Here is a 51534-nt window from a genome sequence, read left to right as displayed (position 1 = left end):
CGACCGCCCCTCGGCCGCCCTCGCCGCTGTCACCGACGACCCGTGGATCACCCGCGCCGACCACCACCCGGTGGCGGAGGCCCTCACCCGCAGCTGCCGCGCGGCCGGTTTCGAGCCGCAGATCGCCTACGAGGCCCACGACTACCAGGAGGCCCAGGCCATGGTCGCCGCCGGCATCGGCGTCGCCCTCGCCCCCACGCTGGCCCTGGAGGGCATCCGGGGAGGCGTAGGCGTCCTGCCGCTCCTGCCCCCCGCCCCGGTGCGCCGCATCCTCCTGGTTCGCATGAGCGACCATGCGCTGACCCCGGCCGCCGAGGCCTTCGCGGACTTCCTGCGCGACAGCGCGGCGGTGGCCACGGCCCGCTGAGGCACCGCGGTCCGGCGGCCGGGGATGCCGGGCCGCCGCTGCTCGCCGAGCGCGTCGATCGCGCCGGTTCCGGTGTCGTCGCGGTCCGCGCCCTGCCCTCCCGCTCCGCGCCGCGCCATCCCGCGATCCGGCACCCGACACACCCCGGGTGCCCCTGCCGGACACCCGCGTCCCGCACCCGCATCCTCCGGTCGCGCGGCCCGGCCGGACAGGTGCGCGACCCAGGTCACACGGGCACTCGCCGCGGTGATCACGAGGCCGACGGCCCGGTCACGCGGAGCCCGGGACCGTCATCCAGCGCCACTGGGTGAACTGCTCCAGGTTGGCGGTGCCGCCGATGCGGGAGCCGTTGCCCGATGCGCCCATCCCGCCGAACGGGGCGTTCGCGGCGTCCTTGGCGGAGACGTCGTTGAGGTGCACCATGCCGGTGCGCAACCGCTCGGCGACGGCCGCGGCCCGCGCCACCGAACGGGAGTGCACGGCCGCCGCCAGGCCGTACTCGGTGTCGTTCGCGATCGCGACGGCCTCCTCGTCGGTGCGGAACGCCACGACCGGGGCGACGGGCCCGAAGATCTCCTCGGTGAAGGCGGGCATGGTCCGCGCGACCTGGTCCAGAACGGTGGGCGGGTAGAACAGCCCGTCACGGCGCCCGCCCGTCAGCACCCGCGCCCCGGCCGCCACGCTCTCGTCCACGATGCGTTCGATCCTCGCGGCCTGGCGCTCGCTGATCACGGGCCCGAGGGCCACCCCCTCCTCGCGGGGGTCTCCGACCCGCAGCGCCTCCGCCTGCCCGAGCAGCGCCTCGGTGTACGGCTCCACGAGGTCGGCGTGCACCAGATGACGTCCGGCGGCGACGCAGGCCTGCCCCTGGTAGCCGAAGGAACTCATCGCCCCGGCCGCCGCGGCGGAGTCGATGTCCGCGTCGTCGAGCACGATGATCGAGTTCTTGCCGCCCAGCTCCAGGGCCACCCGCTTGAGCCCGTCGCCCGCGGCGCGGGCGACCGCACGCCCCGCCCGGGTGGAGCCGGTGAACACGACCATGGCGACGTGGGGATCGGCCACGACCGCCTCACCGGCGCCGGGGCCTCCGGGCAGCACGTGGAGCAGCCCCTCGGGCAGTCCGGCCTCCTCGAACAGCCGCGCCACGACGACCCCGCCGGACACCGGCGTGTGCGGATCGGGCTTGAGCAGAACGGCGTTGCCCAGCACCAGCGCAGGTGCCAGGGCCCGCATGGCGAACAGCAGGGGGGCGTTCCAGGGGTTGACGACACCGACCACGCCCAGCGGTACCCGCCATGCGTAACTGGTCTGGCCGGGTGCCGGCGGGCTGAGGATCTCGCCGAGGGGCAGCGACGCGAGTCCGGCGGCCTGCGCCAGCTGGGCGAGCCCGGCCTCGATCTCGTAGTCCCCCTTCGCCGGGACGCCCCCGGACTCCCTGACGATCCACTCGCGCATCGCCCCGCGGTGCTCGCGCAGCGCTTGAGCCGCGCGGAGCAGGACCTCTGCACGCTCCCGCGGGGCCCGCTCGGCCCAGGCCCGCTGCGCTCCGGCGGCCATGGCACCGGCCCGGGCGACATCCGCGGGCGCCGCCACACCCACCTCGCCCAGCCGCTCCCCCGTGGCGGGTTCGTGCACCTGCTGGACCCCGCCCCCGGGCTGCCGCCAGCCGCCGCTGTAGATCTTCCCGGCCCATTCGGCCGCGTCCGGCCACGTCTCCTCACCGGCGACAGTCATGGCACGACCCTCCAGCCCCGATGCATGGATACTTCGCTATATGCCCTTGATGAGGATATATGTCCGACTGCCTCTCATCGGTTGCTCGTCGCCGGGCCGGGACGCACGGTGGAGAGACCGAAGCGAGGGCGGATGAACGCGATGACCAGCTCCAGAACCGGCGGCGACGACCGGGCCGCGCGGCGGCCGGGCGACCCCGTCGACGAGTCGGCCACGGCCGGAGCCCGCGTGGACGCGCACGGCATCGTGACCGGATGGAGCGAGGGAGCACGGCGGCTGCTCGGCTACCGGGCCGCGGAAGTCGTCGGCAGGCCCGCGGCATCGCTGCTCGCCAGGGAGCCGCCCGTCGAGATGCTTCGCTCCCTGAGGACGCTGCCGAGGTGGAGCGGGACGGCGACCCTCCGGCACCGGGACGGCCACCACCTCGCCGTGAACCTGCTGGCCCACCGCCGGGAGCTCGACGGCGAGGACGCGGGAGGCGGCGAGTGGCTCCTGCTCTCCCCGCTGATCCGGTCGGCTCCCCCGCTCCAGGACGACACGCTGGTGATGTGGGCGTTCACCCGCTCCCCGGTCACGACGGCGCTCTACGACACCGGCCTGCGGCTGCGGCGGGCGAACGCCGACATGGAGCGGGTGATCGGCCTGCCCGAGGCGGCGATGCAGGGGCTGCGCGTGTCGGAGATCGTGGTCGACCCGGAGAGCGACCGGACGGAACAGTGCATGCGGCGGGCGCTGGAGACCGGCGAACAGCAGCATCTGCAGCAGATCCTGCACCTGGCGGGCCACGAGGGCGAGACCGTCTGGACGACCTCGCTCACCCCCGTGCGGGACGCCGGGGGCGAGATACGCGGAGTGCTCCTGTCCGCGCACGACATCACCGAGGAGCACCTGGCCAAACAGCGCCTCGCCCTGCTCAACGAGGCCAGCATCCGCATCGGCAGCACCCTGGACCTCGCCCGGACCGCGCAGGAACTCGCCGACGTGGCGATCCCCCAGCTCGCGGACTTCGTCACCGTCGACCTGCTTCCCGCCATCGAAGGCGGCGACGATCCGCGCGCCGGCTCGCCCCCGAGCCCCGTCATGCTGCGCCGCGTGGCCTACCAGTCCGTGCTGGAGGGCTGCCCCGAGGTCGTGGTCGGGCGCGGGACGGTGGCCGCCTACCCGGATGAGTCGACCGCGGCCAGGTGTCTGACCGCCGGCCGGCCGCTGATCGAGAACATGACCGCTTCCGCGCTGGACCAGGTGGCGAGCCAGACCCCGGCCCGGGCCGAGCGGATGCGCCGCTACGGGTTCCACTCCGTGCTGGCCGTGCCGATGCGCGCCCGCGGCATCACCCTCGGCGTGGCCACCTTCTCCCGCCACCGGCGCCCGGAGCCCTTCGAGCAGGACGACCTGCTCCTGGGCGAGGAGATCACCGCCAGGGCCGCCGTGTGCATCGACAACGCCCGCCGCTACACCCGCGAGCGCCGTACGTCCCTGACCCTGCAGAGCAGTCTCCTGCCGAGAGGGCTGCCCCCGCAGGCCGCCGTCGACGTGGCCTCCCGCTACCTCCCCGCCAGTACGCAGGCCGGCGTCGGCGGCGACTGGTTCGACGTCATCCCGCTGTCCGGCGCCCGGGTCGCGCTCGTCGTCGGCGACGTCGTCGGCCACGGCGTCCAGGCGTCGGCCGCCATGGGCCGACTGCGCACGGCCGTACGCACCCTTGCCGATGTCGACCTCCCGCCGGACGAACTGCTGACCCACCTGGACGACATGGTCATCCGCCTGTCCGCGGAGGCCGAGAGCACGGCCGGCACCGCCGGCGACACCGGCGCGACCTGCCTGTACGCCGTCTACGACCCGGTCTCCCGGCGGTGCGCGATGGCGCGCGCGGGCCACCCCGTCCCCGCGGTGGCGATGCCGGACGGCACCGTGGTGTTCCCCGACGTCCCCGCGGGCCCTCCGCTGGGGCTGGGCGGCCTGCCCTTCGAGGTCACCGAGATGGAGCTGCCCGAAGGCACCGTCCTCGCGCTGTACACCGACGGCCTCATCGAGGCCCGCGGCCGTGACGTCGACGACGGCCTCGCCGCCCTGCGCGGGGTCCTGTCCCGGCCCGCCGCGTCCCTGGAGAGCACCTGCGACACCGTGCTGCGGACGCTTCTCCCGGACCAGCCCGACGACGACGTGGCGCTGCTGATGGCCCGCACCCGCGCCCTGGACGCGACCCACGTCGCCACCTGGGACGTACCGCCCGATCCCGCGGCGGTCGCCGAGACCCGCAAGAAGGCCATCCGTCAGCTTTCCGCCTGGGGCCTGGACGAGGCCGCCTTCGTCACCGAACTGGTCGTCAGCGAACTCGTCACCAACGCCATCCGCTACGGCGGCGCCCCCATCCAGCTCCGGCTCATCCGCGACCGCAACCTCATCTGCGAGGTCTCGGACGCCAGCAGCACCAGCCCCCACCTGCGCCGCGCTCGCACCTTCGACGAGGGCGGCCGCGGCCTGCTCCTGGTCGCCCAGCTCACCCAGGGTTGGGGCACCCGCCACACGCTCACCGGCAAGACGATCTGGGCCGAGCAGGCCCTCTCCCCGTCTTCTTCTCCGACGCCGAAGACGGACTGATCGATGCCGCGGTCCCGCCGCTTCTCCGCGACCTCACCGAACTGCAGGTCCTGCGTTCGGTCCGCCCGGCCGCGGCCGGGCCACTCGACGCGCTCACCGCCCCGGCACTGTGCCCGCCCCGCAGCCATGGGTCCGGGCCCCCACTCGCCGACGCCCTGACCTGCACGGCCGACCGTCAGCCGTTCGCCGCCGCCTTCTTGATCGCTTCGCGGATCCGGGAGTAGGTACCGCAGCGGCAGACGTTCTCGATGGCGTCGATGTCGGCGTCCGTCGGGTGGGGCGTCTTCTTCAGCAGAGCCACCGCGGCCATGATCTGGCCCGGCTGGCAGAAGCCGCACTGCGCGACATCCCTGTCGAGCCATGCCTGCTGCACGGGGTGCAGCCTGTCGCCGTCGGCCAGGCCCTCGATCGTGGTGACCTCGCGGTCCGCGCAGTCCGCGACCCGCACGACACAGGGCTGGATCTCCTCGCCGTCGAGATGGCTCGTACAGGCACGGCAGACGCCCACACCGCAGCCGTACTTGGGTCCCGTGACGTTCAGCATGTCCCGCAGGACCCACAGTACCGGCATGTCGGACGGGGCCTCGACGGTGACCGGCTTCCCGTTGAGGAGGAAGGAGTAGGACGGCATCGGCACCTTCTCGGAGGACGGGTCAGAAGTCGAGCGGGAAGCGGCGGGGCCTGGAACCGGTCGCCCGCGCATAGGCGTTGGCCACGGCGCCGGCCGCGGCCGGGACGCCGAGTTCACCCGCCCCGCCCGGTTCCCGCCGGGAGGGCATGATGTGTGCCTCGAAACGCAGCGGAGCGTGCCGCTGGCGGGCGTAGTGGAAGTCGGCGTAGCTGCTCTCGCGGACGGCGCCCCGGTCGATGTGCAGACCGGCCCGCAGGACGGTGGAGATGCCGTCGATCGCGGTGCCCATGAGCTGGGCCTCGAGCCCGCGCGGGTTGACGGCCGTTCCGACGTCGGCCGCCATCACCACCCTGGTCACCCGAGGGTCCATCGGGTCGGTGGCGTCGATCTCGACCAGGCAGGCCACACAGGAGCCGTACTCCTCGTGGACGGCGACGCCCTGTGCCTGGCCCTGCGGCAGGGTCCGGCCCCAGTCACCGGCGTCCGCGACCTTGTCGAGCACGGCTTTGACGGCCTTGTTCCTGAGTGTGCCGCGCCGGAAGGCGACCGGGTCCTTCCCCAGGCTTCTCGCGACCTCGTCGACGACGATCTCCTCCGCGGTCCGCATCGTCCCCGAGTCCACCGACCGCCAGGCGCCGAGGGGGATCGCCAGCTCGACCGATCCCGTGTTCCCGGACACCCGGCCGAAGTTGTACAGGCCGCTGTCGCTGGGCAGTGGGCCGGCGGCAGGTCCGGCGGCCGGCGTCACCGCGTGACCGACGTGCCCCTGAGCGGAAACGCCCTGCGCTTCGTACGACTCGCTCACCGAGGCCACCGCGTGGGCGAACGCCACCACCCTGCCCCGAGCGTGGCTGGCCCGGATCCGGTGGTGGCTGGCCGGGCGCATCCGGCCGTGCCGGATGTCGTCGGCGCGGCTCCACATCAGCTTGACCGGCCTGCGCGCCGCCTTGGAGATGAGGGCGGCCTCGATCGCGGCGTCGTGGTTCAGCCGCCGGCCGAAGGAGCCGCCGCCTCGTACGACGTGCACCTTCACCTTCGAAGCGGGCAGCCCGACCGCCGAGGCGATGCTCTCCCGCGCGTCCATCGGCGACTGGGAGGAGAACCAGATCTCGGCGTGGCCCGCACGAACGTCCGCCACCGCGGTCAGCACCTCCATGGGCGCGTGGCTGACGAAGGCGAACTCGAACTCGCCCTCCGTCTGCGCCGATCCGCGCGGCGGGCTGTCGAGCCGTGGGACGGCGGCCCGCAGCCGCGAGCGGATCGCGGCATCGGAGAGCGAGACGAGCGGGCCCGGCGCCCAGGTGATCCGCAGGGCGTCCCTCGCCTTGAAGGCGTGGTGGAAGGACTCGGCCACCACGGCGACCCCACCGGCGACCCTGACGACGGCGTGGACGCCGGGCATCGCGCGTGCGGCCCGGGAGTCGACGGAGACGAGCTTCCCGCCGAGCGTCGGCGGCCGGGCCACCACGGTCGGCTTCGCCCCGGCCACCGTCAGGTCCCCGGCGTACGTGGCCCTGCCGGTGACGATGTCCCGGGCGTCGATCCGGGTCGTCGGCCGCCCGATCACCCGGTGCCGGGACGCGGGCTTGGGTCTGCTCGACACGGCCGGCCGGGTGACCCGGGCGGCGCTCGCGGTCAGCGACCCGAAGGTGGCCGAACGCCCGTCCGGTGCGATCACCCTCGTGCTGTGGGTGCGCAGGAACCGCGCGGGAAGGCGCCAGCGCCTGGCCGCCGCGGTCACCAGCTTGGCACGCGCCAGGGCGGCCAGCTCACGGGCCGGACCGTACAGCGAACTCACCGAACTCGAACCGCCCGTGAACTGGTTGCCCTTGGCCCGGGCGTCGGCGAGCGGGATGTCGACGTCGGCGAGCCGGGCGTCCAGTTCCTCGGCGATCATCATGGCGACGGCGGTGGTGACGCCCTGACCGACCTCGACGCGGGGCAGCCGTACGACGACCTTGTTGGCCTCGGTGATCTCCAGGACCAGCATCTCCTCGTCGGCGCCGGTCACCAGGACGCCGGACGGCCGGCGCGGCGTGGCCGCGGTGGGCTCGGCGCCCTCCGCCGGCGCCGCGTCACAGCCGAGCGGCGCGGCAACGGTCAGCGTGGACGCCGCGAGCGAGTAGACCACGAACTTCCTGCGGGACCACTGACGGGCCAATGGACGCTCCTCTCCGGGTGTCCCGGTGGTTCGACTGGTATGAGGGAGCAGCGCTCTTCGAGGTTGTCTGCGGGAACCGAGCTGCCTGGACGAGTTCCGGAACCATCCGGCAGGCGGCTGTGCCGTCCCTGCCGACCGGTGGGTCCTGCCCCGCCGTGTGGCTGAAGCCGCCGCTTCCCTGGTCACCGGGGCTCTGCATGGCTTTAGGGTCGAGACGGCATGGGCCGGACGGCATGAACGAAGGTGAGGCGGAGCGCGTGATCCGGGTAGTGGTGGTCGACGACGAGGCGTTGGTCCGCTCGGGCTTCGAACTCATTCTGGGCGCGTCCGAGGACATCGAGGTCGTCGCGACCGCGAGCGGCGGCGACGCCGTGGAAACGGTCCGGCGGGAGCGGCCCGACGTGGTGCTGCTGGACATCCGGATGCCGGACGTCGACGGGCTCACCGTGCTGCGGGAGCTGCGGGCGGGGCCGGACGCTCCGGCGGTGGCGATGCTGACGACGTTCGACGCCGACGAGTACGTCCTGACCGCGCTGCACTGCGGTGCGGCCGGATTCCTGCTGAAGGACACCGAGCCGGAGCAGCTGTCCCACCTGGTGCGCACCCTGGCCGCGGGCGGCGTGGTGCTCTCCCCCAAGGCGTCACGCACCCTGCTGCACGGCCACCCGGGCGCCGGGGCCGCCGTGGACGAGGGGGCCGCCCGGGTACGGCTGCTGACCGCCCGCGAGCGTGACGTCCTCGTGCTGGTGGCAGACGGACTGTCGAACGCCGACATCGGAGTGCGCCTCCACCTGGGTGCCGGCACGGTCAAGGACCACGTCAGCGCGATCCTCACGAAGCTGCGGGTGACGAGCCGGGTGCAGGCCGCGCTGCTGGCACAGCGAGCCGGACTGCTCGACGAGCACCCGCGGTCGCAGGCCGGCCGATGAGCCGCGCACGTGCCGCGTGGCAGCGGGTTCCCGCGCCGGTCGTCGACATCGTCCTGGTGGCGACGGCGGCCGTGGACGTATGGCTGAACATGTGGGAGCACACACGCCTCGGTGTCGCGCTGGCCGCGGTCGGCTGCGCCGCGTTGGCGTTCCGGCGCAGGTACCCGCTCGGCGTGTTTCTGCTCACCCTGCCCGTCGCGCTGATGCAGGATGTCGCCGTCGCTGTGCTCGTGGCGCTGTTCACCCTGGCCGAGCGTTCCCGCGACCGTCGGCTCCTCGCGCTGTGCGTCGCCCTGTCCGCCGTCGCGAGCAGTACTCCGTGGCCCATGGCCGAGGTCGACCGGACCATGACGCTGGTCTTCTTCGTGTACGGCCTTGCGACCGCCGCGGCCCCGGTCCTCTTCGGCCAGCTTCTCCAGGCGCAACGGGACCTGGCCCGGCGGCTGGCCGAGATCGAGGAGGCCAGGGAGCACGAGCGGGCCCTGCACGCCCAGGCCGTGCTCGCCCGCGAACGCGCCCAGCTGGCACGCGAAATGCACGACGTGGTCTCCCACCAGGTCAGCCTGATCGCCGTACGGGCCGGAGCCCTGCAGGTCGCGGCCAAGGACGCGGACGCCAAGGAGGCGGCCCGCACGATCCGTTCGCTGAGCGTCACCACGCTCGACGAACTGCGCACCATGGTCACGCTGCTGCGCGCCTCCGGCGGCCACGCCACCGAGCTGACCCCTCAGCCCACCCTGGCCGACCTGCACAAACTGGTGGAGACGAGCGGGACTCACGCAGAGCTCACGGGTGAACTGCCGCCCACCGTGGGCACACCCGCCCAGCGGGCCCTGTACCGCACGGTTCAGGAGGCGCTGACCAACGTCCGCAAGCACGCCCCCGGCGCCACCGCTCGCGTCGATCTGTGGCAGGACGGCGGCCACGTCGGGGTGACCGTCACCAACACCGCGCCCACGCGTCCCTCCCTCGCTCTCCCGGGTTCGCGGCAGGGCTTGGTCGGTCTGCGGGAACGGGCCGAGATCCTGCGCGGCACCCTGAGTGCGGGCCCGACCACGGAGGGCGGCTACCGGGTGCGGTTGCGGATCCCGCTCGGCGCGGAGTGAGCGACGCCATGGCCGGCAACGGGGGCCAGGAGCTGGCCGGCCGCCAGCTGCGCGTAGAGCCGGTCCTGATCCATCAGCTCCTCGTGAGTGCCCACGGCCCGGACCCGGCCGGCGTCCATGACGACGATGCGGTCGGCGCCTGTCACCGTCGACAGGCGGTGGGCCACCACCAGCACGGTGGTCTCCCGGGCCACGTCCGTGATGACGTCCCGCAGCGTCAGCTCGTTGACCGCGTCGAGCTGCGAGGTCGCCTCGTCCAGCAACAGCAGGCGTGGCCTGCGCAGCAGGGCGCGGGCGATGGCGACGCGCTGCCGCTCGCCGCCCGACAGCTTCGAGCCGCGATGCCCGACCGGGGTGTCCAGGCCGTGGGGCAGACGCCCGACGAGGGTGTCGAGCTTCGTGCGGGTCAGGACGCCGCGGATGTCCTCGTCCGTCGCGCCGGGCGCCGCGAGGACCAGGTTCTCCCTCAGTGTGCCGGCCAGCACCGGAGCGTCCTGCTCCACGTACCCGATGGCGGCCCGCAGCTCGGGCAGGGACCACTCCCGTACGTCCTTGCCGTCGACCAGGACCCGGCCGCCGGTTGCCTCGTGGAACCGTTCGATGAGCGCGAAGACCGTCGACTTGCCCGCGCCGGAGGGGCCCACGAAGGCCGTCATCCCGGTGCCCGGCACCTCGAAACTCGCCTGTCGATGGACGTACGGCAGGCCCGCGCGATAGCGGAAGGAGACGTCCTCGAAGCGGACCGACGCCGGACCCGGTACCCCTCTCCCCCGTCCGGGCAGCACACTCTTGTGCCGGTCGGTCGGCTCCGCCGGCAGGCGTTCCACGTGCGCGATCCGGGAGATCGCGGCCGCACCCTCCTGAAAGGAGGAGACGGCGTCGATCAGCCTGGACACCGGCTCGATCAGGTAGAAGAGGTACAGCAGGAAGGCGATGAGGGTGGACACGGGGATCTCCCCGGACGCCACCCGCGCCCCGCCGACCGCGAGCACGGCGAGGAAGGCCAGCTGTACGGCGAGTTCGTCGGCCGAGCCTGCCACGGCCTCCCACTTCGCGCTCTTCACACCGTGCCGCCACGCCCGCCGTGCCGCCGCTTCCACCCGGGCGGTCTCCCGCTCCTCGGCACCGGACGCCTTCACCGTGCGAAACGCCCCGAGAGCCCGCTCCAACCCTACGGAGATCTCCCCGACCGCCGCCTGCGACCGTTCGGTGGCGCGGGCGATCCGGGGCATCACCAGGGCGACGGCCCCGCCGACCAGCACGACCACCCCGAGCGTCACACCCAGCAGGACGACATCCAGGTACGCCATCATGACGACTGCCGCCACGAAGGCCACCGCGCCGGTGGCCGCCGAGACGACCGCCTGGGTGCTGACCGCCCGCAGCAGCGTCGTGTCCGAGGTGACCCGGGACATCAGATCGCCCGGCGGGATCCGCTCCCACTCCGCGAGCCGCAGCCGCAGCAGCCGCCCCACCAGGGTGCGCCGCGCGGCCAGGACCACCGACTCCGCCGTCCGCTCCAGCACATACGTTCCGAAGGCCTCGACCGCCGTGCCCAGCAGCACCAGCGTGGTCAGCGCGATCAGTATGCCGGTGATGGTCCCCCCGGAGGCGAGCCGATCCACCAGTGCCTTCGTGGCCAGCGGCTGGAGCAGCCCCCCGGCGGCCCCGACCAGGGCGCACAGCAGGCCGAGGGCGACGGCCCACCGGTGCGGCCGGACGTACGCGCCCAGTGCCTTGGCTGTCTCCCGGGCGGACAGGGAAGCCTCATCCGTCGTCGGGGCGGATGCGGTGTTCACGAGGTTCCTTTCCTCCGCGGGCTCAGTGGACGAGTCCGGCTGTGCTCGTGGCGAGGGTGTGCACCAGCACCTCGGGCACCTCGGGGTGGGCGACGATCAGGGCGAAGGCGCCCGCCGCCAGCGTCAGACCGAGGAATTCCAGAAACTCGCCCCTGCCGGGGACGGCGTCACGGCCCGGTAGGTCGGCCGATGTTCGCAGGGAGTCCTCGCGCTCGTCGTGTCGCGCACGGTGTGTCATGCCTCCAGCCTGGAAGCCCGTCCGTGCCGCGCCCCATCCGGCGACTGTCGGGTCCACCCCCGCCGAGTGGCTGGAGAAGATCGCCCTCCGGTCGCACCGGACCGGCCGGGGAGGAGACTCCGCCCGTCGGCAGGGCGTCCCCCGCCGATCGGCGGGGGCGTTACCGAAGGCTGCCGGATGGTCCGCGCCCTTGCCTCCACGCGAGATTCTCCGAATGACAAAGATGCAGCCCTCGCAGGAGACGTCAGCTCCGCAGGAGCACTCGCCTCCGCCGCCCCGTACCTTCCCGGAGTCCGCTGTGCCGGCCTCGCCCCGTCCCTCGACGGGACGCCTGGTCGGGGTGGATCTGGCGCGCGCGCTGGCGGTGTTCGGCATGTACGTCGTGCACATCGGCCCCCCGTTGTCCGCCACCCACGGAGTGGCCGGCTGGATCCGCTACATGGCCGACGGTCATTCGTCGATCCTGTTCGCCACCCTCGCCGGGTTCTCGCTGATGCTGCTCGCCGGCAGCCGGGAGCCGAAGACCGGCCTGGCGGGCCGGCAGGCGAAGGCCCGGATCGCGATCCGCGCCGTGGTCCTGCTGGCGTTGGGCAGCGCGATGGCGATGGAGTACGGGGGCGTGATCATCCTCGGCTTCTACGGGGTCTACTTTCTGCTGGCCCTGCCCCTGGTGCGGTTGCGTGCCAGGACACTCGCGATCACCGCGGCCGTGCTCGCACTCGTCACACCGCAGCTGGCGTTCGCCCTGAACGCGCTGCTGAGTCCGTCGGCCCAGCAGAGCATCAACGCCTACGACCCGCTCCGCCGCCTCAGCGAGGTGGGAGTGCTCGATCTGCTGCTCACCGGTTTCTATCCGGCGCTCACGTGGATGTCGTTCGTGATCGCGGGCATGGCGCTGGGCCGCCTCGACCTGTCCTCCGGAACCGTCCAACGGCGCCTGGCCGTGCTCGGTGCCGCCCTCACCTCGACCGCGTACGGCATGTCCTTGCTGCTCGCCGGCAAGGGCGCGTTGCGGAGCCTCGCGGAGGACGGGCCGTCGTCCGGCGGCTCCGGGGCGGCCGCCCTCGACAGCGGGTCGCTCCCCGACATGCCGGCGTCGTTGCTCCTGACGGCCGGGCCGCACAGCGGCACCACCTTCGACATCATCGGCAGCGTGGGCGTCGCGATCCTCGTGGTCGTCGGTGCGACGGTGGCGATGGACCGCCTGCCTCGGCTGCGCCGCCTGGCGAAACCGGTCATCGCCGTGGGCACCATGTCCCTGACCGCCTACGTCGGCCACTTCCTCGCCCAGTCCGCACTGTCCCTGCCGGCCGGGACGGGCACCCAGCAGTCCTGGCTGCCCCTGCTCATGTTCGTCCTCGGGGCGACCGTGTTCGCCGCGGTCTGGTCCCGCTTCTTCCGCCGCGGCCCCTTGGAGTACCTGCTCAACGCGGCCACCAGGCCGGCGAAGCACCTCCGGTGAGACAGTGCCGGGGTGGGACGCCTCCGCGTCCCACCCCGGCTGTGTGGTCTGTCCTCCGTCAACCGACGCGCTTGATCGGCGGGCAGTGCCACCGGGCGTCGATGACCTCGGCGCGCGGGAGGTACATGCGCAGTGCGACGTACCAGATGCCCTGCTGCGGAGTGGGCAGCCAGTTGGACTCCCGCTCCGGCCCCGGCGAGTCCGGTTGCAGGTGGAGGACCAGACCTCCGTCATCGTCCGTGACCAGCCCTCGGGTGCGGTCTCCGATGGCGTACCGGTCGATGGGATTCGGGATCAGGTTCCGGCTCTCGTCGTAGGCGCTCAGGGACCAGAACGCGTCGACCGGGGGCAGCGTCCCCGCGCCGAAGCGCAGTTCGTAGCGGCCGGTGGCCAGCGTTTCACCGTCGCTGTCGGTGAAGGCCGTCAAATAGACCGCCTCCTCGGGATCGTTGACGGCGATGCCCACCAGGGACTGCTCCGCGGCCCGCCTGAGGAAGTCGTCCCCGTAGTGCCCGACCTTCCCGGGGGCGTACCGCCAGCCGTTGACCAGATCGGCCCACTGACCACTGAGCAGTTGCTGTTCGAGCATGGGCAAGGCGGTGGCGGCGGCCCGGATCAACCCCTCCTTCACCGGCTCCGGTTGGGCCCCGACGTCCAGTCCTGGGCCGATGCCGATCTCCGCGAACTGCCGGAGCAGGACGTCGTGATGCTCCGGCAGGGGGTTCTCGGCCAGCATCGCGTTGAGTGTCTTCCACGGAGCGAGGGGGTCCTCGGCGGGGTCGGCCGGTATCGGTACGTCGCGGCGTTCCGGGAGCGTGACGCCCTCCTTGCCGAACAGGTGGAGCGGCGTCAGCCGGTACTGCCGCTGCAGCGCGTGGACGGCCGGGAGGTCGTCCGCGTCGTCGATGAGGGTCCGCCCGACGATGAGGACCCACGGGGTGGGGGCGTTCGCCGTGCGGCGCACGCCTTCCGGGAGGTCCCCGCTCCAGTCCGGGCCGATGAGGGCGAAGTCACCGGCCGCCGATCCGGTCGCCCGCATGCCCACGTAGTCGTAGTTGTCGGAGGTGAAGGAGACCAGTTCGAAGGTGAAGTAGCGGTCGCCCATGTCCGGGTGCGAGAGGATGAGGGGTTCCTCGCTCAGGTCCACCCACGCCCAGGAGTACAGCGTGTCGATGTTGGGCGACACGCCCTCCCGGTCCGAGACGTCCCAGAGCTTGCTCGCATGCCAGAAGTGGTTGACGGCCATGTAGGGCGTCGATTCCGACTCGGGCTTCTGGGTCACCCAGCGGTGGCGGAGCTCGGCGTTGTAGATGTACGGGAAGCCGTAGACGAAGGCCTGCTCCCCCAGCGTGTACGCGTATTCGCGGCGCCAGTCGTCCACCCGCCCGGTCAGCGTCGGCTTCACCGAGTGCCATGCGAGGGGCAGGGCCCGCGTCACCTTCCTGGCGCGGTCGATGGTGTCCCGCGGGTTGCGTACGGCCGCCGCGGTGGCCTTTCCGGTGGAAGCCGCCGCGTGGCCGATGCCGACTGCCGCCGTGGCGAGGTCGTGGCGCAGACCTCGTCCGGAATGGTTGCTGTTGCCTGAGGATGCCATCGCACCGGGTTCCTCTCCTGGGGCCGAACAGCACGGCTTGCGGCCACCACGTGAACTCGGGGACGCGAACGGGGAAACCGGCGAACGTCTACGACGCATCCCGGCTCTTCCCGGTGCGCCACGCGGCGGCGTCTGCGCCGTGCTTGGTGGGGTTTACCGGGCCGGGTGCTCCAACACGCACCTGTTGTTCGAGTACATCACCGTGTCCTGGCCCCGGCAACCGGACTCCCAGGTCACGCCGGTCCCCATCCGTCACTCAGCGCGTCCACGGCATCGGTCACCGTCGGGTGGAGGCGGTCCGGGCTGAGGGTCGCGTGCAGGGGGTGCCGGGACAGTGCGCGTGTGGGGCGGGCCCGGACCCGGGCCAGATGGAGCTCGACTCCCTGGTGGTCGAGGTCCGCGGCGAGGTCCGCCAGGGTGTCCAGGACCGGCAGGCCCAGCCGGTAACTCGCCGTCAGGTCCACCACGACGGCACGGGGCGGGCGGTCGGATGCCGCCACCAGCTCCTTCACCGCCGTACGGACACGGTTGACGTTGCCGAAGAAGAGCGCCCCGTCCGGCCGGGCCACGAGGATTCCCGGTGCGGCCACGGCTCGTGGGTGCTCCTTCAGGTCGCCCCACACGCCGGTGCCGGGCAGCAGCCCCAGGACCGCAACCCGCGGGGTGCTGGAATAGGCGATGAACAGCAGCAGCGACAGCAGCACCGCGAGCAGCAGACCGGGCAGCAGGTCGAAGACCAGCACACCGACGAGTGCGGTCACAGCGATCCAGAGGCTGGGCCGGTCGTGCGTGGCGTAGCGGCGCAGTTCCCCGACCCGCAGGAAACCCTTCACGGCCACGATCACGATCGCCCCGAGCACCGCCTCGGGCAGTGGGGTGAACAGCGAGGTCAGGAACGCCCCGGTGAGCAGCACCAGCCCCGCCGCGACCAGGGAGACCATCGGGCTGCGGCCGCCCGCGCCCTCGGCGGCGGCGCTGCGGGACGCGCTGCCGGAGACCGCGAAGCCGCGGAAGAAACCCACCCCGAGGTTGACCGCTCCCATCGCAACCATCTCGCGGTCGGCCTTCACCTCGTGGCCGTGGAGGCGGGCGAAGCGGCCGGCGATGCTGTAGGACTCGGCGAAGACGACCAGCGCCACCCCGAGGGAGCCGGCGGCGAGTTCGGCCCAGTCGGCGGACGAGATGCCGGGCAGGTGAGGGACCGGCACGGCCGCCGGGATCCTGCCCACCGTCTGCACACCGTGGTCGCTCAGGTGCAGGGCCTGGGAGAGGATCAGTCCGGCGGCCAGCACGATCAGCGAGGCCGGCAGCCGCGGCAGGAGGCGCTCCAGCAGGAGCAGCGAGCCCACCGCGGCCACGCCGACGGCGATCGTGGTCCACGACCAGTCGCCCGTCTGGCTCAGCAGCTTCACCAGGCGCTGGAAGAAGTCGCCCTCCCCGCTGGAGACACCGAGGATCTTCCCCGTCTGCCGCACCATGATCGTCAGGGCCATGCCGAAGAGGAAGCCGACCAGGGCGGGCTCCGCCAGGAAGTTGGTGAGGAACCCCAGCCGGGCCGCTCCGGCCACCACCAGCACCGCGCCCACGATCACCGCCAGCGCCGCCGACAGCCCGACGGCGGCGCCCGGATCGCCGCTGACGCCTTTGACGGTGGACGCCGACAGCACGGCCGCGGCCGATGTCGCCCCCACGACCAGAAAGCGCGAACCTCCCAGGAGCGCGTAGCCCACGAGAGCGATGGGAGCCGCGTAGAACGCGTTCTGCGGAGGGACTCCGGCGATCTCCGCGTATGCCACCGACTCCGGCACGATCAACGCCCACACCGTCAGGCCGGCCAGTACGTCACCGCGCAGCAGCCCCCGCCGGTAGCCGCGGACCCATTCGGCCACCGGCAGGGCGGTCAGCAGGCGTCGACCGGTCAGCCGGCGCGTGTGATCGGCGGGCACTGCCAGCGCGCGTCGACGACTTCAGGGCGTGGCAGGTACATGCGCAGCGCGACGAACCAGATGCCCTGCTGCGGTGTGGGCAGCCAGTTGCTCTCCCGTTCGGAGCCGGGTGAGTCGGGCTGGAGGTGGAGGATCAGGCCGCCGTCCGGCTCGGTGACCAGTCCTCGGGTGCGGTCTCCAATGGAGTAGCGGTCGATCGGGTTGGCGATCAGGTTCCTGGCCTCGTCGTAGGCCGTCAGGGACCAGAAGGCGTCGACGGGGGGCAGCGCCCCGGCCTCGAAGCGCATCTCATAACGGCCTGTCGAGAGTTTCTCGCCCTCCGCGTCGTCGAAGGCGACGAGGTACACCGTCTCCTCCAGATCGTTCGCGGCGATACCGAAGAGGGCCTGTTCCGCGGCCCGTTTGATGAAGTCGTCCCCGAAATGCCCCATCTGCGGCGGCGGGTAACGCCAGCCGTTGATCAGCTTGGCCCAGTCACCGCTGAGCAGTTGCTCCTGGAGCATGGGCAGACCGGCGGTGGCGGCGGCGATCAGTCCCTGCCGGACGGACTCGGGCTGTGCCTCCACGTCGAGACCGGCGCCCACGCCGATCTCCGCGAACTGCCGGAGCAGGATCTCGTGGCGCTCCGGAGGAGGGTTCTCGGCGAGCATCGCGTTAAGCGTCTTCCACGGCGCGAGCGGATCCCGCTCCGGATCGACGGGTACGAGCACGTCGCGGCGTTCCGGCACGGTCACGCCCTGCTTCCCGTACAGGTGCAGCGGGGTCAGCCGGTACTGGTCCTGCAGCGCGTGGACGGCGGGCAGATCGTGTTCGCCGTCGATCAGGGTGCGGCCGGCCACCAGGATCCAGGGGCTGGGGGCGGTCGCCGTACGACGCACTCCTGCGGGGAGTTCTCCCTCCCATCCCGGCCCCACGAGGGCGAAGTCGCCCGCGTGCGGCCCCGTGGCCCGTCGGCCGACGTAGTCGTAGTTGTCCGAGGTGATGCCGGTGAGTTCGAAGGTGAAGTAGCGGTCGCCCATCTCCGGGTGCGAGAGGATGACGGGCTCCGTGCTCAGGTCGACCCAGGCGCACGAGTAGAGGGTGTCGACGTTGGGCGCCAGTCCCTCCTGGTCGGAGGCGTCGAAGAGCGTCCGGGCATGCCAGAAGTGGTCGACGGCGGAGTGCATCCTCATCTTCGGGTCGGGCGGCTCGGTCACCCAGCCGTGGCGCAGCTCGGCGTTGTAGATGTAGGGGAAGCCGTAGACGTAGGCCTGCTCCCCCAGTGTGTAGGCGTATTCGCGACGCCAGTCGCTGACCGTTTGTGGCGCGGGGCTCGTACCTGCGGAAGCCATCACCACGCTCCTGTTCTGTGACTCGGCGGCACGCGATACGGCCGCCCCGGGGCCGGGCCGCCGACGAGGCACCTCTGGCTCTCCGCGGGGATGGCCACGCTCACTCGCCGTACCGCATCGGATACGAAGCAGACCGTTCATGCGAGTTGGGCCTCTTCCGAGTAGATCACCGCAACCACGGCCCAGCAACAGCACGCCATTTCGCCCGGATCCGTCCGGCACCTCCGCGCCCGCGTCCCGTGAGCGATCCGGGCCTCCACCGCTCCCCCGGGCGTCGAACTCCGCGACCCGCGCCGCCAGTTCCGCGCGACCCGCCCGGTTCCCTTCGGCCCGCTAGGCGGTCCCACGCTCCCGCGAAGCGGTCGGCGCTCCTGGCCACCTGCGACGGCCCCCTGGCCCGAACAGGTGTGAGCCCTGTGCGTCGACCCGAGGAAGACGGACCAAAAGCGGTGGCCCGGCTACGGTCGGTCGGTGAACGGTCGGCGACGACCGGCGTACGGAAGGTGCTGCTGTGCCGGCTGCGGAGCCGCGATCCATTGTCGCGTTCCTCCCGATCATCTCGGGACTCGCCCTCGCTTTCACGATCACGGCCGTCGACCCACTGGTCCTCAGCCTGAACATGCCGCAGGTCAGCCGGGCGCTGCACGTGCCGCCCGATGTCGTCGGGTTCCTGGGTGGGGCCTCGACGCTGGTCGTGGCCGCCGCCGTGCTCGCCGTGGGCAGTCTCGGGGACGCGTTCGGGCTCAAGCGGCTGCTGATGCTGGGGCTGGTCGGCGACATCGTCGTCAACCTGCTCTCCGCGATCTCCCCCGACTACGGGTTCCTGCTGGTGACGCGCCTCCTCGACGGCCTGGCGCTGGCCGCGGTCCTGGGCGTGTCGATGGCCCTGCTCAAGGTGTCGGTGCCGGCCGAGAGACGGCCGGCGGCCATCGGCATCTTCATGGCCATCGACATGGTGCTGTGCGGGGTGACCCCCGCGCTCGGGGGCTGGGTGGTGGAGGCCGTCGGCTGGCGCTGGCTGTTCCTGCTCGCCCCCCTGCTGTCGCTGATCGCACTCGGGCTGACCACCCGGTACGTCACCGAGTCCCCGGTCCTGGAGCGCCGCGGGGTCGACGTCGGCGGCGTCAGCCTGGTCGGCTTCGCCCTGCTCACCCTCGTCCACGGCGTCGCCGAGGCGGAGAACGGGATCTCCCAGCTCCAGGCCTGGCTGCCGCTGGTGATCAGCGCGGTCGCCGGCGTGCTCTTCGTGATCCGTGAACGCCGGACACCGGAACCGGTCCTGGACCTGTCGCTGTTCCGCAGCGGTCCGTTCGCCGTGGCCGCGCTGGCCAGCCTGACGCTCAACTTCCTCGTCGCCGGGTTCAGTTTCGTCCTCGGGCAGTTCGGGAGTGTGATCCTCTCGCTGTCCCCGCGCACGATCGGCCTGCTCTTCCTGCCCGGCACCCTGGCGGTCGCCGCCGGCGTCATCCTCGCCGGACGCCTCATCGGGAAGTACACCCCCCGGCCCGTCCTCGTCACCGGCCTGCTGGTGATGGCCGCGGGCGGGCTGCTCATGGCGGCCACCGCCACACCCACCATGGCTCTGTGGATCGTCGTACTGGCCACCTGGCTCACCAACCTGGGCTCGCTGGTGGCCTCCTCCGCGGTGGCCGAGACCATCCTCGCGCACGCCCCGCCCGGAAAGGCCGGAGCCGTGGCCGCCGTCCAGCCGGCCTTCGGCATGACCGGCTACGCGCTCGGCCCCGCCGTCTACCTCCTGCTGCTCAACTTCTTCTTCCAACGACAGTGGCTCAACGACGCCGACGAGCGCGGACTGTCGGTGACCGAGGCCGATCAGGCGGTCGACGCGACGCGCAGCGCGCTGGCCCACAGTCCGGGCACCGCCGGATACGACCCGAACCTGCTCCAGCAGTCCGGACTGGCCCTCGGGCTGGACTTCACCAACGGCCTGAGGCTCACCCTGCTGATCGTGAGCCTCCTCCCGATCGCCCTGGCGGTCGCGGCGCACCTGCTGATGCCCCGCAGGCCGCGGCCCGAACGCTGACCGTGTCATCGTCCTCGCTCGCCACAACAGCCCGCCGTCCTGCAGCAGATGCATGTCCGGACGCGGCGAGTCAGCATGGAAACAGGGGGACGTTCCCGAATGGAGGCTCCCATGACCGACAACGAAACCTTCGTCCGCGATCTCTTCCGGGCGTGGAACGAGCGGGATTACGACTCCATCGCCGGGTCCGTCGCTCCGGACTGCACCCTCACCGAGGAGGGCAGCGGAAGGACGCTGCAGGGTCCGGAGGGCTTCACCCAGCTCGCGAAGGCCATGTTCGACGCGATGCCCGACGGCAAGTTCACCCTCGACCACCTCACGTCACACGGGGACACGGTGGTCGTCGAGTACACGGGCAGCGGAACCCAGACCGGCGACCTGGTCCTGCACGCGGGCACCGTGCCGGCCACGGGGCGCCACGTCACGGTGCACGCGTGCGACATCTACGAGCTCGAGGACAACCGGATCAAGGAAGGCCGCGCCTACATGGACACGGGCGCCATCATGAGCCAGCTGGGCCTGACGGAGCAGATGCAGGGCTGACGGGAACACACGGAGATCCGGCACACGGGGCCCGGAGTTCCGCGCGGGACACGGACGGCCGGAGTTCCCGGAGTCCCGGTCAGCCGGAAACGCCGGAGGTGAGGTCATCACCGACGGGCTGCTCAGGTGGATTTGGTTCCGGACCTCGGGCGACGTCTGCGCACTCAGCCCTTGCCCTGGCTCCTGGCCTCTGTCTCTGCGTCAGCGACGGTGATCGCGATGCCGAGTGCTTTGGTGATGTTGCCGCCTGCCGTCATGACACGGGCTGTGCCCACGACGGGGGCGATGGCGACCAGGACATCCTGCACCTGGTCGACGGTCAGGCCGGCCTGAAGGGCGGGGTCGATGTGGGCGACGTAGGAGATCGGCGGAGCGTCCGAAGCAGCGAGGGCCGCGATGCGGGTAAGCATGAACACGTCCGGGGACAGCCCGCACCGCTCGACCGAGTCGACCGTCATCGCGGCGAGGGTGTCCAGTACCGGGGTTTCAGATGCTGTGGCCATGGCAGGTGGTCTCCTGATGGTGTCGTGACGAGAGTCAGCAGGCGGAAGCAGCAGCGGCTCCGCAAGCGCGTACTGCTCGACCGTAAGTCCATTTCCTCCCGATTGCCCGTTGAGCGGTTCATCCGAAGAGGGAGGCAGACGTGGCGGCCTGACACACCGGCGTCAGCGCGACCCCCATGCCTGACGGAGGAAGGGCGGGCGGCTCTTGTTCTCCCATCGGGCCCAAGCGGGCAGGCGCGAGCGACCGGGGACGCCGACAGGCACGCAAGGAGCGTCCGCGCGGGCAGCAGGCCGCGGTGGAGGCCGCCTCGTTCAGATGCTTCGCCGTCGTTCAGGGCAGCCCGACTCCCGCATGCCGGGAACCCGGACGACCGCCGCAACGAACGCGCCGCCCGACCCGCAACGGCGGGAACACAGCCCCGTGCCGACCACTCAGGCTGAGTCGCTGCTCTCGATGCGGTCCGTCCAAACCAGTGGGGGCCACTCCGTGCGCGTACCGTCGGCAATGGAGAGCGAGTCGAGCTGGAGCCCGGAGATCTCAGGACTCCGCCGGACCAGGATGTGCCCTTCCCGGAGGAGGTCGACTTCGATCTCGGCATCGATCCACGGCCCGAACAGATGCCGGCGAAGCGCGGAGATCTCGCCGGGCCCCACGGCCGCGTAGGTTGCGTGCACCAGCCCCGCGCACATGGGGATCGCTTTGAGGTGGCGGCCGCGTTCGATGCGCCGAAGCTGTCGGCCTCGCGCATGCGGGGACAGGTCGTGGTGATGCGCCCCGGAGACATCGATCACCAAGGTCAGAAGCTGACAGACGTGTTCCTGCCTCCGGAGATCAGGCTCGCGCGTCTCGCTGCTGGACTTCCTTGAGGACTCCGGCCACCGTCGCGAAGTCATTGTCCACGTGGAGGACGGTGTGCCCATGATGTACAGCTGTCGCACACACCAACAGGTCGATCGCTCCCGTCGCCCGATGCTGGCCCCTCTGTGTCAGTTTGTACTGGGCGGTGTCGACCCACCGCCAGGCGTTCTTCGGAACCGGGGAGAGCAGGCAGAGCGCGTCCAGCTCCTCGGCCAGCTCATCTCGGTGAGACGGGCTGGTCGCCGAGTAGAGGAATTCGGCACGTGTCGGCTCGCAGAGGTGGAACACCCCGGCGGCGATGTGTCCCTCCCAGGGACGCAACGCACCTGGGGTGCGAAACAGGTGCCACAGAGCCGAGGTGTCGACCAGATAAGTGATCACTCGAAGGCCTCGCGCCGCGCACGCTTCTCCGCGTCATGCGCCGCTGCGGCCTGCTCGAACTCGCCACGCGCACCTCGCGCGGCCAGCTTCTCCGCAGCCTCAAGCCGCTTGATCCGCGCCACGTAGTCCCGAAGGGCCGCGTTGACGGTCTCCTTCTTCGTCGTGACACCCATGAGCCGCATGGCCTCGGCCAGCGCCTCGTCGTCGAGATCAATCTGCGTGACGGACATCGGACACCTCCAACATCCACGATGTATGTATCCAAGATACATCACCAACATCGACCGCGGAGTATCGATCGCAAGCAGACGACACAAGAGAGGTGCGCCGGATGTCCACGGTGTTCACATGAGCCGCTTCCTTCTACCGCGTCGACCTCAACACCCACCAGGTCGTCCCCATCGACCTCGGCGCGCCGAGGGCCTCTCGGGCGACGGTCTGCCGCTGCGGGGGAACACCCTCACCGCCGTCACCGAACTCGACCACCCCGAAGGCCAGATCAGCGTCCTGAAGCTGAGCCACGACTACACCCGGGCAAAGCTCGTGCGCACCGTCCACGGACACGGCACGCACAGCCCCTCCACGGCGGCGTTCGACGGGTGTGACCTGTTGATCGTCAACTTCCAGTTCCAGATCGCCGATCCGCAGCTGCCGTTCAGCGTCGTGCGGGTCCACGCCCAGTAGCGGCCGAGCACCTCGCGAGGAAGGACGACAGCACCGTGCAGATCGTCACCGTCGGGCCGGGCAACATGGCCCGCGGCATCGCCACCCGCGCCCTGACGGGCGGCCCCACGGTCCACGGAAGCACCTCGCTCGTGCCGGCGTCGGCGCCGCCGGCACAAGCGGCAGTAAGCCGTCCGCACACTCCACTCGCCCACGAAGCCCTGGAACGGACATGCCCGAGACCCCGCAGAGCAGCATCACCGTCACGGAAGACGCGCCCCGCCCTCCGAGACCCCGTCGGCTACCGCTCGTCCCGGTCCTGGGCTCCCTCACGGCGCTCGGCCCACTCACCATTGATCTCTACCTGCCGGGGACTGGTGGACACCCTTGGTACTGGGCGTGAGGCGTTCCATGGGGTCGAACGCGCAACAAAGGAGAGATACAAAAGATCTTGTATATTGATACACTCGACTTTATACACTCCAGCGGAGGAGGCCACCATGAGCCGGACGGTCATCGATCTCGACGACGAGGCACTGGAAGCAGCCGCCAGAGAGCTCGGCACCTCCACCAAGCGCGACACGATCAACACCGCCCTGCGGGAGGTCACGGCCCGCTACCGGCGCCTGCGTGCCCTCGACGAGGCCCGTGAACTGGTGGCCGAGGGCGCACTGGACATCGACCTGCTGCTGGACAAGAACGCATACCGCCCCAAGAGCGCGGGCGCGGCGCACGATGACCGCGGCGCCGGAGCGGACGCGTGACCGTCGCCGACTACCTCATCGACACCTCCGCCCTTGCCCGTGTCCTGCTCCGCCAGAACACGGCCGAATGGGACGACAGGATCGCCGCCGGCCTGGTCGCGATCTGCGACCTCACCGAACTGGAAGTCCTCTACTCGGCCCGCTCGACCACGGACCGCGCCCGCGTGAAGTCGGCACTCGACGCCCACTACGCCTGGTGTCCCATGCCCGACGGCGTCTACCGCCGCTCCCGCGTCATCCAGGAACAGCTGACCGCCAAGGGAGAACACCGCAGCGCGGGCCCCGTGGACCTCCTGGTGGCCGCGACCGCGGAAGAAGCGGGACTCACCCTGCTCCACTACGACCGCGACTTCGAAACCATCGCCCGCACGACAGGGCAGCCTGTCCGCACGATCGACCTCAGGCACTGAAGCTCGCGCGGCGCCGACGCGCACCGAACTCCCGACCGGCCCGGCCGTCTGGAGGTCGTCCCGCTGTGACCTGGGCCGTCTCCCGACACCCCTGGAGTCACCGGGCGACACCACTTCCGGATCCTCGCGTCCAGCCGGGGTCCAGAATCAGGCCGATACCTGTGCGCAGGCCCAAGACCTGCACAGTGGGGCGGGTGGGACTCGAACCCACCGCCGACGGATCATGAGTCCTTTGAAGATCTTGACGGGCCTTGCCGATCATCGCCGATCAACGCCGCTCTTGCAGGTCAGACGTGCTGATCCATGTCAGTCCCGTGCAGTGCTTGTCGGCCTGTTGCCGCCCTTGTGGCTCCTCAATGGCCCCTGAAAAACGATGAGCAGTACGCCTACCGCAGAAGCAGTCGCGTCCGCCGTGTTCACCCGCACCTCCGTGCCTCTGCCGAGCATTCCCGGCGTTGTCGGGTGTCCTGCTTCGACCACGACGAAGTTGTGGAACAGGTCGGCCGGGAAACCCTTGCCGCGCTGTCAGTGGGCTCTGTTAGCTTCAGGCGCTCGTGTGATCCACGAGCGTCAAGCACTCACAGGGGAGGGCCACTTGACCAGGTTCACGAGGACAGGCAGACGCAGACAGACCGTGGTCGGGAGTTGTGCGGCGGCACTGTTGGCCACGGCTGCCGGGACGGCGTACGCGGTGGGCAACCTGCCGCCGAATCAGCCGCTTGTCCAAGACCTCCAGTCGGGAGGCAAGGCATGCGCGACCGGTGACGACACGCCATACGTTTCGGCGCCGCCCAGGCTCAGTGCGGTGCTGTACGACCCGGAGGAGGACAACCAGCCCTCCGAATCCAGCCCGCTCAGTGGCGAGTTCGAAGCCTGGTGGACGGACGCGGCCGGGGTGGAACAGCAGCGTACCTACACCACCATCATTCTCTCCTCGGGGTCGCGCCAGTACTGGACGATGCCGAACGACATCCCGGCGAACACCGTCGTCTCCTGGCATGTCCGCGCGAACGACGGCAAGGCGACCTCCGCGTGGAGCGACGCGGGCGACGGCTCGGTCTGCTCGTTCGTGTACGACGACGTGAGCCCGGAGAAGGCCACGATCACCTCTCCCGAATACCCCAACCCGGAAGACGTGTTCTGGGTGGACGGAGTGGGCATCTACGGCCACTTCACCATGGACTCGCCTTCCGACGACGTGGTGTCGTACAGATACGGCTTCACGGGCGGCCCTTACGACACCGTCTCCGCGGAGCGGCCGGGGGCGGCCGTGACCATTCCGTACCTGCCGCTCTCGGCAGGGCCCAAGTCGCTGACGGTCCACGCGATCGACCGGTCGGGCCGAAGCAGCGGGGAGTCGCGTTACGACTTCAACGTGAAGGCCGGCCGTGCTCCCGTCGCCCGCTGGAAGCTGGACGACCCGGCGGACTCCACCTCGGCCGCCGCCGAGAACGGCACCGCCGCCCGTGCCGGGACCGGCGTGACCTTCGGCGGCCCGGCGCCCACAGGCACCACGGCCACCACCACGGTCGGCCTCGACGGCAGCAGCCACGCCTTTCTCACGCCGGACACCTCGGTGACCGACATCCGTAAGACCTTCGCGGTGAGCGCGTGGGTACGGCCCGCCGAAACCGACCGGAACATGACCGTCGTCAGCCAGGACGCCGATGGGGCGCCCGGCTTCGGCCTCGGGCTGCGCCGTCAGGACTCCGGGGCCGCATGGTCGTTCGCGATCGGCGGCGCACAGGTGTCCGGCGGCGCCCCCGAGACCGGCGAGTGGGCCCATCTGCTGGGGCTGTACGACGCCGAGACCGGAAAGGCTCGGCTGTACGTCAACGGCCACGAGGCCGGTACCGCGGCCGACGCGGCTCCCGCCGAGGCGGCAGGCGCTTTCCAGATCGGGCGCGCCCTCAGGGTTGCCGGCTATGAGGACCAGTGGCACGGGGACATCGGTGACGTACAGGTTCACGACCGGGTCGTGGTGCCGGACGAGGTAGCCGAACTTGCTTACCGCAAACCGAAGTTGCTCGGCCACTGGTCGCTGGACAGCGCAACGGACGGTCTGAGCCCCGAGCAGTCGGACGGCGCGCCGCTGCGGCTCGGGGCGGGGGCTTCGATCTACCGGGGCTCCGACAGTTCCTGTATCCCGGAGATCGACCCGGACTGCACCTACGTGCCGCCGCCCCTCGTCGGCGACGGGCATCTGGTGCTGGACGGCGAGAGCGGGTACGCCGCTGCTGACGGGCCCGTCGTGGACACCGGGGACAGTTTCACTCTCGGCGTTGTCGTTCGCCTCGCGGACTCCGCGCCGACCCACCCGATGACCGTGCTCTCGCAGGCCGGCCGGCACACCGACGCCTTCAAGGTGCGCTACGAGCCGTCCACGCACACCTGGCAGCTGGTGATGCCGGAGAAGGACGAGACCGGAGCCCCCGAGAAGGTGGTGTCCCGGATCGTGGGCGCGGACGGTGGCGAGGGCCAAGGCCAGCACCTCGCCGTGGTCTACGACGACGCCACCGACACGATCAGGCTCTACCTCAACGGCTACACCAACGCCCAGGCGACCGCGAGCCTCCCCAACGGCTGGCACAGCACCGGTGCCCTCCAGATCGGCCGGGCCAGGTCCGACGACGGCTGGGGCGAGTACCTGCATGGCGACGTGGACGAGGTACAGGCCTACTCCGGCGCGCTGAGGGACAGGGACGTCTCCAGCCTGGGATGAGGTACGGATCCTTGTCTGTGCTGATCCCTGATCCCTGACCTCCCCAGCGGCCCGCCCGAACCCAGGTTCGGGCGGGCCGTCCTGCTCCGGTCGACCGCCGGCGCCTGGGACTGCGTCCGTCCCCGCGTCCTGATGCCCGCCCGCATCGAACACGAACAACAGCCGACTCGGTAGCGGGCGACCGCGAACCTGCGGCGCACCTGCGCCAAACAGGCGCGTGCCGTCCTGCGCCGCGTCTCCGCCCCTCCGTCGTCGTCGGTCCGTTCCTGTCCTTGCGTCCCGACACCGCCCCGGGACGGCCGACGACACCGGAATGTCGGCGCCGTCCACGAAGGTGCAACGCCTCCGGGCGTCCTGCGGTGTTTCGATGGTCTGACGGCGGTGGTGGCGATGCTGGGCCCGCTGACACCGGGCGTCGACATCCTCAGCGGCACCGGGAGCCGCGCCGTCGACGGTGCGTCCGCCGTCATCCCGCTGGGCCCGCCTGAGCGAGGCTCTCCGTACGGGCCGAGTCCGAAGGCTGGGTGAAATGGCGGGCGGCGGCCGGCAGAAGGGCCACGAGGGCGGCCGGTGCGGCGAAGGCGAGGCGGAAGTGGCCGGTGGAGCCGAGGAGCCCGCTGACGGCACCACCGGTGATGACGCCGACGTAGTTGAAGAGGTTCAGGCGTGCCAGGACCGCCTCCGATGCCGCGGGACGCAGCCGTGCGGCGGAGGCCAGGCACAGCGGAGCCAGCACGGACACTCCCAGGCCCGCCGCCCCGGCCGCGAGAACGGCGAACGGCCAGCTCGGCGCGGCGGCCAGGCCTGCCAGGGCGGCTGCGGTGAGCAGTGTCGCGGTGCGCACGACGGCGACCGCTCCGCGCCGCCGTACGAACCGATCGGCACCGGCACGGCCGATGACCGTACCGGCCTGGTAGGCCGCGTAGGCCAACGGCGCCACCGTCAGCGTCGCGGCGAGGGTCTGCCGAAGGTAGACCGCCGACCAGGCCGAAACGGTGGATTCGACGACGTAGACGACCAGGAGAACGCATCCGAACGGAATGAGCCGGACCCACACGCGGCGCCCGAGCGGCGCCCGCGGGACGGCGTCCGAGGGCTCCTGGGGGGCGGGGAGGGCGTAGGTCCGCAGACAGACGGCGAGCAGCAGGACGATGCCTGCCTGCAAGGTCAGGCCGGCGGCCACGGACCACCCCAGCCGGGCCGCCACCGCGGTGAGCAGCGCCGCGATCACGCCGCCCACGCTCCATGCCGTGTAGAACGAGCCGAAGATGCTGCGCCCGTAGGCGCGTTCGATCTCGGCGGCCCGGGTGTTGACGCTGACATCGAGGGCTCCGACAGCGAGCCCGAAGAGGAGGTAGGCCGCGGTGACGGCTAGCTGACCGGGGGCCCAGCCGATCAGCATCAGGGCGGCGACGGCCGTCAGCATGGCGCCGCGCATGGTGGCGACGGGACCGGCGCGGCGGATCGCGGCCAGGCCCAGGAAGCTGCCGACCCCTGCCGTCAGGGCCACCGCGACCAGCAGGGCGGTCGTCAGGAGCGGAGCCAGTTGCAGGTGTTCCGTCACGGCGGGGACGGTCGTGTACACGGCGGCGACACAGGCGCCCTGCGCGGCGAACACGACGGTCGCGGCCCGCCGGGCGTCGGCCTTGGAGACGGGGCGCCCGCACGGCGCCTCGCGTGGTGCATGGAGGGACATGTGCCTTCGCGCCTTCGATCCTGTGTGCGTGGAGAGGGTCGGCGAGTCGATGCGAGGGGGATTCCGGAAACCGTAGCCAGGCGGGGGAGGGCGGGCGCAGGACGCCAGAGGCCGTACAGGGGACCCGGGGGGCCAGGGACGCGACCGGTGCCGCCCGGCTGCCTACAGTGGTGGCCGAGGAGAAGGTGAGTGCGATGTCCCTTGCCCCCGGCCCGGCGAGCCCGCCGGGGACCAGCCGCAGCACGTCGGCGACGATCCAACCCAACATCCTGCGCCATCTCGTCGCGGTCGCCGACGCGCGCGGCATCGACCTGCGGCCCCTGCTGCAGCAGGTCGGGCTGGACGAGACCGTCATGCGCTCCGCCGCGCTGAGGGTGTCCTACCGGCAGGGCAGCGCGGTGATCCGTCGCGCGCTGGAGCTCACCCGGGACGAGCACCTGGGGCTGAAGGTCGGTGCGGCACAGCATCTGACCGCGTGGGGCCTGCTCGGCTTCGCCCTGATGGCCGACGACACCCTGCGGCACGCCATCGAGACAGGGGTGAAGTACCAGAACCTGTCCGGGGCGATGGTGGTGTGGTCGGCCGGTACGAGCGAGGAGGACGACGCCTTCGTGCTGCGCGCCGACCTCCCCGATCCGGCCATCGACCCGGCTGTCGCCGTCTTCCTGATCGAGGAGGGGCTCGCCTCCGTGGTCACGCTGTCCCGGCTGTCCGTCGGCCCGGCCTTCGCGCCGAAGGTGGTGGAGTTCGCCTGTCCCCCGCCGCGCCGGAACGACCTGCACGGTGCCCTGTTCGGCTGCCCGGTCCGTTTCGGCGCCCCGGCCAACCGCATGGTCATCGACCCCGCGTGGGCCCGGGCTCCGATGCCCGGCCGGGATCCGGTGACCTACGCGTCGACTCTGGAGATGCTCGACGCGCAGATGGCCGCACGCCGCGGCCTCCAGGACCTCCTGGAGGTTCTGGAGGTTTCCGTCGCCCAGAGCCTCCCGGTGATCCCCTCGTTCGCCGAGCAGGCACGACGGCACGCGACGAGTGAGCGGACGCTGCGTCGCCGGCTGGCCGACTGCGGCACGACGTACGAGGCACTGGTCGAGGGAGTGCGCCGGGAACGCGTCGAACAGCTGCTGCTGCGCCCCGAACTGACCTTGCGTGACATCGCCCGCCGGGCCGGGTTCTCCGACGAACGCGCACTGCGCCGCGCGGTGCACCGCTGGCACGGCACCTCGCCGGTCCATCTGCGCGAGCAGATGCGTTCGGAGCGCCTCTGAGACCTGGGCCCTGAGTCCTGAGTCCTGAGTCCTGATCCACGCGAGAGGCCCTGGGTCAGCGGGTGCGGATCCAGACCGTCTTCTCCCGGGTCCACTGGTCGAAGGCGTTGGTGGACTTCTCCACACCGCCGAATCCGGACTGCTTCCAGCCGCCGAAGGGGGTGGTGATGTCACCCTCGCTGTAGGCGTTCACGGAGATCACACCGGCCTCGATGCCGCGAGCCAGCCGAAGCGCGCTGTCGAGGTCCCGGGTCCATACGGACGCGGCGAGCCCGTACTCGGTGGCGTTGGCCATGCGTACCGCCTCGTCCTCGGAGCCGAAGGTCTGGACGGTGACGACGGGGCCGAACAGTTCCCTGGTGAGGACGTCGCTGCCGTCGGGGGCGCCGGTGATCACGGTGGGCGGACAGTAGGCACCGCGCGGAGGCAGCCCGTGGGGCAGTCCCCCGGTGTGGACCCGGGCCCCACCCGCTCTGGCCGCGTCCACGGCCCCCGCGACCCGGTCGAAGGCGGCACGGTTGATCAGCGGCCCCAGCTGCGTGCGCGGGTCGGCCGGATCACCGATGACGAGTTCTCCCGCCGCGGCCGTGAACCGCTCCAGGACCTCCTGTGCGATGTCGCGGTGGACCAGGACACGCGAGCCGGCCGTGCAGTTCTGCCCCGTCGTCAGGAACGCGGCCTCGATCATGTGGTCGATCAGCTCGTCCCCGTGGTCGAGCGCGTCGGCCATCAGCACCTGCGGGCTCTTACCGCCCATCTCCAGTGAGACCCGCTTGAAGTTGCTCTCGGCGGCGTCCTTGAGGATGCGACGGCCGGTCGCGGTGGAGCCGGTGAAGGAGAGCGCCCCCACCAGAGGGTCACGCGCGAGGGCCGCCCCGGCTTCCCGGCCGTACCCGGGCAGGACGGTGAGCACCCCGTCCGGCAGTCCTGCCTCGGCGGCGAGCGCGGCCAGGTGCAGGGCCGAACGCGGGGTCGCCTCGGCCGGCTTGACCAGCAGGCAGTTGCCCGCGGCCAGGGCGGGCCCCACCTTCCACGCGGTCATGGCCAGCGGGTAGTTCCACGGCAGGATCGCCGCGACCACCCCGACCGGCTCGCGCATCATGAGACCCAGCCCGTCCGGACGGCTCGGCGCGACACGGCCGAAGACCTTGTCGGCTGCCTCGGCGAACCAGCGGATCGACTCGATCGCGCCCGGAACGTCGCCCGTGCGGCACTCCGTGATCGGTTTGCCCGCGTCCTCGCTGTCCATACGGGCAAGGATCTCGGCGTCGCGTTCCATCAGGTCGGCCAGCCGCACCAGCACGGCACTGCGTTCGCGGGCCGGCAACCGCGCCCACACCCCTGCCTCCCAGACCTGCCGGGCCCGCTCGGCGGCCTTGGCGACGTCGTCGGCGCTCGCGGCGGGCACCGTGGTGACCGGCTCGCCGGTGGCGGGGTTGACGACATGCAGCATCCCGTTCGTGGTCATGCCTCCTCCACCAGCTCCCAGCGGCCGTCGGCTTGGCGGGCCAGTCCGCGGCTGCGGAGGTCCTCCAGATAGCGGGCCACGCCGCGATCACCGCGCCTGCGGAACAGCGGGAAGACCTTGGGCAGCAGGTTCGGCGCGAGCATCGCGAACCGCACCAGACGGGACTCACCGGCCCGGGGATAGGCCTCCAGGCGGGGCTTGTCCAGCAGGCTCACCACGGCCGCGACGACGTCGGCGGGCTGCTGCGGGGGTTCCTGGAACTGCAGGGAGTTGCCACCGTCCACGGCCTCCTGACGCAGCATTCGGGTGTCGGTCGCCGACGGCAGCACCGCGCCGGCCAGGATGCCCTTGCTCCTGAGGTCGAGCCCGATGGCGAGCATCGCGCCGCGCAGCCCGAACTTGGAAGCCGTGTAGACCGGGGTCTCGCCGAGGGGGAAGATCCCGCCGAGGGAGACGGTGGTGACCACCCGGGCATCCGGCGAGGCCTGAAGCAGGGGGATCGCGATCCTGGTCGTGATCAGCGGGGAGGTCAGGTTGAGGGTGATCTCCCGCTCGATGCTCTCGACACTGCGGACGTCGAAGCGTTCGGCGCTGGTCATACCGACGTTGTTGACGAGGACGTCGAGGCGCCCGTAGGCGTCGGCAACCAGCTCGAACAGCCGCTCCACCTGGGCGCGGTCCATCAGGTCGCAGCCGATCCCCCGGTGTCCGGCACCCGGCAGCCCGGCGGCGACCTTCTCGGCCCGGGTCTCGTCGATGTCGACGACGACGACCCGGGCGCCGCCGGAGGCGAAGCGGCGGCACAGCGCACTGCCGATGCCACCCGCGCCGCCGGTGACCAGCATGACCTTGTCGGTGAAGTCGAACCCGCTCATGCCGTCGCCTCCGCACGTCGCGGGGACCGTGTCGACGACGGCGGCCGGCCCTCGGTACGCCAGCCCATCTCCCCCGCGACCTTGGCCAGGTACTTCACGAAGGCCCCGCTCTCGACGTAGCCGGTGTGGCGGGGCGATGCGACGAACTTCAGCCCGCCGGTCAGATCCGGGCGGTCGGCGCGGATCATGCGGGCGAACCGCTCCGCGCTCGACGGCCTGTGCCGCACGTCGTGGAGGTACCCGGCAATCAGCTGCGCCTGGGTGTCGAAGAGCTGGTAGGCACCTGAGTTGGTCTCCACGAAACCGACGCCGAACAGGCCCTGGTGCTCGCGTGAGAACGACGACAGGTAGAGGTCGGGGTGCTGCTCGTCGCCGAAGTACTGCTGCGCGACCGGCACTTTGTGGACGTAGCCGGTGGCCAGCAGGACGAGATCGAAGTCGTCGCTCGTGCCGTCGGTGAAGTGCACGGTCCGGCCCTCGGTGCGGGCGATCCCGGGCTTGGCCGTGATGTCCCCGTGCTGGAGGTGGTGGATCAGCATCGAGTTGATGGCCGGGTGGGTCTCGAACAGCTTGTGGTCCGGCTTCTGCAGCCCCAGCCGCGTCGGATCGCCGTTGAGGACCCGCAGAAGGGCGCCGAAGACCCGCTGCGCCAGCCACATCGGCAGGTGCGGCCCGCTGTCGGCGATGGTGTCCACCGGTCGGCCGAACAGATGCTTGGGGATGAACCAGTACCCGCGCCGCATGCTGATCACCGCGTGGTCCGCGGTCCGGGCCGCGTCGCACGCGATGTCACACCCGGAGTTCCCCGCCCCCACGACCAGGACCCGTTTGCCCCTCAGCTCCTCCGCGCTGCGATAGCCGACGGTGTGCCGGACCTCCCCGCTGAACTCCCCCGGCAGCTCGGGGACGTTGGGGTGCCACTGCGAGCCCGTGCACACCACGACCTGCCCGTGCACGCTCTCCCGGCCGTCGGACCGGGTGACCGTCCAGGTGCCGTCCGCGTTCTTCTCGACCCCTCCGACCTCGACGCCGAACTCGATGCGGTCCGTCAGCCCGTAGGCATCGGCGAAGGACCGCAGATACATGAGGATCTGCCGGTGCGGCGGGTAGTCCGCGAAGTGGTCGGGCATCGGGAAGCCGCCGAATCCCGACAGGGTCCTGCTGGAGATGAAATGGGCCGACTCGTACATCGGGCTTCCGGGATTGTCGATGTCCCAGATACCGCCGGGCCCGGTGTGCCGCTCCAGATGCGTGTACGGCAGCCCTCGCTCCGCCAGAGCCCGCGCGACCGCCAGCCCGGCAGGTCCCGCCCCGATCACACACGTGTCCAACTGGCTTTCCGTCACGGGCCCGCCTCCTCGTTCGTCCCGCTTCACGGAGCGGGTCTGGGAGAAAACGTATGCACCCGCCGTTCGGCGGAAACTGACTCGGGCGGCCACGGACCGGACCTCAGCGGCCGCGCCACCACGGCATCCGGCGTCGCCTGATCGCGATGATCCTTGCTGCGGACCTGGACGCACGCCTCACGCACGGCTTCCGGCTCACCTGCGAGCACCGGATCCGCGCGCTCGGACGTACCGATTGAGGCCGATGCGCTCCATGAACACCCTCGGTGACGCCGGCGTCGAGATGGCCGACCAGCACACACCGCACCGACCACGCCTCCAGCCACAGCAGAGTCGGTGACTCAGAGATACTGAAGAGACGTTTCCGCAGGTCGGAGCACGTTAATGGTGGGGCGGGTGGGACTCGAACCCACGGCCGACGGATTACGAGTCCTTCGAGGATCTTGGCGACCCTTGTCGATCATTGCTCACCTTAGCCGTTTTCCCAGGTCAGGCGAGGTTTGACGCCTCAGTCCCCCTCGGCCCTTGTCAGTCTTTTCCGATCCTTGTGTCCAACCTGCGTCCAGAACTGGTCCTGGACGGACGATCTCAACTGCCACAGCGTCCTTCGCTGCAGTTGAGAGGCGCGCCAAGAATCGAGTGGGGCGGATTTCCCTTCCGACGCGCAGCGGCGCTGCACCTCTCCGGCCCACCCCGGCGGGGTGGGCCGGAGAGGTGGGCGGGTTCGGCCCCAGAGCGGCCCACGCCTTGAGTCTGCCCTCGTGCGAGTGGGCGATGTGCTCGATGACGAGCGGGGACTCGCCATCGTGAAACGGCGACACACGGCCCCGTGTTCGCTGCTGGGCCCCTGGCCGAGACTTTGCAGCTTCACTGCCGACTCTGATGCGCCTGACGGAAGGCGCCGGGAGCGACACCAGTGTGGCGGGTGAAGAATTTTCCGAAGTTGGTGGGTTCGTCGAAGCCGAGGCGACGGGCGATGGTCGCCACGGGTTCGTCGGTGTGGGCGAGCAGACGTTGGGCCTCCAAGGCGACGCGGCCGTCGATGACGTGCTTGACGGGCTGCCCGGTGGCGGCGGTGCAGGCGCGGGTGAGGGTTTTGACGGTGTAGCCGAGGTGTTGTGCGTAGTCGGCGGCACGGCGGGTGGTGGCGTACCGGCGTTCCAGTTCGGCCCGGAAGCGGGCGTAGACCTCGCCGCCCGCGCCCGGGTCGGCGCCGCTGTCCGGGTGCGGCAGCCGATCGATCTGCAAGAGCACCGTGGCCAGCAGGAGTTGCAGGATCTCCGCCGAAATGGCCTCCACCGGCCGGTGGTACTCGGCGCGCAGCTGGCCCAGCAGAGTGGACAGCACCGCGTAGGTGGGGCTCGCGCCCAGTTGCCGGCACGCCGGCCCGTACCAGTCGTTCACCAGTCGGTCGGCACTGCTGGTGTGGGGTGGGAAGGCGGGCGTGAACAGCAGGTGGGTCCCGTTGGCAGTACCCGGCCGTACGAAGCTCTGCACCTGGCCGGGGCGGACCCACAGCAGGGTTCCGGGCCGGCAGGGGTGGGTCACGAAGTCGACGGCGTGTTCGCCGCTGCCTTCGGTGATGAGGGTGAGGGCGTGGAAGTCGACCCGGTGCACCAGGTCGGTCGGTCTGCCGCGGCGCCGGCGCCGCTCGTGCAGGGTCGCGAGATCGATGATCTCGAACCCTGGGACGCGCTCCTCGGGCGCATTGAAGTCGAGCCGGAGGATGGCATCGCCTTCCGGCAGATCGCCGATGTCAGGGCCCGCGGAAACCATCACGATCTCCACATGTCCTCGAATTACCACTCCATGTCGTCATGCTATCTCGTCTACCTGCGACTTTACGACGACAGTGGAGGAGATCAAGACGGCGAAAGACCGTCATTCACCGCAAGGAGCATCCCCATGAACGGCACGGTCACGGTCCTCGACAAGGGCGCGGTCCGCCTCCACAGCTACATGTCCCCGGCCGACACCTTCCACACCACCACCCAGCTGATCGAGACGCCGTCCCGCATCATCGCGATCGACGCCCAGCTCCTTCCCGCCTACGCGGACGAGGCCGTCGCCTACGCCAAGGGACTGGGCAAGCCGCTGGACCGGCTGATAGTCACCCACGCCCACCCGGACCACTACAACGGCGCCGCCCGCTTCGGCGCCCCCGTCCATGCCCTGGCCCAGGTGCGGGAGCAGATCGTGGCGCGTGGCGACAGCAGTCTGCCCACCGGCCTTGTCATTCCGGTCACCGACTTCACCCCGGACGTGGCCCTCGTTCCGGGCACCGAGGTCATCGACGGCGTCACGTTCGTATTCGAGGCCGTCTCCGGCGGCGAGGCCGCCGACGAACTCCTCGTCAAGCTGCCCGAGCAGGGCGTCCTGGTCGCCCAGGACCTCGTCTACAACGACGTCCACCTCTACCTGGGCAACAACGACATCGCCGGCTGGCAGCAGGCCGTCGACGCACTCGCCGCCGAGTCCGGCTACGACACGATCCTCGCCGGCCACGGGCTGCCCACCGGGCCGGAGATCTACGAGGAAGTACGCCGCTACCTCACCGACGCCCGGGAACTGCTCGGCAACGACGGCCAGGCGTACAAGAAGGCGATCGTGGACCGCTACCCCTCCCACATCGGCCCGTTCATCATCGACATCGCCAACCGCTCCCTCTTCCCCGCCGGAAACTGAGCATTCCCCCCTTTCCATCAACTCCGCCGATCACAGAAGGACTTGTCATGCCGTCAGTTCGATCGCGCCATGCTCGCGTTACGGCCGCCGCAGTGGCCTCGCTGTTCGTCCTGGGTGCCGCCACTCCCGCTCTCGCCACCCCTCATGCGACCGGGAGGCCCGCCGCAGCCTCCGCACACCACCGTGCGCCCCTGCCCACCAGCTACACGATCCCCGGCGACAAGACCTACCCCGAGGGCATCGCCCGCCAGCAGGGCACCCCCTACTTCTACGTCGGCAGCACCGCCGACGGCACCATCTACCGCGGCGACGTCCACCAGCCCGCTACCAGGGTGTTCCTGCCGGGTGGCGAGGACGGCCGCACCTCCGTCGCCGGTATGAAGACCGACCGCACCGGACGGCTCATCGTCGCGGGCGGCGCCACCGGCAAGGTCTTCGTCTACGACACACGAAGCCGCGCCCTGCTCCACGTCTTCGACACCGGCCGCACCGACGTCTTCCTCAACGACGTGGCCCTGGCCCCCAACGGCGACGCCTACATCTCCGACTCCACCCACCCCGCGCTGTGGCACATCACCGCCGCACAGCTGAAGAGCGAGCACGTCCAACAGCCCCTGCACGTCGGGGTGGACTTGAGCCACTCACCGATGCTCTACAACGACGGTTTCAACGGCAACGGCCTGGTCGTCACCGGCGACGGCCGCTACGTCCTGCTGGCCGACTACAACGACTACGCCTTCTACCGCGTCGACGTCCGCACCCACAAGGTCGTCCGCGTCGACCTCGGTGGCGCCGAGGGCGTCTCCGGCGACGGTCTGCTGCTTCGCGGTGACACCCTCACCGCCGTCACCGAACTCGACCACCCCGAGGGCCAGATCAGCGTCCTGAAGCTCAGCCACGACTACACCAGGGCCAAGCTCGTGCGCACGGTCCACGGCCACGGCATGCACAGCCCCTCCACGGCCGCCGTCGACGGCCGTGACCTGCTGATCGTCAACTTCCAGTTCCAGATCACCAACCCGCACCTGCCGTTCGACATCGTGCGCGCCGACCTCCAGTAGCGACCAGGCGCGGAGCAAGGAAGGGACGCCACCGCCCTGCAGATCACCATCGTCGATGCCGGCAGCATCGCCATCCCGGCAAGGCCGTACGACTCGTCGACGAACCACACACCCGGAACCACAGCAGGGGCCCTCGCAGTGCCCTTCGACGCAGCCAAGCAGCTCGCCGCGTCCAACGGAGCGGGGCTGAACGGCAACACCTTCGCGGCCGAGCGAATCGCCGAATCCGCCGCACCCGGTACACGATCAAGATCGTCGCTCCTTGAGCCGCGCAGACACGACTTCCCTCGCACACTGCCCACGCGCCAGCCCCACGGGCCGCGAAGTGGCCCCACTGATTCCGCACCAGGAGAAGCGCCCATGCTGTTCCGCACCTCCCTCACCGCGCTCGCGGCCACCGCTGCCCTACTGACCGCCGCATCCACCGTCACCGCCGCGACCATGCCGCTTTCGGCGCCCCGTATCGCGGACCACTTCGATCTGGCCTCCTCACAGCAGCCCGAGAACATCACCATTGACCGCACCGGAACGGCGTACCTGACCTTCTCCTTCGCCCGCCAGGTCGTCCGGCTCATCCCGGGCGGTCGGACGCACGTGCTGGCCACCCTCCCGGCCCCGGCCGAGGCCGACACCCCCAACCTGGGCAGGGCGTTCGTAGGCGGCATCGCCCGCGCCGACGACGGCACCCTCTATGCCACCTACGCCACCGGCACCGCCGACCTCACCGGCATCTGGGCCGTCCGCCCCGGCGGCCGCCCGCGCCGTATCGCCGCCCTGCCCGCCGACGGCCTGCCCAACGGCCTCGCCCTGGACCAGCACACCGGCCGCCTCTACGTCACCGACTCCGTGCACGGAGTCATCTACCGCCTCCCCGTGCACGGCGGCAAGGCCACCGTCTGGGCCGGTGGGGAGGCCCTGCAGCCCACCACGTTCGCCGGCGCCAACGGGATCAAGCTGCACAACGGGGCCGTCTGGGCCACGAACTCCGACCACGGCACCGTCCTCCGTATCCCCGTCACGACTCGGGGCTCCGCCGGACCGGTCGAGGTGCGGGCCAAGGGGATCAGCGCCATCGACGACTTCGCCTTCACCGGCCGCGGAGACACCCTCCTGGCCGCGCACAACGGCAACGGGGTCGACCTCGTCCGCCCCGACGGGACCCACACCGCCGTGCTCACCGCGGCCGACGGCCTGCAGACCCCCACCTCCGTCGCGGTCCACGGCCACAGGGTCTACGTCCCCAGCGCCGCCTACCTCACGAACACGGACCCCAACCTGCTCATCGCCCACCTCGACCGCTGACACGGCCGCCGGAGCGAAGCTCCTCCGGGGCGGTGCCACGCCCATCGAGCGACGCACCGCCCCGGGAACACAAGGGCGGAAGGCGCGCCGCCTTCCGGCACAGCGCCGCCTTCGCCGCCTGTCTCCCGTCGTGATCCTGGGCTCCCGGCGGGACGATGGCCTACCCCGCATCCGTCGCGACGCAACCGTCGCTGCCTGCGGATCAGCACACCGTCCCGAACCGAACAACCCGCGGGCCAACCGTCAGAGGTGCTGCTCGGTGGCCCTGATGCGGTCGTACTCGTCCTGGCGCTCGTCCGTGATGTACGCCGGGATCGGGAAGTCCCACCAGCCGGGGACCCAGGGGCCCGCGGCATCGCGGTCCGTGGGCACCTCGATCACGGCCGGCGCTCCGGACTGGACCGCCTTGCGCAGGGTCGGCTCCAGGGACGCGGCATCGTTGACCTTCCACGACTCGATCCCGAACGCCCGGCCCATGGCCGCGAAGTCAGGGCTGTACGGCGAGCCGTCGGGGTGCGAGAACTCGACGCCGATGTGCCGCGAGGTCTGCTTGCGCTGGCCGCCTCGGATCGACATGTAGCCCGCGTTGTTCTGGACCACGAAGATCACCGGTGCGTCGGCGGTGACGCTCAGGGCGATCTCCTGAGAGGTCATCAGGAAGTCGCCGTCTCCGAGGACGCACACGACCGGACTGTCCGGCCGGGCGAGCTTGGCGCCGACGGCGGCCGGGATCGCCCAGCCCATCGAGGAGAAGCCGCCGGAGGTGAGGTGGGTGCGCGGTGAGTAGACCGGGAACGTCTGCTTCACCGCTCCCTGAGTGTTGCCCGAGCCCGCGACGATGATCGCGTCACGCGGGAGCACGTTGCGCAGGGCGCCGAGCGGGCGCTGCGAGGTGAACGGGAACCGGTCGCTGTCGCGGCGGCCGGCGAGCTTCTCCTCCCAGTCCTGCTTCAGCCGCGCGAGTTCGGCGAGGTACTCGGAGCGGTCGACGCCCTTCGAGGGAAGGGAGTCGACGATCGCGGCCACGGCGCGCTGCGCGTCGGCGACGATGCCCACATCGGCGGGGTAGTTCTTGCCGATCTCGTGCGGGTCGATGTCGATGTGGATGAGCTTCGCGGGCGGGATGGAGAAGCTGATGCCCTTGGCGTAGCTGGAGGCGGACCAGTCGGTGAAACGGCAGCCGACCGAGATCACGACGTCGGCGGAGCTCGCGATCGCGTTGCCGGTCATGGTGCCGGTCTGGCCGACGCTGCCGGCGAACAGCTCGTGGTCCTCGGGGAAGGCGCTCTTGCCGTTCCAGGTGGTGACGACCGGGATCTGCCACCGCTCGGCGAGCGCGAGGACCTGGTCGGACGCCTCGGACGTGATCGCGCCGCCGCCGACCACGATGACCGGCCGGGTCGCCGTACGCAGCACGTCGACCGCGCGGTCCACCGCCTCCGGGTCGGGGTGCTGGCGGCCGACCGGGACACGCCGCTCCAGGTCGTGGAGTTCGACGTTCGCGGCCTCGGCCTGTACGTCCATGGGGACTTCGAGGTGCACCGGGCCCGGGCGGCCGGTCAACATGGAGTTGAAACAGCGGTGCAGGATGAAGGGAAGCTCCTCGACCCGGGTGACGACCCAGTGCCGTTTGCTGACGGCCTCGGCCACCTTGGGGAAGTCGTTCGCCGTGTAGCGGTCGAGTTCCTGGAGCAGTCCGTGGCCGCGCATGTGGGTCGGCGGGCCGCCCGTGACGACGAGGACGCTGGTGGAGTCCGTGAACGCGGTGCCCATGCCGATGACGGTGTTGCTGGCGCCGGCGCCGATAGAGGTCACCGCGGCCTGCGGGCGACCGGTGACGCGGTAGTAGCCGTCGGCGAGGTGGACGGCGCTCTGCTCGTGGAAGGTCTGGATGAAGGGGATCCTGGACTCGTCGTCGAGGAAGGCGTCGGTCAGTGACCAGATGCCGTGGCCGGGGATTCCGGCGACGACGTCGACCCCGTAGTTGCGCAGGGTCCGCGCGACGATCTGGCCTCCGGTGAGGACGGGCATGGTGTGCTCCCAATCAGCTGGGGGGTGAGGAGATCAGGCGTTCTGACGGGCGGCCCAGGCGAAGCCCTGGGTGCACAGGCGGGTGACGTCCGGGTTCTGGAGGTCGTCGAGGTCGTGTCCGACCGCGCTGTAGAAGACGCGGCCCCGACCCCAGGTGCGGGTCCATGCCTGGGGGATCGTCTTTCCCTCCAGCCACGGCAGGTGTTCGCCGGTGAAGGTGGTCTCGGCCAGGACGTGATTGTTGGGGTCGACCGACATGTAGTACTGCTCGGAGGCGACCCGGAAGTCCTTCACCCCGGCGGTGATCGGGTGGCCGGTGTCCGTGACGGTGACTTCGTAGGGGTACTTCACGCCTTCGCCGGCGGGGTGTTCGAGGAAGCTGCCGCCGATCAGCCAGTGGTACTTGAGGCTGGTGCGGAACGCGGCGGCCGCGCCGTGCCAGGCGGCGATCCCGGTGCCGTTCTCCACCGCGCCCAGCAGGTTCGACTCCTGGGCGGCGGTCAGGCCCTCGGACAGCAGGGCGTTGTTCCAGTTGAGGGCGATGAGGTCGTAGCCTGTGAGGTCGGCGTCGAGGGAGAAGATGTCGTTGGTCTCGTCGACGTCGAACCCGAGGTTCTTGAAGATCGGCAGGGCCCATTCCTCGGCCACCTGGTAGGGCTTGTGCCCGGGCCAGCCTCCGTAGAGATACAGAACGCGGGTCATGCGGTGCTCCCTGAGGTCGTACGGGCAAGGGCTTCGGCACGGCTGCGCAGGCGCTCCGCCACCTCCATGGCGTCACCCTCCGGCGCGGTGGACTTGCGCTCCGGCTTCGCGGTCAACAGGTACACCAGGCCCACGGCCGAGACGATGAGGAAGCCGATGAGCGCGACCCACCGGTCCACGAAGGGGGTTGCGGAGTCACCGGTCGGCCAGGCGAGAAGGACCATGCCGAGCACGCCGTAGGTCAGGGCGGCCACGGTCACCGCGAAGCCCCACCGGCCCAGCGTCCAGGCTCCGGCGGGGCGCCAGCCCTTCAGGCGCATCCGCAGCGCGGCCAGTACGACCATCATGAAGGCCGCGTATCCGGCCAGCATCTGGAACGCCGCGATCTTCGTGAGGGAGTCGGGCGAGTAGTAGACGAACACGAAGAGCAGCAGCGGAAGGACGTTCACCGCCAGCAGCGCGTTCAAGGGGACCCGATGCTTGCGGGAGATCTTCGAGAAGACGCGGGACCCGGGGAACATGTCGTCGCGGGCGAAGGAGAAGACGATCCGGCTGGCGGCGGCCTGCTGACTCATCACACCCGCGATGAAGGACGTCATGATCACCGTGAGCACCACCTTCGTGCCGATGGTGCCGACGGAGTTCTGCAGGATCGACGGGATCGGGTTGGTGTCCTTGCCGGAGAGGATCGAGGCGAGGTCCGGAGCCGCGAGGGCGTAACCCACGAAGGCGAACAGCGCGGCCACTCCACCGACGGCCACGGTCAGCTGCATGGCCCGCGGGATGCTGCGGGAGGGGTTGGGAACCTCTTCCGCGATCTCGCCGCACGCCTCGAAGCCGTAGAAGAGGAAGAGCCCGACGAGCGAGGCGGCGATGAAGGCCATGACGTAGTTGTCGTGGGTGGAGCTGCTGGTCTCGAAGAAGATCGAGACGGAGTTGTGCCGCTCGAAGACCAGCAGGTAGAGGCCCACGACGACGATGCCGATCAGTTCCGCGGCGAGTCCGATCTTCGAGATCAGGGCCAGCGTCCTGGTGCCGAAGCAGTTGCAGATCAGGCAGACGACGGTCACCGCGATCGCGATCCACAGGCGCTGGGCGGGGGTGGAGCTGATGGCGGGCTCGTCGGCGGTGCCGGCGAAGAGGCTGGCCGCGAAGTCCGAGCTGAACAGTGCGGTGCTGGTGATGCCGATGGTGATGCAACAGATGTAGGTCCACGCGTTGAACCAGGCATAGCGGCCGTTCCACAGCCGTCTGACCCATTGGTACAGGCCGCCCGCAAGCGGGAACTGCGAGACGACCTCGCCGAAGACCAGCGCGACCAGGAACTGCCCGGCCCCGACGATGCCGATCCAGAAGACGGACGGCCCGCCGGCGGTCGCCAGACCGACCGCAAAGAGGGCCACGACACCCACGAGGGGCGAGAGGTACACGAAGCCGAGGGCGAAGTTGCCCCACAGGCTGACCTTGCGGTCGAACTTCTGCTCGTAGCCGAGCACGGCGAGCATTTCCGCGTCCGCGGCCGAGGAGACGGGGCTCTGCGCCCCGTCCGAGCGGCTCACGGCGGCGGATGTGGGCGCTGAGTGCGCCTCGTTGTCGGTGGCTGACATGACGATCTCCGTGGGTCGAGGGGGACGTGCTCCTTGTCGGACGGCTGCCGGGCTGCTTCGCGGGGCCGGCATAAATCGCGATCCGTCACCGCGGATCAGCTCTGCTCGAAGGTGTGGTCGGTCCACTCCAGCGGGGCCGATCCGTAGCGCGCGGCACGGACGTCTCCCGAGCGCGCGTGTCCCTCGAAGTTCTCGATGCGTGAGGCCCTGCCGCAGATCTCGCCGAGCCGGGCACTGGAGGCGGGGTCCCTGATCTCCTGGTAGGTCACGGTCTTCAGGTACTTGCCGACCCAGAGGCCGCCCGTGTAGCGGGCCGCGCCCAGGGTGGGCAGCACGTGGTTGGTGCCGATGACCTTGTCGCCGTACGCGACGCAGGTCTTGTCGCCCAGGAACAGGGCGCCGTAGTTGCGCATGCGGTGCAGTGCCTCGCGGGGCTTGGCGGTGAGGATCTGGACGTGCTCGCTGGCGTACTCGTCGGCGAGTGCGTAGGCGGCGTCCAGGGTGGGGACCAGGATCACCTCGCCGTGGTCGCGCCAGGCACGGCCGGCGACCTCTCCGGTGGACAGGCCTGGCAGCAGCTTGTCCACCCAGGCGATGGTCTGCCTGCCCACCTCCTCGGAGGTCGTGATGAGGACGGCCGGGGAGTCGGGTCCGTGCTCGGCCTGGGACAGCAGGTCCGTCGCCACCACGAACGGGTCCGCGGTGCCGTCGGCGACGATCAGTACCTCCGTCGGTCCGGCGAAGAGGTCGATGCCGACCTCGCCGAACAGCTGCCGCTTGGCCTCCGCCACGTAGGCGTTGCCGGGCCCCGCGAGCATGTCGACGGCGTCGATCGTCTCGGTGCCCAGCGCCAGGGCGGCCACGGCCTGGACACCGCCCATGACGTAGATCTCGTCGGCCCCGGCCAGGTGCATCGCGGCGATGCTGACGGGCGGCGGAGCACCCCTGTCGGGCGGGGTCGTCGCGGCGACCCGCTCGACACCGGCGACCTTCGCCGTCAGGACCGTCATGTGGGCCGACGCGGTGAGGGGGTAGCGGCCGCCGGGGACATAGGCGCCGGCCGCGCCGATGGGGATGTTGCGCTGGCCCAGGAACACTCCGGGCAGCGTCTCCACCTCGAAGTCGGTGAGGGAGTCGCGCTGGGCCTGGGCGAAGCCGCGGACCTGCTTCTGCACGAACCGGAGGTCGTCGAGGACCGTCTCGGAGACCGAGGAGACGACAGAGGCGATCTGGTCGGGGCCGAGCCGGTAGGACTCCGGGCTCCAGTCGTCGAACTTCTGCGACCAACGGCGCACGGCGGCGTCGCCGTTCGCCCGGACATCGGCGATCACGTCCGCGACGGTCTCGACGATTTCCGGACGGCTGGTCCGCGACGTCTTGACGGCGACAGGAGCCTTGATGGTCTGGTGTTGGGCTGACACTCTGCACTCCTTGCACGGGGTCGTGCCTGCGGGCTTGCCCTGAAGTCTGGGGAAACACGAGGTGAGACGACAGGCACGATGTGTGCAATATTGGCCGTCGATCCTGCACACACCGAGGTAGTGGCTCATGGCTGAAGTCCTGACGGTCCGTACCGCCCTGGAGCTCGAGGTGTTCAGGCGCACGACCGTGCGTGTGTACGCCGGGGAGAGGAATCTGGACCGTCCCGTGCGCTGGGTGCACACCGGGGAGATCCCGGACATTCATCGCTTTCTCACCGGTCAGGAGATGCTGCTGACGGCGGGCCTCGGCATGGGCGCGACCTCGCTGGAGCAGCGGGCCTTCATCCGGCGACTCGCGGACGCCCACGCGGCCGTGCTCGTCGTCGAACTGGCCGGGCGCATGTTCGACACCATGCCGGAGGCAGTGATCGAGGAGGCGGAGGCGGTCGGCCTGCCCCTGGTGGGACTGACCGACGAGATCCCCTTCGTCGAGACCTCGGCCCAGGTCCACGAGGTGCTGGTCGGGATGCGCGTCCAGCAGCTGATCGCCGAGGAGGCCACCAGCCAGGCGTTCATGGACCTGCTGCTGGCGGACGAGGACTACGTCGGCGTGGTCAGGGAGCTGGCCCGGCGCACGGGGCACCCCGTGGTGCTGGAGGACGTCGCTCACCAGATGCTGGCGTACGGCGGCGCGACGCCGGAGGCCGACCGGATCGTGGACGAGTGGAGCGCGCATTCCCGGGCGATCCACGAACGCCACACCTCGCTCGCGACGCAGGATCCCGGGGTGCCCACCGCCCCGGCGGCCTCGTTCCGCGAGGTCGCGCCCTGCGCCCGCCAGCCCGTGGTGCTCCGGGGCGAGTCATGGGGCTGGCTGCACCTTCTGCACGGCGGCCGGCGGCCGAGCCCGCCCGAACTGCGCACGCTGGAGCGGGCCGCCGCCGCCATCGCGATCTCGCTGCTGAGCGAGCGGGAGAGCGGCGCCCGCGCCTCCCAGCGCCAGACGGCGCTGCTGAACCGGCTGCTGCTCGGCGACATCACGGGAGAGCGGTTCGTGATCCTCGGCCTGGCGCTCGGTCAGGACCTGCGGGGACGGGACCTGATCGTCGTCACGGCGTGGGCGGGGGACGACGAGCCCGTCAAGGACCACATCCTCGCCCGTCTGCTGCAGGACGCCGGCTGGCCCGCCGTCGTGGGCGACACCGGGGACTTCGACGTGGCGGTCGTGGGTCTGCTCACCGGCACGGACGCGGACCGGGTGCGGACGCTGCTGACCGAGCACGGGGCCCGGGCCGGCGTCAGCCGGATCGTGGAGCCGACGGCCCTTCCGCTGGCCCTGCGCCAGAGCCGCAGCGCGGCGTCCGTCGCCGCGGCGGCCTCGACCGCGGAGGTACGGCACTTCGACGACCTGGGGGCTCTGCGCCTCCTCGTCGCCCTCTCGGAGGGGCCCGAGCTCCGGCGGTACGTCGAGGACGAACTCGGTTCGCTCCTCGAGCACGACGCGCTGGCGAAGAACCCCCTGCTGCCCACCCTGCGCACGTTCCTCGACTGCGGCGGCAACAAGGCGCGGGCGGCGGAGGAACTCTTCATCCAGCGGCGCACCCTCTACCACCGCCTCGACAAGCTCTCCGAGATCCTGGGCCTCGACCTCACCCAGGTCAACAACCAGCAGCGACTCCAACTGGCCGTCCGCGGCCACGATCTGCTGCGCAAGCCGACACTGCGACGGACGTGACCCGCGGGACGTGCGACCTCCGTGCCGTCAGCCCTTCGTCGCCCTCGCCAGGGCAGGGGCGATCCGCAGGGCGTTCGCCCCGATCGTCAGGGCCGGGTTGAGTGCCGCAGAGGACGGGAAGAACGACGAGTCGGTCACCCACAGGTTGTCGACGTCATGGCTGCGGCACAGGGGATCGAGGACGCTCTCCGCCGGGTCGTGACCCGCCACGGCCGTGCCGCACATGTGGGAGTTGGTCTCGATGCCCATGCGTTGGGTGAAGATCAGCGGATAGCCGGCCTTGCGGACCGCCCGGGTCACCCGGCGCACGAGTTCGTGGTGGGGCGCGAGGTTGGTCGGCGTCCAGTCGATGAGGATGCGGTCGCCGTCCACCCGGACCCGGTTGTCCCGGGACGGGAGGTCCTCGGTCGTCAGGTAGATGTCGAGGCTGCGGGCAGCCATGAGCTTCAGGGCCCAGGTCGGCGCCCACGGACGGGCCGGCTTCAGCATGGGCGCCTGGAGCTTGCCCAGCATCTGGAGGTTGCCGAGCGGGAAGCGGGTGCCCGGTCCGGCCTCGTAGAAGTCGTTCAGGCCCAGCGTCTTCTGCCACTTGGTGGGGTTGGTCCGCAGCGGGTTCACCCCGACGAAGAACGTGCTGTTGTGGACCATGTAGTTGCGGCCCAGCAGGCCCGACGAGTTGGCGAGCCCCTGGGGGTGCGCGTCGCCGCCCGAACGCAGCAGCAGGGCGGCCGAGTTGACGGCACCTCCGGCGAGGGCGAAGGACTTGGCGTTGATGCGGATGATCCGGCCCGCGTGCCGGGCCTCGGCGGCGACGACCTTCCGGCCGTCGGGCGAAGTGATCAGACGGGTGATCTCCGCACCCGTGAGGATCTTCACGCCGTCGCTCAGCGCGGGCAGCAGGAGCCGGTTCTCGGCGTCGGACTTCATACCGGTCTCGTCCGGACAGCCGTCGGCGGCCGTCACGGCGGCACGGTCGGCCTGCGTGCTGATGTTCAGGGCGTTCGGGGTGTGGAACGGGTGCAGGCCCTGCCTGCGCAGCGACCTGGAGAACCGCTCGATCTCCGGTTCGTGCTGGAGCGCCGGATACGGGTACGGCTTGGAGCGGGGTGGCTCGGTCGGATCCTCGCCGGTCTGCCCGTGCACCTGGAGCAGTTCCTCCATGGCGGTGTAGAAGGGCTCCAGGTCGTCGTACGAGAAAGGCCAGGCCTGCGAGACACCCTCATGGTGTTCCACCTCGGTGAAGTCGCTGCGCCGGAATCGGGGCAGCATCGCGCCGTAGAAACGGGTGTTGCCGCCCACCCAGTAATAGACGCCCGGCGCGAACGGCTTGCCGTTGCTGCCGTCGTACCAATAACCGGCGTTCTTGTACCGGCCTTTGATGTACATCTCGGCCGGCTGCGAGTTCTCGGGTTCACGGGGAAGGAAATGGCCCCGCTCGGCCACGAGCACGTCGAGACCGGAGTCCTTCAGCGCCCAGGCCAGCGCGGAACCGCCCATGCCGGAGCCGATGACCAGGACGTCGGTGCTGATCTCCTCGGCCGTGCCGACGGAGACGAGGGCCTCGGGCCGAAGCTCCGGAGGCGTGTAATCCTTGCGGACCGGGTCGGACATGAGTCGGGGTCCCCTCTTTGCCACGGTATTTCGAAGAGAGCCTAAGCAGCGGCACGGATGCAGCACATGCACGGAACGGGTAACGACTGCCGTCGGAATTGCTCACTTCGTGCATGGGCCGAAGATGCCCCGCCTCCCTAGCCTCTCCGGAAACCAGCTATGTGGAGGCGAAATGTCCGGGGAATCGTACGACTATGTCGTGGTCGGGGCCGGATCGGCGGGCTGTGCGGTCGCGGCCCGGCTGTCCGAGGATCCCGAGGTCACGGTCGCGCTGATCGAGGCGGGACCGCCCGCCAGGGGCCGCCTGTTCGAGATCCCCGCCCTGTTCTCGCAGCAGCTCAAGACCGCGTTCGACTGGGACTTCGAGACGGAACCCGAGCCGCGGCTCGGCGGGCGCCGCGCCTATCTGCCCCGGGGCCGGGCGATCGGCGGCACCAGCTCGATGAACACGATGCTGTACGTCCGCGGCCACCGCTACGACTACGACACCTGGGAGCGGCTCGGCAACCCGGGCTGGGGGTACGACGACGTCCTGCCGTTCTTCAAGAAGTCGGAGGACAACGAGCGTGGGGCCGACGACTTCCACGGCGTCGGCGGCCCCCTCACCGTCAGCAACCCGAACTCGGTGCACCCGCTGCTGACGGCGTGGGTGGAGGCGGCCCAGGACGCGGGCCACAAGTACAACGGGGACTTCAACGGGGCCGAGCAGGAGGGCGTGGGCTACCACCAGGTCACCCAGCGGAACGGTCTGCGGTGCAGCAGCGCGATCGCCTTCCTGGAGCCGGCCGCGGGGCGCCCGAACCTCACCGTGCTCCCGTCGACGACCGCGCTGCGGCTGCGCCTGGACGGCTCACGCGCCGCCGGCCTGGAGGTCGACCACCTCGGGACCGTCCGGACGATCCACGCCGACCGGGAGATCGTGCTGTCCCTCGGGGCCTACAACTCGCCCCACCTGCTTCTCCAGTCCGGTGTCGGTCCGGCCGACGAACTGGCCGCGGGCGGGATCACCCCGCTGCACGACCTGCCGGACGTCGGCCGGAACATGCAGGACCACACCGGGTGCTTCATCAGCTTCTTCAGCGACACCGAGCCGCTCCTGGGGCCGGACACCTCCGCGGAGGAGCGGCTGCTGCGGGAGCAGGGCACCGGCCCGATGGCGTGGAACGAGACCGGTGGCTTCTTCAGCTCCGGAGACGACGTGCCCGCCCCGGACATCCAGGTGCACGCGGCGCTGGGCATCGTCCGCGACGAGGGCCTGGCCGCGCCGCTGGAACCCGGGATGTCGTTCGGCCCCTACGTGGCCCGGCCCACGAGCCGCGGCTCGGTGCGGCTGCGGCACTCCCACCCCTATGCCAAGCCGCGCATCTTCCACAACTACCTCGACGACCCCGACGACCGCCGGAGGCTGCGCGAGGGTGTCCGGCTGTGCATGCGCATCGCCCGCGAGCAGCGGCTGACGTCCCTGTTGCAGTCGGACCTGCGCGAGGCCGCCGACGCAGGGCTCGCCCCCGTGTCGGACTGCGACCAGGACATCGACGAGTTCATCCGCACGCAGTCGTTCTCCTTCTACCACCCGTCGGGCACCTGCATGATGGGCAAGGTCGTGGACCACGAGCTGCGGGTGCTCGGGCTGGAGAACGTCCGTGTGGCGGACACGTCGATCATGCCGACCCTGGTCACCGGGAACACCAACGCCCCCGCCATGATGATCGGCGAGCGGGCTGCCGCGTTCATCCGGGCGTCCGCAGGCTGAGGCCGAGCGCGTGCGGTCACACGGTACGAACGACGATTCCGGCGGCTTCGAGCGCGGTGACCTCCGCGGCGGCCGCGGTGGTGTCCGTGACGAGGGTCTGCACCTGGGCGGCGGGGCCGACCCAGGCATAGGCGGTGTGGCCGAGCTTGCTGGCGTCGGCGGCGGCGACGACACGGCGGGCGGAGGCGATGCCTGCCTTCTTCACCGCTGCGTCGTCGAGGTCGTAGGCGGTCAGGCCGTCGCCCGCGCTCAGCCCACAGCAGCCGATGACGGCGGTGTCGAAACGCAAGGCAGCCAGGGAGGCCAGGGTGAGGGGGCCGGTGAGGGCTCCTTCGGCGGCGCGGGGCTGGCCGCCGGGCACGACCAGGGTGGCCGGGCCCGGGGTCTCGGCGAGCAGGTGGATCGCCTGCAGGGACAGCGGCATCACGGTGACCGGCCGCTCGCGCAGGAGGCGGGCGACCTCCAGGCAGGTGGTGCCGCTGTCCAGCAGGACGCTCTCGCCGTCGGCGACGAGCGCGGAGATCTCGGCGGCGATCCGGCGTTTGGCCTCGACCGCGTCACGGGCGCGCAGCGCGAAGGGGGGCTCCTCGCCCCGCAGCAGGAGGGTGCGCGCCCCGCCCCGGACGCGTTCGAGGACGCCCTGGGCGGCGAGGGTGTCGAGGTCGCGCCGGATGGTCATCTCCGAGGCGCCGGTCAGTTCCGCCAGCTCCTGGACCGTGGCGCCTCCGGAGTCCCGGACGACCTTCGCGATCAGCCCGTGCCGGTCTGCGTAGCTCATACCGCGATTGAACACCATGACGAAACGAACAAATAATGTGTTCACTTGACCGGCTTTAAAACATGCAAAATGTTCGTTACGGTGGACGGCATGGAACGTCCCCTGCGAGCCGCCCGTGTGGCGACCTACGTCTACTTCGTCCTGTGCGGCACCTTGACGGGCACCTGGGTGGTGCACATCCCCGCGATCGAGGAGCGCGTCGGCATCAGCCACGCCGTGCTCGGCGGCCTGCTGGTGGTGCTCGGGGTCGGGGCCTTCGCGGGTATGCAGGTGGCCGGTCCCCTCACCGACCGTCTCGGCACCCGCACCGTGGTGCCCACGGGCGGTGTCCTGTGCGGCGCGACCCTGTTCCTGCCCGGTCTGGCCCAGGACCCGTGGACCCTAGCCATCGCACTGCTGGTCTTCGGGTTCTGCAACGGCTGCCTGGACGTCAGCATGAACGCCCACGCCGTGCACGTGGAGAAGGCGTACGGCCGCCCCGTGATGTCCGGCTTCCACGCCACGTTCTCCGTCGGCGGCGTCCTCGCCGCACTCGCCGGCGCCGGCGCGGCGGGCGCCGGCCTGACCCCGGCGCTGAGCATGGCCGCCGTGGGAGCCGCGGGCGTAGTCGTGGCTCTGGCCTCGGCCCGCGCCCTGCTGCCCGCCGCCGGGAGGCCCGGCCGCCGGGCGGCGACCGGTGAGCGGCGCGGCACCCCCGGCCGAGTCTGGCTGCTGGCCGGGCTGGCGCTGATGGTCATGCTGTGCGAGGGTGCCGCCAACGACTGGAGCGCCCTGCACCTGAAGGACGTCATGGGCGCGTCGGCCACGACCGCGGCCTTCGCGTACGGCACCTTCGCCGCGGCCATGACCCTGGGCCGGCTCCTCGCCGACCGTCTCGTCCTGCGCTTCGGTGCGGTGGCGATCCTGCGGTACGGCGCGAGTGTGGCCGCCGTCGGCATCACCCTGGTGATCGTCGCCCCGTGGATGTGGGTCGTGTTCACCGGCTGGGCGCTGTTCGGCCTGGGCCTGTCCGGCTGTATCCCGCAGCTGTTCAGCGCGGCCGGGCACACCGACCCCTCCGCCGCCGGGGCCAACGTCTCCCGCGTCGCCGGGCTCGGCTACGTCGGCATGCTCGCGGGCCCCGCCGTGATCGGCTGGCTGACCCACCTCGTCTCCCTCGACCACGCCTTCGTCCTGCTGGCCCTGCTGTGCGTGACTACCGCCGTCGGCGCCCGCGTCCTGCGCACCGATCCGGTCGTCGTCCGTCGGGGCGAGAGCGCGGGGGCCGACGGCACCCCCGAGCACGAGATGGCGGGCAACCCCCACTGACCGCTTGTGCGGCACGGTCCCTGACAACCGTGCCGCACGAGCTCTCCCCCCACCCGGCCGCCCAGGCCCGGGAGGAAAGCCACCGGCCGACCGTAGGAG

41 protein-coding genes are annotated in these 51534 nt (G+C 70.8%); 18 read left to right on the top strand and 23 right to left on the bottom strand.

Features of this window, described 5'->3' with window-relative positions:
- A partial coding sequence (locus tag EHS43_RS00700) for a LysR substrate-binding domain-containing protein (protein WP_260470327.1) occupies positions 1–367 on the top strand: 367 nt, incomplete at its 5' end.
- Between the two features lie 270 nt (positions 368–637).
- On the opposite strand, the gene EHS43_RS00695 is transcribed toward EHS43_RS00700, so the two are convergent.
- Positions 638–2101, bottom strand: coding sequence for an aldehyde dehydrogenase family protein (locus EHS43_RS00695; protein WP_125188399.1), 1464 nt, complete (start codon positions 2099–2101; stop codon positions 638–640).
- A gap of 141 nt (positions 2102–2242) precedes the next feature.
- Here EHS43_RS00695 and EHS43_RS00690 point away from each other — a divergent pair, with 141 nt between their 5' ends.
- A complete protein-coding gene (locus EHS43_RS00690; protein WP_260470326.1) occupies positions 2243–4702 on the top strand; it encodes a SpoIIE family protein phosphatase in 2460 nt (819 codons plus the stop codon).
- Positions 4703–4877: 175 nt separating this feature from the next.
- Here the strand turns inward: EHS43_RS00690 and EHS43_RS00685 are convergent, their stop codons facing one another.
- The gene (locus EHS43_RS00685) at positions 4878–5333 is read right to left on the bottom strand and encodes a (2Fe-2S)-binding protein (protein WP_125188395.1); all 456 of its coding nucleotides are present in this window, start codon (positions 5331–5333) and stop codon (positions 4878–4880) included.
- A 22-nt stretch (positions 5334–5355) separates the two neighbouring features.
- Positions 5356–7464: a xanthine dehydrogenase family protein molybdopterin-binding subunit gene (locus EHS43_RS00680; RefSeq protein WP_125188407.1), complete on the bottom strand. Its 2109-nt coding sequence runs from the start codon at positions 7462–7464 to the stop codon at positions 5356–5358.
- Positions 7465–7727: 263 nt separating this feature from the next.
- Between EHS43_RS00680 and EHS43_RS00675 the strand changes: the two genes are divergently transcribed.
- Both EHS43_RS00675 and EHS43_RS00670 read left to right on the top strand, forming a co-directional pair.
- Positions 7728–8423 (top strand): response regulator transcription factor, encoded by a 696-nt coding sequence (locus EHS43_RS00675; protein WP_125188393.1) that lies wholly within the window; start codon positions 7728–7730, stop codon positions 8421–8423.
- Entirely contained in the window at positions 8420–9529 is a 1110-nt protein-coding gene (locus tag EHS43_RS00670; protein WP_125188391.1) for a sensor histidine kinase, read from the top strand. The genes EHS43_RS00675 and EHS43_RS00670 overlap by 4 nt, the downstream gene beginning before the upstream one ends.
- Here the strand turns inward: EHS43_RS00670 and EHS43_RS00665 are convergent.
- Together EHS43_RS00665 and EHS43_RS00660 are read right to left on the bottom strand one after the other, a co-directional pair.
- Positions 9490–11328, bottom strand: coding sequence for an ABC transporter ATP-binding protein (locus EHS43_RS00665; RefSeq protein WP_125188389.1), 1839 nt, complete (start codon positions 11326–11328; stop codon positions 9490–9492). The genes EHS43_RS00670 and EHS43_RS00665 overlap by 40 nt on opposite strands.
- A 22-nt stretch (positions 11329–11350) precedes the next feature.
- A complete protein-coding gene (locus EHS43_RS00660; protein ID WP_125188388.1) occupies positions 11351–11566 on the bottom strand; it encodes a hypothetical protein in 216 nt (71 codons plus the stop codon).
- 214 nt (positions 11567–11780) lie between these two features.
- On the opposite strand from EHS43_RS00660, the gene EHS43_RS00655 reads away from it, so the two are divergent.
- Positions 11781–13028 carry a DUF418 domain-containing protein gene (locus EHS43_RS00655; RefSeq protein WP_125188387.1) on the top strand — a complete coding sequence of 416 codons (1248 nt, stop codon included), beginning with the start codon at positions 11781–11783 and terminating at the stop codon, positions 13026–13028.
- 58 nt (positions 13029–13086) lie between these two features.
- Here the strand turns inward: EHS43_RS00655 and EHS43_RS00650 are convergent, their stop codons facing one another.
- From EHS43_RS00650 to EHS43_RS00640, 3 genes are all read right to left on the bottom strand, one after another.
- Positions 13087–14622 carry a DUF1254 domain-containing protein gene (locus EHS43_RS00650; RefSeq protein WP_125188386.1) on the bottom strand — a complete coding sequence of 512 codons (1536 nt, stop codon included), beginning with the start codon at positions 14620–14622 and terminating at the stop codon, positions 13087–13089.
- 233 nt (positions 14623–14855) lie between these two features.
- A complete protein-coding gene (locus tag EHS43_RS00645; protein WP_125188385.1) occupies positions 14856–16568 on the bottom strand; it encodes a SulP family inorganic anion transporter in 1713 nt (570 codons plus the stop codon).
- Entirely contained in the window at positions 16541–17899 is a 1359-nt protein-coding gene (locus EHS43_RS00640; RefSeq protein ID WP_185806069.1) for a DUF1254 domain-containing protein, read from the bottom strand. Before EHS43_RS00640 ends, EHS43_RS00645 begins: the two co-directional genes overlap by 28 nt.
- Before the next feature lie 511 nt (positions 17900–18410).
- Here EHS43_RS00640 and EHS43_RS00635 point away from each other — a divergent pair.
- Both EHS43_RS00635 and EHS43_RS00630 read left to right on the top strand, forming a co-directional pair.
- Positions 18411–19943, top strand: a complete 1533-nt coding sequence (locus EHS43_RS00635; RefSeq protein WP_125188383.1) for an MFS transporter — start codon at positions 18411–18413, stop codon at positions 19941–19943.
- A gap of 111 nt (positions 19944–20054) precedes the next feature.
- Complete coding sequence (locus tag EHS43_RS00630) at positions 20055–20486, top strand: ester cyclase (RefSeq protein WP_185806068.1); 432 nt, start codon at positions 20055–20057, stop codon at positions 20484–20486.
- 164 nt (positions 20487–20650) lie between these two features.
- On the opposite strand, the gene EHS43_RS00625 is transcribed toward EHS43_RS00630, so the two are convergent.
- The 4 genes from EHS43_RS00625 to EHS43_RS00610 form a co-directional block, all read right to left on the bottom strand.
- Positions 20651–20989: a carboxymuconolactone decarboxylase family protein gene (locus EHS43_RS00625; RefSeq protein ID WP_125188381.1), complete on the bottom strand. Its 339-nt coding sequence runs from the start codon at positions 20987–20989 to the stop codon at positions 20651–20653.
- Between the two features lie 432 nt (positions 20990–21421).
- Positions 21422–21784, bottom strand: coding sequence for a hypothetical protein (locus EHS43_RS00620; protein WP_125188380.1), 363 nt, complete (start codon positions 21782–21784; stop codon positions 21422–21424).
- Positions 21785–21821: 37 nt separating this feature from the next.
- On the bottom strand, positions 21822–22229 hold the full coding sequence (locus tag EHS43_RS00615) for a PIN domain nuclease (RefSeq protein WP_125188379.1): 408 nt from the start codon (positions 22227–22229) through the stop codon (positions 21822–21824).
- On the bottom strand, positions 22226–22459 hold the full coding sequence (locus EHS43_RS00610; RefSeq protein ID WP_053672219.1) for a type II toxin-antitoxin system VapB family antitoxin: 234 nt from the start codon (positions 22457–22459) through the stop codon (positions 22226–22228). The genes EHS43_RS00615 and EHS43_RS00610 overlap by 4 nt, the downstream gene beginning before the upstream one ends.
- 118 nt (positions 22460–22577) lie before the next feature.
- Here EHS43_RS00610 and EHS43_RS00605 point away from each other — a divergent pair, with 118 nt between their 5' ends.
- The 4 genes from EHS43_RS00605 (at position 22578) to EHS43_RS00590 (ending at position 26788) form a co-directional block, all read left to right on the top strand.
- Positions 22578–22913 carry a hypothetical protein gene (locus EHS43_RS00605; RefSeq protein WP_125188378.1) on the top strand — a complete coding sequence of 112 codons (336 nt, stop codon included), beginning with the start codon at positions 22578–22580 and terminating at the stop codon, positions 22911–22913.
- 479 nt (positions 22914–23392) lie between these two features.
- Positions 23393–23656, top strand: a complete 264-nt coding sequence (locus tag EHS43_RS00600) for a type II toxin-antitoxin system VapB family antitoxin (RefSeq protein WP_125188377.1) — start codon at positions 23393–23395, stop codon at positions 23654–23656.
- The gene (locus EHS43_RS00595; RefSeq protein WP_125188375.1) at positions 23653–24066 is read left to right on the top strand and encodes a PIN domain nuclease; all 414 of its coding nucleotides are present in this window, start codon (positions 23653–23655) and stop codon (positions 24064–24066) included. Before EHS43_RS00600 ends, EHS43_RS00595 begins: the two co-directional genes overlap by 4 nt.
- A 634-nt stretch (positions 24067–24700) precedes the next feature.
- Positions 24701–26788: a LamG domain-containing protein gene (locus EHS43_RS00590; RefSeq protein ID WP_125188405.1), complete on the top strand. Its 2088-nt coding sequence runs from the start codon at positions 24701–24703 to the stop codon at positions 26786–26788.
- Between the two features lie 466 nt (positions 26789–27254).
- Here the strand turns inward: EHS43_RS00590 and EHS43_RS00585 are convergent, their stop codons facing one another.
- On the bottom strand, positions 27255–28484 hold the full coding sequence (locus tag EHS43_RS00585) for an MFS transporter (RefSeq protein WP_260470325.1): 1230 nt from the start codon (positions 28482–28484) through the stop codon (positions 27255–27257).
- 194 nt (positions 28485–28678) lie between these two features.
- Between EHS43_RS00585 and EHS43_RS00580 the strand changes: the two genes are divergently transcribed.
- Positions 28679–29752, top strand: a complete 1074-nt coding sequence (locus EHS43_RS00580; RefSeq protein WP_125188373.1) for an AraC family transcriptional regulator — start codon at positions 28679–28681, stop codon at positions 29750–29752.
- Between the two features lie 55 nt (positions 29753–29807).
- Here EHS43_RS00580 and EHS43_RS00575 read toward each other — a convergent pair whose 3' ends face one another.
- The 4 genes from EHS43_RS00575 to EHS43_RS00560 form a co-directional block, all read right to left on the bottom strand.
- On the bottom strand, positions 29808–31220 hold the full coding sequence (locus EHS43_RS00575) for an aldehyde dehydrogenase family protein (RefSeq protein WP_125188371.1): 1413 nt from the start codon (positions 31218–31220) through the stop codon (positions 29808–29810).
- Positions 31217–32095 carry an SDR family NAD(P)-dependent oxidoreductase gene (locus EHS43_RS00570; RefSeq protein WP_125188369.1) on the bottom strand — a complete coding sequence of 293 codons (879 nt, stop codon included), beginning with the start codon at positions 32093–32095 and terminating at the stop codon, positions 31217–31219. The genes EHS43_RS00575 and EHS43_RS00570 overlap by 4 nt, the downstream gene beginning before the upstream one ends.
- Positions 32092–33441 (bottom strand): NAD(P)/FAD-dependent oxidoreductase, encoded by a 1350-nt coding sequence (locus tag EHS43_RS00565; protein WP_185806067.1) that lies wholly within the window; start codon positions 33439–33441, stop codon positions 32092–32094. The genes EHS43_RS00570 and EHS43_RS00565 overlap by 4 nt, the downstream gene beginning before the upstream one ends.
- An 867-nt stretch (positions 33442–34308) precedes the next feature.
- Complete coding sequence (locus EHS43_RS00560) at positions 34309–35217, bottom strand: AraC family transcriptional regulator (RefSeq protein WP_125188367.1); 909 nt, start codon at positions 35215–35217, stop codon at positions 34309–34311.
- A 129-nt stretch (positions 35218–35346) separates the two neighbouring features.
- Between EHS43_RS00560 and EHS43_RS00555 the strand changes: the two genes are divergently transcribed.
- From EHS43_RS00555 to EHS43_RS00545, 3 genes are all read left to right on the top strand, one after another.
- A complete protein-coding gene (locus EHS43_RS00555) occupies positions 35347–36126 on the top strand; it encodes an MBL fold metallo-hydrolase (RefSeq protein ID WP_125188365.1) in 780 nt (259 codons plus the stop codon).
- Between the two features lie 92 nt (positions 36127–36218).
- Entirely contained in the window at positions 36219–37187 is a 969-nt protein-coding gene (locus tag EHS43_RS00550; protein WP_185806066.1) for an SMP-30/gluconolactonase/LRE family protein, read from the top strand.
- A gap of 360 nt (positions 37188–37547) precedes the next feature.
- Entirely contained in the window at positions 37548–38489 is a 942-nt protein-coding gene (locus tag EHS43_RS00545) for an SMP-30/gluconolactonase/LRE family protein (protein WP_125188363.1), read from the top strand.
- Positions 38490–38732: 243 nt separating this feature from the next.
- Here EHS43_RS00545 and EHS43_RS00540 read toward each other — a convergent pair whose 3' ends face one another.
- The 4 genes from EHS43_RS00540 to hisD form a co-directional block, all read right to left on the bottom strand.
- Positions 38733–40520, bottom strand: coding sequence for a thiamine pyrophosphate-binding protein (locus EHS43_RS00540; protein WP_125188361.1), 1788 nt, complete (start codon positions 40518–40520; stop codon positions 38733–38735).
- 33 nt (positions 40521–40553) lie between these two features.
- On the bottom strand, positions 40554–41222 hold the full coding sequence (locus tag EHS43_RS00535; protein WP_125188359.1) for a ThuA domain-containing protein: 669 nt from the start codon (positions 41220–41222) through the stop codon (positions 40554–40556).
- Positions 41219–42829: an APC family permease gene (locus EHS43_RS00530; protein WP_125188357.1), complete on the bottom strand. Its 1611-nt coding sequence runs from the start codon at positions 42827–42829 to the stop codon at positions 41219–41221. Before EHS43_RS00530 ends, EHS43_RS00535 begins: the two co-directional genes overlap by 4 nt.
- Positions 42830–42924: 95 nt before the next feature.
- Positions 42925–44250, bottom strand: a complete 1326-nt coding sequence (hisD, locus tag EHS43_RS00525; protein ID WP_125188355.1) for a histidinol dehydrogenase — start codon at positions 44248–44250, stop codon at positions 42925–42927.
- A 127-nt stretch (positions 44251–44377) separates the two neighbouring features.
- Here hisD and EHS43_RS00520 point away from each other — a divergent pair, with 127 nt between their 5' ends.
- On the top strand, positions 44378–45985 hold the full coding sequence (locus EHS43_RS00520) for a PucR family transcriptional regulator (protein WP_125188353.1): 1608 nt from the start codon (positions 44378–44380) through the stop codon (positions 45983–45985).
- A 27-nt stretch (positions 45986–46012) separates the two neighbouring features.
- Here the strand turns inward: EHS43_RS00520 and EHS43_RS00515 are convergent, their stop codons facing one another.
- Positions 46013–47596 carry a GMC oxidoreductase gene (locus EHS43_RS00515; RefSeq protein ID WP_125188351.1) on the bottom strand — a complete coding sequence of 528 codons (1584 nt, stop codon included), beginning with the start codon at positions 47594–47596 and terminating at the stop codon, positions 46013–46015.
- A 172-nt stretch (positions 47597–47768) separates the two neighbouring features.
- Here EHS43_RS00515 and EHS43_RS00510 point away from each other — a divergent pair, with 172 nt between their 5' ends.
- Positions 47769–49349 carry a GMC family oxidoreductase gene (locus EHS43_RS00510; RefSeq protein WP_125188349.1) on the top strand — a complete coding sequence of 527 codons (1581 nt, stop codon included), beginning with the start codon at positions 47769–47771 and terminating at the stop codon, positions 49347–49349.
- 16 nt (positions 49350–49365) lie between these two features.
- On the opposite strand, the gene EHS43_RS00505 is transcribed toward EHS43_RS00510, so the two are convergent.
- On the bottom strand, positions 49366–50127 hold the full coding sequence (locus EHS43_RS00505; protein ID WP_125188347.1) for a DeoR/GlpR family DNA-binding transcription regulator: 762 nt from the start codon (positions 50125–50127) through the stop codon (positions 49366–49368).
- 90 nt (positions 50128–50217) lie between these two features.
- Here EHS43_RS00505 and EHS43_RS00500 point away from each other — a divergent pair, with 90 nt between their 5' ends.
- Positions 50218–51435 carry an MFS transporter gene (locus tag EHS43_RS00500; RefSeq protein WP_260470324.1) on the top strand — a complete coding sequence of 406 codons (1218 nt, stop codon included), beginning with the start codon at positions 50218–50220 and terminating at the stop codon, positions 51433–51435.
- The last annotated feature ends 99 nt before the right edge of the window (positions 51436–51534 follow it).

Origin of the sequence: Streptomyces sp. RP5T (genome assembly GCF_003933965.1) — a bacterium.
Taxonomy (GTDB): domain Bacteria; phylum Actinomycetota; class Actinomycetes; order Streptomycetales; family Streptomycetaceae; genus Streptomyces.
Note: the sequence above shows the minus strand (reverse complement) of the source record. Positions and strands in the feature narration are given on the sequence as shown.

Excerpts from the sequence above, each read along its gene's own strand:
- EHS43_RS00695 (WP_125188399.1), bottom strand. The coding sequence starts at position 2,101 with ATGACTGTCGCCGGTGAGGAGACGTGGCCGGACGCGGCCGAATGGGCC.
- EHS43_RS00690 (WP_260470326.1), top strand. The coding sequence starts at position 2,243 with ATGACCAGCTCCAGAACCGGCGGCGACGACCGGGCCGCGCGGCGGCCG.
- EHS43_RS00685 (WP_125188395.1), bottom strand. The coding sequence starts at position 5,333 with ATGCCGTCCTACTCCTTCCTCCTCAACGGGAAGCCGGTCACCGTCGAG.
- EHS43_RS00675 (WP_125188393.1), top strand. The coding sequence starts at position 7,728 with ATGAACGAAGGTGAGGCGGAGCGCGTGATCCGGGTAGTGGTGGTCGAC.
- EHS43_RS00670 (WP_125188391.1), top strand. The coding sequence starts at position 8,420 with ATGAGCCGCGCACGTGCCGCGTGGCAGCGGGTTCCCGCGCCGGTCGTC.
- EHS43_RS00660 (WP_125188388.1), bottom strand. The coding sequence starts at position 11,566 with ATGACACACCGTGCGCGACACGACGAGCGCGAGGACTCCCTGCGAACA.
- EHS43_RS00655 (WP_125188387.1), top strand. The coding sequence starts at position 11,781 with ATGACAAAGATGCAGCCCTCGCAGGAGACGTCAGCTCCGCAGGAGCAC.
- EHS43_RS00650 (WP_125188386.1), bottom strand. The coding sequence starts at position 14,622 with ATGGCATCCTCAGGCAACAGCAACCATTCCGGACGAGGTCTGCGCCAC.
- EHS43_RS00640 (WP_185806069.1), bottom strand. The coding sequence starts at position 17,899 with ATGGCTTCCGCAGGTACGAGCCCCGCGCCACAAACGGTCAGCGACTGG.
- EHS43_RS00630 (WP_185806068.1), top strand. The coding sequence starts at position 20,055 with ATGACCGACAACGAAACCTTCGTCCGCGATCTCTTCCGGGCGTGGAAC.
- EHS43_RS00625 (WP_125188381.1), bottom strand. The coding sequence starts at position 20,989 with ATGGCCACAGCATCTGAAACCCCGGTACTGGACACCCTCGCCGCGATG.
- EHS43_RS00610 (WP_053672219.1), bottom strand. The coding sequence starts at position 22,459 with ATGTCCGTCACGCAGATTGATCTCGACGACGAGGCGCTGGCCGAGGCC.
- EHS43_RS00605 (WP_125188378.1), top strand. The coding sequence starts at position 22,578 with ATGAGCCGCTTCCTTCTACCGCGTCGACCTCAACACCCACCAGGTCGT.
- EHS43_RS00600 (WP_125188377.1), top strand. The coding sequence starts at position 23,393 with ATGAGCCGGACGGTCATCGATCTCGACGACGAGGCACTGGAAGCAGCC.
- EHS43_RS00585 (WP_260470325.1), bottom strand. The coding sequence starts at position 28,484 with ATGTCCCTCCATGCACCACGCGAGGCGCCGTGCGGGCGCCCCGTCTCC.
- EHS43_RS00580 (WP_125188373.1), top strand. The coding sequence starts at position 28,679 with ATGTCCCTTGCCCCCGGCCCGGCGAGCCCGCCGGGGACCAGCCGCAGC.
- EHS43_RS00575 (WP_125188371.1), bottom strand. The coding sequence starts at position 31,220 with ATGACCACGAACGGGATGCTGCATGTCGTCAACCCCGCCACCGGCGAG.
- EHS43_RS00570 (WP_125188369.1), bottom strand. The coding sequence starts at position 32,095 with ATGAGCGGGTTCGACTTCACCGACAAGGTCATGCTGGTCACCGGCGGC.
- EHS43_RS00560 (WP_125188367.1), bottom strand. The coding sequence starts at position 35,217 with ATGGTTTCCGCGGGCCCTGACATCGGCGATCTGCCGGAAGGCGATGCC.
- EHS43_RS00555 (WP_125188365.1), top strand. The coding sequence starts at position 35,347 with ATGAACGGCACGGTCACGGTCCTCGACAAGGGCGCGGTCCGCCTCCAC.
- EHS43_RS00545 (WP_125188363.1), top strand. The coding sequence starts at position 37,548 with ATGCTGTTCCGCACCTCCCTCACCGCGCTCGCGGCCACCGCTGCCCTA.
- EHS43_RS00540 (WP_125188361.1), bottom strand. The coding sequence starts at position 40,520 with ATGCCCGTCCTCACCGGAGGCCAGATCGTCGCGCGGACCCTGCGCAAC.
- EHS43_RS00535 (WP_125188359.1), bottom strand. The coding sequence starts at position 41,222 with ATGACCCGCGTTCTGTATCTCTACGGAGGCTGGCCCGGGCACAAGCCC.
- EHS43_RS00530 (WP_125188357.1), bottom strand. The coding sequence starts at position 42,829 with ATGTCAGCCACCGACAACGAGGCGCACTCAGCGCCCACATCCGCCGCC.
- EHS43_RS00520 (WP_125188353.1), top strand. The coding sequence starts at position 44,378 with ATGGCTGAAGTCCTGACGGTCCGTACCGCCCTGGAGCTCGAGGTGTTC.
- EHS43_RS00515 (WP_125188351.1), bottom strand. The coding sequence starts at position 47,596 with ATGTCCGACCCGGTCCGCAAGGATTACACGCCTCCGGAGCTTCGGCCC.
- EHS43_RS00510 (WP_125188349.1), top strand. The coding sequence starts at position 47,769 with ATGTCCGGGGAATCGTACGACTATGTCGTGGTCGGGGCCGGATCGGCG.
- EHS43_RS00505 (WP_125188347.1), bottom strand. The coding sequence starts at position 50,127 with ATGAGCTACGCAGACCGGCACGGGCTGATCGCGAAGGTCGTCCGGGAC.
- EHS43_RS00500 (WP_260470324.1), top strand. The coding sequence starts at position 50,218 with ATGGAACGTCCCCTGCGAGCCGCCCGTGTGGCGACCTACGTCTACTTC.